The 57,671-nt window shown below is 45.1% G+C and carries 56 protein-coding genes (2 of these 56 only partly in view); 31 read left to right on the top strand and 25 right to left on the bottom strand.

The genetic code is table 11. From position 1 onward, the window contains the following. The 10 genes from L0992_23335 to L0992_23290 form a co-directional block, all read left to right on the top strand. Positions 1-1,727 carry the 3' portion of an EAL domain-containing protein gene (locus L0992_23335; protein XGB69315.1) on the top strand. It extends 268 nt beyond the left edge of the window, so the window shows 1,727 of its 1,995 coding nt (coding positions 269-1,995); its start codon lies beyond the left edge, outside the window; the stop codon is at positions 1,725-1,727. Between the two features lie 259 nt (positions 1,728-1,986). Further along, positions 1,987-2,466, top strand: coding sequence for a type II secretion system GspH family protein (locus L0992_23330; protein ID XGB69314.1), 480 nt, complete (start codon positions 1,987-1,989; stop codon positions 2,464-2,466). A 178-nt stretch (positions 2,467-2,644) separates the two neighbouring features. Continuing rightward, positions 2,645-3,175 (top strand): hypothetical protein, encoded by a 531-nt coding sequence (locus L0992_23325; protein XGB69313.1) that lies wholly within the window; start codon positions 2,645-2,647, stop codon positions 3,173-3,175. 1,010 nt (positions 3,176-4,185) lie between these two features. After that, positions 4,186-5,928: an EAL domain-containing protein gene (locus tag L0992_23320; protein ID XGB69312.1), complete on the top strand. Its 1,743-nt coding sequence runs from the start codon at positions 4,186-4,188 to the stop codon at positions 5,926-5,928. 225 nt (positions 5,929-6,153) lie between these two features. Continuing rightward, on the top strand, positions 6,154-6,525 hold the full coding sequence (locus L0992_23315; protein XGB69311.1) for a GntR family transcriptional regulator: 372 nt from the start codon (positions 6,154-6,156) through the stop codon (positions 6,523-6,525). Next, on the top strand, positions 6,522-7,376 hold the full coding sequence (locus tag L0992_23310) for an ABC transporter ATP-binding protein (GenBank protein XGB69310.1): 855 nt from the start codon (positions 6,522-6,524) through the stop codon (positions 7,374-7,376). Before L0992_23315 ends, L0992_23310 begins: the two co-directional genes overlap by 4 nt. Beyond that, on the top strand, positions 7,376-8,233 hold the full coding sequence (locus L0992_23305; GenBank protein ID XGB69309.1) for a hypothetical protein: 858 nt from the start codon (positions 7,376-7,378) through the stop codon (positions 8,231-8,233). Before L0992_23310 ends, L0992_23305 begins: the two co-directional genes overlap by 1 nt. Positions 8,234-9,212: 979 nt before the next feature. Continuing rightward, positions 9,213-9,503, top strand: a complete 291-nt coding sequence (locus L0992_23300) for an antibiotic biosynthesis monooxygenase (protein XGB69308.1) — start codon at positions 9,213-9,215, stop codon at positions 9,501-9,503. Beyond that, positions 9,500-10,066, top strand: coding sequence for a nucleotidyltransferase family protein (locus tag L0992_23295; GenBank protein XGB69307.1), 567 nt, complete (start codon positions 9,500-9,502; stop codon positions 10,064-10,066). The genes L0992_23300 and L0992_23295 overlap by 4 nt, the downstream gene beginning before the upstream one ends. Positions 10,067-10,236: 170 nt before the next feature. Beyond that, positions 10,237-10,674, top strand: a complete 438-nt coding sequence (locus L0992_23290) for a bifunctional diaminohydroxyphosphoribosylaminopyrimidine deaminase/5-amino-6-(5-phosphoribosylamino)uracil reductase RibD (GenBank protein XGB69306.1) — start codon at positions 10,237-10,239, stop codon at positions 10,672-10,674. A 17-nt stretch (positions 10,675-10,691) separates the two neighbouring features. On the opposite strand, the gene L0992_23285 is transcribed toward L0992_23290, so the two are convergent. Continuing rightward, on the bottom strand, positions 10,692-11,144 hold the full coding sequence (locus tag L0992_23285; GenBank protein ID XGB69305.1) for an NUDIX domain-containing protein: 453 nt from the start codon (positions 11,142-11,144) through the stop codon (positions 10,692-10,694). Positions 11,145-11,449: 305 nt separating this feature from the next. Here L0992_23285 and L0992_23280 point away from each other — a divergent pair, with 305 nt between their 5' ends. The 3 genes from L0992_23280 (at position 11,450) to L0992_23270 (ending at position 15,142) form a co-directional block, all read left to right on the top strand. Continuing rightward, positions 11,450-13,162, top strand: coding sequence for a pseudouridine synthase (locus L0992_23280; protein ID XGB69304.1), 1,713 nt, complete (start codon positions 11,450-11,452; stop codon positions 13,160-13,162). Between the two features lie 155 nt (positions 13,163-13,317). After that, a complete protein-coding gene (locus tag L0992_23275) occupies positions 13,318-13,698 on the top strand; it encodes a hypothetical protein (protein XGB69303.1) in 381 nt (126 codons plus the stop codon). Positions 13,699-13,981: 283 nt separating this feature from the next. Further along, positions 13,982-15,142: a multidrug effflux MFS transporter gene (locus L0992_23270; GenBank protein XGB70416.1), complete on the top strand. Its 1,161-nt coding sequence runs from the start codon at positions 13,982-13,984 to the stop codon at positions 15,140-15,142. Between the two features lie 89 nt (positions 15,143-15,231). On the opposite strand, the gene L0992_23265 is transcribed toward L0992_23270, so the two are convergent. Beyond that, a complete protein-coding gene (locus L0992_23265; protein XGB69302.1) occupies positions 15,232-16,428 on the bottom strand; it encodes an MFS transporter in 1,197 nt (398 codons plus the stop codon). A gap of 86 nt (positions 16,429-16,514) precedes the next feature. Between L0992_23265 and L0992_23260 the strand changes: the two genes are divergently transcribed. Then, on the top strand, positions 16,515-17,330 hold the full coding sequence (locus L0992_23260) for a helix-turn-helix transcriptional regulator (protein ID XGB69301.1): 816 nt from the start codon (positions 16,515-16,517) through the stop codon (positions 17,328-17,330). 56 nt (positions 17,331-17,386) lie between these two features. On the opposite strand, the gene L0992_23255 is transcribed toward L0992_23260, so the two are convergent. The 4 genes from L0992_23255 to L0992_23240 form a co-directional block, all read right to left on the bottom strand. Further along, positions 17,387-18,745 carry a Na+/H+ antiporter NhaC family protein gene (locus tag L0992_23255; protein XGB69300.1) on the bottom strand — a complete coding sequence of 453 codons (1,359 nt, stop codon included), beginning with the start codon at positions 18,743-18,745 and terminating at the stop codon, positions 17,387-17,389. A 240-nt stretch (positions 18,746-18,985) separates the two neighbouring features. Further along, a complete protein-coding gene (locus L0992_23250) occupies positions 18,986-19,750 on the bottom strand; it encodes a hydratase (GenBank protein XGB69299.1) in 765 nt (254 codons plus the stop codon). Between the two features lie 369 nt (positions 19,751-20,119). Beyond that, the gene (locus tag L0992_23245; GenBank protein XGB69298.1) at positions 20,120-20,425 is read right to left on the bottom strand and encodes a DUF3861 domain-containing protein; all 306 of its coding nucleotides are present in this window, start codon (positions 20,423-20,425) and stop codon (positions 20,120-20,122) included. Positions 20,426-20,459: 34 nt separating this feature from the next. Next, positions 20,460-20,951 (bottom strand): DUF2798 domain-containing protein, encoded by a 492-nt coding sequence (locus L0992_23240; GenBank protein ID XGB69297.1) that lies wholly within the window; start codon positions 20,949-20,951, stop codon positions 20,460-20,462. A 97-nt stretch (positions 20,952-21,048) separates the two neighbouring features. Between L0992_23240 and L0992_23235 the strand changes: the two genes are divergently transcribed. Beyond that, complete coding sequence (locus tag L0992_23235) at positions 21,049-21,483, top strand: MarR family winged helix-turn-helix transcriptional regulator (GenBank protein ID XGB69296.1); 435 nt, start codon at positions 21,049-21,051, stop codon at positions 21,481-21,483. A 133-nt stretch (positions 21,484-21,616) separates the two neighbouring features. Here the strand turns inward: L0992_23235 and L0992_23230 are convergent, their stop codons facing one another. Both L0992_23230 and L0992_23225 read right to left on the bottom strand, forming a co-directional pair. Next, complete coding sequence (locus L0992_23230; protein ID XGB69295.1) at positions 21,617-22,678, bottom strand: MBL fold metallo-hydrolase; 1,062 nt, start codon at positions 22,676-22,678, stop codon at positions 21,617-21,619. 178 nt (positions 22,679-22,856) lie between these two features. Beyond that, the gene (locus L0992_23225; protein XGB69294.1) at positions 22,857-24,641 is read right to left on the bottom strand and encodes an SgrR family transcriptional regulator; all 1,785 of its coding nucleotides are present in this window, start codon (positions 24,639-24,641) and stop codon (positions 22,857-22,859) included. Between the two features lie 604 nt (positions 24,642-25,245). Here L0992_23225 and rimK point away from each other — a divergent pair. Next, positions 25,246-26,151: a 30S ribosomal protein S6--L-glutamate ligase gene (gene rimK / locus L0992_23220; protein XGB69293.1), complete on the top strand. Its 906-nt coding sequence runs from the start codon at positions 25,246-25,248 to the stop codon at positions 26,149-26,151. A 32-nt stretch (positions 26,152-26,183) separates the two neighbouring features. Next, positions 26,184-26,612 carry a RimK/LysX family protein gene (locus L0992_23215; GenBank protein XGB69292.1) on the top strand — a complete coding sequence of 143 codons (429 nt, stop codon included), beginning with the start codon at positions 26,184-26,186 and terminating at the stop codon, positions 26,610-26,612. Between the two features lie 129 nt (positions 26,613-26,741). On the opposite strand, the gene L0992_23210 is transcribed toward L0992_23215, so the two are convergent. After that, a complete protein-coding gene (locus L0992_23210) occupies positions 26,742-27,530 on the bottom strand; it encodes an MBL fold metallo-hydrolase (protein XGB69291.1) in 789 nt (262 codons plus the stop codon). Between the two features lie 338 nt (positions 27,531-27,868). On the opposite strand from L0992_23210, the gene L0992_23205 reads away from it, so the two are divergent. From L0992_23205 to L0992_23170, 8 genes are all read left to right on the top strand, one after another. Then, complete coding sequence (locus tag L0992_23205; protein XGB69290.1) at positions 27,869-28,906, top strand: major royal jelly family protein; 1,038 nt, start codon at positions 27,869-27,871, stop codon at positions 28,904-28,906. A 170-nt stretch (positions 28,907-29,076) separates the two neighbouring features. Next, positions 29,077-29,679, top strand: a complete 603-nt coding sequence (locus tag L0992_23200; protein ID XGB69289.1) for a 2OG-Fe(II) oxygenase — start codon at positions 29,077-29,079, stop codon at positions 29,677-29,679. A 441-nt stretch (positions 29,680-30,120) separates the two neighbouring features. Then, positions 30,121-31,413, top strand: a complete 1,293-nt coding sequence (locus tag L0992_23195) for an extracellular solute-binding protein (GenBank protein XGB69288.1) — start codon at positions 30,121-30,123, stop codon at positions 31,411-31,413. Positions 31,414-31,655: 242 nt separating this feature from the next. Further along, positions 31,656-32,537: an ABC transporter permease subunit gene (locus L0992_23190; GenBank protein XGB69287.1), complete on the top strand. Its 882-nt coding sequence runs from the start codon at positions 31,656-31,658 to the stop codon at positions 32,535-32,537. Between the two features lie 38 nt (positions 32,538-32,575). Beyond that, positions 32,576-33,418, top strand: coding sequence for a sn-glycerol-3-phosphate ABC transporter permease UgpE (gene ugpE / locus L0992_23185; GenBank protein ID XGB69286.1), 843 nt, complete (start codon positions 32,576-32,578; stop codon positions 33,416-33,418). Further along, a complete protein-coding gene (locus tag L0992_23180; GenBank protein XGB69285.1) occupies positions 33,408-34,712 on the top strand; it encodes a sn-glycerol-3-phosphate import ATP-binding protein UgpC in 1,305 nt (434 codons plus the stop codon). Before ugpE ends, L0992_23180 begins: the two co-directional genes overlap by 11 nt. Positions 34,713-34,768: 56 nt before the next feature. Next, positions 34,769-35,488 (top strand): glycerophosphoryl diester phosphodiesterase, encoded by a 720-nt coding sequence (locus tag L0992_23175; GenBank protein XGB69284.1) that lies wholly within the window; start codon positions 34,769-34,771, stop codon positions 35,486-35,488. 159 nt (positions 35,489-35,647) lie between these two features. Continuing rightward, positions 35,648-36,385, top strand: coding sequence for a sulfite exporter TauE/SafE family protein (locus L0992_23170; protein XGB69283.1), 738 nt, complete (start codon positions 35,648-35,650; stop codon positions 36,383-36,385). Between the two features lie 60 nt (positions 36,386-36,445). Here L0992_23170 and L0992_23165 read toward each other — a convergent pair whose 3' ends face one another. Together L0992_23165 and L0992_23160 are read right to left on the bottom strand one after the other, a co-directional pair. Further along, complete coding sequence (locus L0992_23165) at positions 36,446-37,261, bottom strand: L,D-transpeptidase family protein (GenBank protein XGB69282.1); 816 nt, start codon at positions 37,259-37,261, stop codon at positions 36,446-36,448. A 2-nt stretch (positions 37,262-37,263) separates the two neighbouring features. Beyond that, a complete protein-coding gene (locus tag L0992_23160; protein XGB69281.1) occupies positions 37,264-37,746 on the bottom strand; it encodes a GNAT family N-acetyltransferase in 483 nt (160 codons plus the stop codon). Between the two features lie 209 nt (positions 37,747-37,955). Here L0992_23160 and L0992_23155 point away from each other — a divergent pair, with 209 nt between their 5' ends. From L0992_23155 to grxB, 3 genes are all read left to right on the top strand, one after another. Further along, positions 37,956-38,936, top strand: coding sequence for a Gfo/Idh/MocA family oxidoreductase (locus L0992_23155; protein ID XGB69280.1), 981 nt, complete (start codon positions 37,956-37,958; stop codon positions 38,934-38,936). 163 nt (positions 38,937-39,099) lie between these two features. Then, positions 39,100-39,261: a hypothetical protein gene (locus L0992_23150; protein XGB69279.1), complete on the top strand. Its 162-nt coding sequence runs from the start codon at positions 39,100-39,102 to the stop codon at positions 39,259-39,261. A 296-nt stretch (positions 39,262-39,557) separates the two neighbouring features. Then, a complete protein-coding gene (gene grxB, locus L0992_23145; GenBank protein ID XGB69278.1) occupies positions 39,558-40,190 on the top strand; it encodes a glutaredoxin 2 in 633 nt (210 codons plus the stop codon). Between the two features lie 178 nt (positions 40,191-40,368). Here grxB and L0992_23140 read toward each other — a convergent pair whose 3' ends face one another. Continuing rightward, complete coding sequence (locus L0992_23140) at positions 40,369-41,202, bottom strand: kinase/pyrophosphorylase (GenBank protein ID XGB69277.1); 834 nt, start codon at positions 41,200-41,202, stop codon at positions 40,369-40,371. A gap of 178 nt (positions 41,203-41,380) precedes the next feature. Between L0992_23140 and ppsA the strand changes: the two genes are divergently transcribed. Continuing rightward, positions 41,381-43,753: a phosphoenolpyruvate synthase gene (gene ppsA / locus L0992_23135; protein XGB69276.1), complete on the top strand. Its 2,373-nt coding sequence runs from the start codon at positions 41,381-41,383 to the stop codon at positions 43,751-43,753. Between the two features lie 82 nt (positions 43,754-43,835). On the opposite strand, the gene L0992_23130 is transcribed toward ppsA, so the two are convergent. Both L0992_23130 and L0992_23125 read right to left on the bottom strand, forming a co-directional pair. Continuing rightward, positions 43,836-44,621 (bottom strand): hypothetical protein, encoded by a 786-nt coding sequence (locus L0992_23130; protein ID XGB69275.1) that lies wholly within the window; start codon positions 44,619-44,621, stop codon positions 43,836-43,838. 66 nt (positions 44,622-44,687) lie between these two features. Continuing rightward, positions 44,688-46,073, bottom strand: a complete 1,386-nt coding sequence (locus tag L0992_23125; GenBank protein ID XGB69274.1) for a beta-lactamase family protein — start codon at positions 46,071-46,073, stop codon at positions 44,688-44,690. Between the two features lie 120 nt (positions 46,074-46,193). On the opposite strand from L0992_23125, the gene L0992_23120 reads away from it, so the two are divergent. Continuing rightward, a complete protein-coding gene (locus tag L0992_23120) occupies positions 46,194-47,162 on the top strand; it encodes an AraC family transcriptional regulator (protein ID XGB70415.1) in 969 nt (322 codons plus the stop codon). A 23-nt stretch (positions 47,163-47,185) separates the two neighbouring features. Here L0992_23120 and L0992_23115 read toward each other — a convergent pair whose 3' ends face one another. Beyond that, positions 47,186-48,301 carry a hypothetical protein gene (locus tag L0992_23115; protein XGB69273.1) on the bottom strand — a complete coding sequence of 372 codons (1,116 nt, stop codon included), beginning with the start codon at positions 48,299-48,301 and terminating at the stop codon, positions 47,186-47,188. A 320-nt stretch (positions 48,302-48,621) separates the two neighbouring features. Between L0992_23115 and L0992_23110 the strand changes: the two genes are divergently transcribed. Next, a complete protein-coding gene (locus tag L0992_23110; GenBank protein XGB69272.1) occupies positions 48,622-49,956 on the top strand; it encodes an MATE family efflux transporter in 1,335 nt (444 codons plus the stop codon). Between the two features lie 72 nt (positions 49,957-50,028). On the opposite strand, the gene L0992_23105 is transcribed toward L0992_23110, so the two are convergent. The 10 genes from L0992_23105 to phnG all read right to left on the bottom strand — a co-directional run. Continuing rightward, on the bottom strand, positions 50,029-50,670 hold the full coding sequence (locus L0992_23105; GenBank protein XGB69271.1) for an acetyltransferase: 642 nt from the start codon (positions 50,668-50,670) through the stop codon (positions 50,029-50,031). After that, entirely contained in the window at positions 50,667-51,434 is a 768-nt protein-coding gene (phnP, locus tag L0992_23100; protein XGB69270.1) for a phosphonate metabolism protein PhnP, read from the bottom strand. Before phnP ends, L0992_23105 begins: the two co-directional genes overlap by 4 nt. Next, positions 51,431-52,078: a ribose 1,5-bisphosphokinase gene (phnN, locus tag L0992_23095; protein ID XGB69269.1), complete on the bottom strand. Its 648-nt coding sequence runs from the start codon at positions 52,076-52,078 to the stop codon at positions 51,431-51,433. Before phnN ends, phnP begins: the two co-directional genes overlap by 4 nt. Positions 52,079-52,081: 3 nt before the next feature. Continuing rightward, a complete protein-coding gene (gene phnM / locus L0992_23090; protein XGB69268.1) occupies positions 52,082-53,215 on the bottom strand; it encodes an alpha-D-ribose 1-methylphosphonate 5-triphosphate diphosphatase in 1,134 nt (377 codons plus the stop codon). Between the two features lie 15 nt (positions 53,216-53,230). Beyond that, positions 53,231-53,956, bottom strand: a complete 726-nt coding sequence (gene phnL / locus L0992_23085) for a phosphonate C-P lyase system protein PhnL (GenBank protein ID XGB69267.1) — start codon at positions 53,954-53,956, stop codon at positions 53,231-53,233. A 10-nt stretch (positions 53,957-53,966) separates the two neighbouring features. Further along, the gene (gene phnK, locus L0992_23080) at positions 53,967-54,794 is read right to left on the bottom strand and encodes a phosphonate C-P lyase system protein PhnK (protein XGB69266.1); all 828 of its coding nucleotides are present in this window, start codon (positions 54,792-54,794) and stop codon (positions 53,967-53,969) included. After that, positions 54,791-55,597, bottom strand: coding sequence for an alpha-D-ribose 1-methylphosphonate 5-phosphate C-P-lyase PhnJ (locus L0992_23075; protein ID XGB70414.1), 807 nt, complete (start codon positions 55,595-55,597; stop codon positions 54,791-54,793). Before L0992_23075 ends, phnK begins: the two co-directional genes overlap by 4 nt. A 128-nt stretch (positions 55,598-55,725) precedes the next feature. Continuing rightward, positions 55,726-56,847, bottom strand: a complete 1,122-nt coding sequence (locus tag L0992_23070) for a carbon-phosphorus lyase complex subunit PhnI (protein XGB69265.1) — start codon at positions 56,845-56,847, stop codon at positions 55,726-55,728. After that, the gene (gene phnH, locus L0992_23065) at positions 56,832-57,452 is read right to left on the bottom strand and encodes a phosphonate C-P lyase system protein PhnH (protein ID XGB69264.1); all 621 of its coding nucleotides are present in this window, start codon (positions 57,450-57,452) and stop codon (positions 56,832-56,834) included. Before phnH ends, L0992_23070 begins: the two co-directional genes overlap by 16 nt. Before the next feature lie 128 nt (positions 57,453-57,580). Then, positions 57,581-57,671, bottom strand: partial view of a phosphonate C-P lyase system protein PhnG gene (phnG, locus tag L0992_23060; GenBank protein ID XGB69263.1) — the end only. The gene runs 356 nt beyond the window's last position; only the last 91 of its 447 coding nucleotides appear in the window; the start codon falls outside the window, past its right edge; the stop codon is at positions 57,581-57,583.

Raw genomic sequence — 57,671 nt, 5'->3', positions numbered from 1 at the left:
GCATCAAAACTTGGTGGAACTTCACGCCCAAGTACATAGCTAAACGAGCACTGTGTTTGTTCTCTGGGATCCCACTGCCAGACGGACGAACCGGCATGCTGGTACAAGTCGTCGCGGAAGAAGGTAGCCTAAAGCACGACCTCGCTTGCTCGGACGGTTCAAACCTCTCCCTTCTATTTGATAGAACGGGAGCGGTAGTGAGTGCTAACTCTGCTTTTTCTCAGAATTATGGCGTACCGTTTTCCACCCTCTCCGACTTTGTTTCAAGTGAAGAAATTGCAGCCCACTGGTTGTTCTCTGCACGCAAAGGGCGAGAGATTTTAGAAGAAGTCAGCTGCCATATTGATGATAAACCCCACCACTTTGATGTGCAGGGAAAATGGCTATTTGATAAGAGTGAACTGCTGTTAAACCTGACTTGTACCACCAAACAGAAAGAGAAGCTGATCAAGGCCAGATACAATGCAGAGCACGACTGTTTAACCGAGCTATACAATCGTCGTGGAATCACCAACCTCTTAGAAACCAGTATTGCCTATCGCTCGCCTTTTGAGTTGATGTTCGTTGATCTTGATGGCTTCAAACTTGTTAATGACACCTACGGGCACAGTGTCGGTGACCAACTACTCAAACAAGTGGGTGAACGTCTAAAGCAGCTCGTTGATGAGACCTGCATGATTGGCCGATTCGGTGGTGATGAATTTATTGTGATCGCCCACACCTGCCGAAATCAAAATATCCCACTGCTTTGCACGCGCATTATTGATGCCTTGAACCGAAGCTTTCATATAAGAGGTATTGGTACGCTCTCTGTCGGTTGCAGCATTGGTACTGCACATTTCCCCGATAATGCCGTGGATCAAGAATCATTGCTCAAACAAGCGGGAATGGCGATGCACATTGCTAAAGCCAATGGTCGAAACCGCTTCCAAACCTTCACTCCAGACTTAGCACAAACGCTTCACCGAAAAGTAGAAATCCGCCATCGATTAACCCAAGCCCTAGAAAACGAAGATCTCGATCTGCATTATCAGCCGATCATGAACACCAACAGCGACAAGGTGAAGGGCTTTGAAGCGCTACTTCGATGGTCAGACAAAGAGCTCGGTAACATTGGCCCTGATGAATTCATCACCTTGGCGGAAGAAACTGGGCAGATAGTGCCACTCGGAAAGTGGGTACTCAATTCAGCACTGAAGCAGCTATCAATATGGCATCGAGAGTTTGATAGCGAGCTGATGATGAGCATCAACATCTCGAGTATTCAGATGCACGCAACCTTTGCTGAACAGCTGTCTGCGATGCTCAATTTCTACAATATCCAACCTCAAAACATTGCACTTGAGATCACTGAGTCTTCGATGATTTTCAAGCATGGTGAAGTAAGGCAAGCATTAAGCGACATCTCTAAATTAGGCGTTGAACTCCACCTTGATGATTTCGGCACTGGCTACTCTTCCCTCTCTATGCTGCACGACTTACCAATTAGCACCGTAAAACTCGATAAAAGCTTTGTTCACGGCTCACACAAAGGAAGCAAAGCGATTGTCCAAGCGACCCACGCAATTTGCGACAAGTTGGGGCTCAAAGTGGTGGCTGAAGGCGTCGAGACCGAAACACAAAAAGACTTCTTAATCGGCTGTGGCTACCAATACCTTCAAGGGTATTTGTTTAGCAAGCCAATCCCGTCAAACGAAGTCGAAAGCCAATTTTTATTCGTTCGATAAGTCGGTTAATAAAGTTTTTTATCAACAAGTTAGAACTTTGAATGATTAATAAACAAGGTAACAGCACCAATGTGAACGCTTACGTAGGCTTACATTACGCAAAACAACAAAGACACACACATAACCCTTTGTTAATTAATGATTTAATCATAATTTCGAATTAGACCATCAGCTTGTACTTACACCTACTCTCTGTAATGGTTTTAGCATTTCGATTACCCTCAAACCGTCACTTAATCAGATTCATTCGTTGGTAAATATGAGCAGACAAAACGGCTTCACTCTCTTAGAACTTATCGTCGCTGTACTGATCTTAGCGGTGGTTTCTGCCACGGCCTTGGTCAAATTCTTAGATATTCAGGGCAGTGCGCGCGCGAGCAAAATACACGATGTGGCTGGCAACCTTCGCACGGGTATCGACATGATCTATGCGAAGTCTGCGATTGCTGGTGTGGAAGGAGAATGTGACTACGTTGAAAAGACTGAGATTGAAACCTACTACGTCTGCCATGGTTACCCAATCGCTTATGTCGATTCCTTAAGACGCCTGCTTAACATTGACCAAGCAGAACTCTACGTAAACAACAAAGAAGTCGAGGAAGGCAGCAATGCAGAAAGAGTCGCTGCTATCTCTTTTGATACGGAGAGTTACACCTATTCACCTGTCGGCGATTTTTGCCAGGTACTCTATCAACCGGAAAAAGAACCGCAAATCGTCGTTCTTGACGGTGCATGTTAAACGACATCTACCGCTCACTGCCTAACCATAAAACCTTACCTTGATCTCCATATTTAGGTGAGTTTTATTCGCTTAATGTCAGGTCTTTTTCAGCTCATTCTTGACTGTGCCGCGACTCATATTTGAGCCTCATTATTGCGTAGACTTTTTCCATCCTGACAAAATGAGAAAGAGAATCATGAAAAAGAAAACCTTCGTTTTACCAGCCATCGTTATTGCAACGGTATGTATCCCATTGTCTGCATTGGCAAAAGACCGCGATAACTCTATTGAAGCTGGTGTCACTTTCATCGGCAATCAAGAACTCGCGACCTTCGGCTACAGTAAAGAATTGTCGAACAATATCGTTGTCGGTGGTGGTTTCTCATTGGGTACACAAGCGGTAGATTTAGAACCGTCAAACTCACAAGATGCATGGGGCCTGTACTCCAACATCGGTTATAAGTTTGAAATCGCCGAGTTCGATATCATCCCTAAAATTGGTATCAACTATCTAAATGCAGATGTGGAGTTTGACGATGGTTCACCTAACGGCCTCAATATCGATAACGTCTATGGCTCAATAGGTACAACGGTAAACTGGCGCATGATAGGCCTAACGGTGGATTACGGTAAGATCAATGATTCAGCAATGGTGCCAGATGGTTCAGGGGGCACAGCACCATTTGAAGAAGACGTAGTGCGCGTTACCGCAAGCTTGAACTTCTAGCCTCTCTGGCATTTAGTCTTTAGCCTTTAATCTTCAGTTCCTTGTCAAAAAAGCGGTAGAAAAAAAGCTGCCAAAGGAACGTTTAAAACAAAAGGCGTCACAAGAAAGTCTTCAAAAAAAGTTGCCGAGAGCTCCTATTAGCCCGTCTAATTAGGGGCTTTTTCAGCGCTGTAAATAAAACAAAACCGACTTACTTAGAACTATGTTTGATAGTGCGTATTAATTAATCAAAAGCCACCTTTGCTTTCTGGTTATAACTCACTCAAAAAGAATGTTTATTGAAGCAAATCGTTAATATAGTAAGGTTTTTCCAGTGACACAGGCATTATAAAAACCTAACTCATATCAAATTGAAATATCTTTCAACAAAATAGAGCACAAACACTAACCAAAAACAGCTTAATCGTGGAATCAACATCACAGTTCAATCGACCTAACGCTTTGAGTTTCACCTTTCTTAGTTAAAATTAAAAATCAAGATTTTAATAACATTACATTAATTGATAAAGCCTATTCATAAAACCCCGGCAAAACCACTACTGACATTAGTATCAATTAAAAACATCATTAAATAAAGAAATATAATGCCTCAACTAAATGATATTAATATTACCTATTTCATTGTAATTAAATTTTATCCTGAAAAAATCTGATAAATCAGCCTCATCAATAACCACCGCAAATACCACGCTCAACTACATTAGCAATCACTAAAGTTATGGTTAAAACTGCTGATATAGAGGCTTACGAATGGATAAATACCAAAACAAATGGATAAATCCCCCTTGTCTCTTGTAAAACATCGGCTTTCATTTATAAATTCAAGTTTTGGGTGAACATCTCTATAACCTTTCATTACAGCCCAGATTCTGCGATTAGTATCAACATCTTAAGAGGAAATGGTGACATTTTAGTTATGTTATTTAGAACGGACTCTTGGGTTGAATGACAATCCCAGCCATCACATATCAATCACACAAATATAATAACTATCGCTTAGGAGTTGAGCTATGCACTGTTCTTTCAATATAAATAACAATAATGAGAGCTTGCAACTAATCTATAATGAAGAAAAAATATATATCAAAAGAGACAGTAATAAGATATCAGAGGAAACTCTTAATAGTAAAGAGAGTTTTGTCTTCAAATATTTAATTGAGAATGCTTCAATTTCTAACCCTCAATCAGCTAGAGATGTTGAAGAGTCTTTTAAATCGCATTTTGATGAAGAGTTCAGTTTATACGCATTAAAGAATATTATCGCGTCTATAAGAAAGAAATATCGAAATCTGTGTGAAGAAGCCGAGGTTGATAATAATAGTGAACTCATTTCTAACCTTTATAAGGTTGGCTATTTTATTGATCTCGATAAGAGCTCAGAAAACCGCATAGCGCCCAAAGACAACATCAACCAGTTCAAACCCAGCCAGATAGAGATGCTCAAGCTGATGTTCAACACCTATCACAAGGAGTTGATCAGGGCTTTGATAACCGTATTCACCGCAACGTCATTCTTCTTGTTCGTTGTCTACTTTTTCCAAATCCTTTATACAACGAAAATTGCAGATGAATACAGTGGGAACACCAAACATATTGCAGAAGAGGTAATGGATTACGGCTGTGACAGCCCTGGAGCGGTGCATTCATTAAGGCACTCACTCAATCTCGACTCGGTCGTCATGACCACCCCTCATGGCTCGTGCTATATATCCAAAAGCCGCTCACAGTATGTGGAACTCGATAAGATTGATGACTTCTACGACAGTGGCGACTTCACTTATTCGCGTTTCAGTGACCCAGAAAATGATATCGATCTGACGGTTCGAATTTCCAAAGGTTCTATTGAGGCGCGTTACAGAAACTCACTGTTGCCTCTGCTGGTTGACTCGGTCTCTATACAAAAGAATGGCTACTACATTCTCAACCTCGGAGATAACAGTCAGCCGATTTATACTTCTGAGCTACCGAGCGGTGCCTCAATCACTTTCTACAGTGACGATATCGTTGCACTGTGGGTTGCACTCTCACTGCTGCTCGCTACCCTACTCTATCACTCATATATTTTAGGTTTCTTTATTTACCTGTATCGTTGGAAACACATTTCGTTTGAAGAAGAGCCAATCATCAACACCGAAGACAACACCGTCTTGTACTACGAGTTGTTGTCTAGGGTGCGTAATGTCGGCGTTTTGAGCTTCATCAACACCATGAGACGCACCAACCTACTGACGTTTCATACGATTTTACTTATCGAAACGGTCAGAAACGCCAAGTTGAACAACAGCCATGAGATCTACGGTGTCAACGTCTGCCCAAGTGCTTTAGTCGGGAATAACTTTTCAAAACTCAAAGTGCATTTAGACGCGATGGAAGCGAATGAATTTGTGGTTGAGATAACTGAGTACTCAAACATTGGTTATGGATGTGAAGTGATAGACAACATCAAGGCGATCAAAAAGCTGGGGATCACCATCGCATTGGATGACTTTGGAACAGGCAATAACAACATCGAGATCATCGGTATTATCTCACCAACCTATCTGAAGCTGGATCGTTGTTTTGTTAAAGACATCGAATCAGGTGAGCACCATCAAGGTGTGCTGCTTAACATCTCAGAGATCGGACGCTTATCTAATATCACGATGATTTACGAAGGTGTCGAAACGCGCAGGCAGCAATATATCTTGTGTCAGTTGGGCTACAACCTGCATCAAGGCTACTTGTATAGCAGACCCAGTAACTCAGAAGAGTAAAGCCTCACCCTATTTGAAATGCAGATAAACAATGATTTCCAATTCAAATAACCACCTTTGATACAACTGCTTGAGAGCCGGCAAGGAAGCCGGCTTCAGGCTCCCTTTCAGCCAAACACTATCCATTCAACCATAAAAACATTCTATCTATTTCTATAAAACCCTTGCCAATTCGAATAAAAAGGTTAGTGTTATACACATGTATATCACCATGCAGTTTTGATTATGACCGAATGGAAAGACGACCAACCGATCTTTAGGCAGCTTGCTACCAAGATCAGTGACCAAATTCTTCAAGGTATTTGGTTAGAGCAACAAGCATTGCCTTCGGTACGTGCCGTTGCTGCCGATCTCAAAATCAACCACCTTACTGTCATGAAAAGCTACCAGTTACTGGTGGATGAAGGCTTGGTAGAGAAAAAGCGCGGCCAAGGCATGTATGTGGCCGAAGGCGCACTGCAAAAGTTGAAAGAGTCGGCACACCAAACTTTCATTAACACACAGATCCCAGCCATCGCTGAGACGCTAGGCATCATTGATATGAGTGTCGAAGAACTCGTGAAACAGCTAGCACAACACATCAAGGACAAATCATGAGTACTTTACTTTCCGTGAAAAACGTAACCAAAACCTATTCAAATCAAGTAGGTGTCGAGAACATCAGCTTTGAGTTAAAGCCGGGGCAAGTGCTTGGGTTACTTGGCCACAATGGTGCGGGTAAATCGACACTGATCAAATCACTGCTTGGTGGGCACAACTATCAAGGTGAGATTGAAGTAAATGGCTACCACCCTATCCACCAGCACGCTGAACTCATGCTGCACTTATCGTACATTTCAGATGTGAACGTATTGCCTGAGTGGATGACAGTAAAACAACTGCTTCGATACACCCAAGGCGTTCACCCAAGCTTCAACAAGCAAAAAGCAGAACAGACGTTAAGTAGCACCAACATTAAGCTCTCTTCAACGATCAAACAGCTTTCTAAAGGGATGAAGGTACAACTTCACCTTGCGGTCATCATCGCGACGGATACTCAAGTCTTGATCTTAGATGAACCAACGTTGGGTCTAGATCTACTCTACCGCGATACTTTCTATCGCCATCTTCTAGAGTGGTTCCACGACGGTGAACGCGCGATGATCATCGCCAGCCATGAAGTTTCAGAGATCGAACACCTATTAACGGATGTGTTGATTCTGAAACAAGGTCACTGTGTGATGCAAAAGAGCATGGAAGAGATCGAGAACGACTACTTCATTATCGATGTGGCAAACAACCACTCTAATGAGATCCAGAAGCTCAATCCACTGACCTCACAACCGGGGCTAGGAACAACTAAGTGGTTATTGGAAAGTCAGTACAAAGAACAGGTTGAATCATTGGGTAACATCTACAACGTTGGTCTGGCGGACCTATTCCTTGCAACACAGACGGAGAAGGCATAATGCACCCAAGTTTTTACATGCTAGAAAAAGAACTTATCGAGCATAAAATTAACACTCGACTGCCTCTGTTTATCGGGTTATGTGGTTTCTTGCTTTTCGTTAGCTTGTTCTTTAGCGGCCAAGCACAACACGATTTTTTCTTCCAAATGGAGGTTAACGGCGACGTAAGCAGCATGCACAGAGACTTCTCACGAGATCTCAATTCAGTGATCTACTTTGGCGCGGGCCTAATTTCACTGTTGCTTTCGACGCTTTACATCCCTAAAACACTGCGTAAAGAGCGCCAAGAAGGCAGTTCGATGTTTTGGAGAAGTATGCCTGTATCGAATGCCATGACTCACGCCGTGAAGCTAGGTTTCGGTTTAGTGGTGATCCCTGCTATTTGTGCGCTATTGGTTCTATTTGCTGATGTTCTGTTCTGGATTCTGAATCTATCGAGTGAACAACCATTAGCACTGTTAGTTGAGCAGCAGTCGTTATTCTACGTACTCAGCAACTGGATGGTGTTCTTTGGTCGTATGCTGCTGGTTGCGCTAGTTCTATTGCCACTGGCAACGATGACTCTGGCGATTTCGCAACTGGTTAACTCTCCGCTGCTTGTCATTTTTGTTTCAAGCTTTGCAATTAAATGGTTGGCTATCGCGCTATTCGGTTTCTATGGCATCAATGACTTCTTTTCTGTCATCGCTTCACTGCCGATGAAAGTGCTGACAACAAGCAACCCATTCAGTGCACTTTCAGAAGTTTCGATTCTGTCTTTAACTATTTACGTACTGCTCGGCATTGGCGGTTATCTACTAAGCCTTAAGTTAAACAGAACCGACGATGTTAGCTTGAAGACGCTGTTCCAACGCTAGAGTCATCGAGCTTGAGCCACAAGGCTCATCACCACACACAAGACCTAAATCAAAGCTTCTGAGAAATCGGGAGCTTTTTTATTGGGTGGCACTTTCTTTGAGGGGTAATACGTTTCAATGATTTGAATAGCAAAAAAGATTTAGTCGCAGGTGCGAGTTGATTTTGGTGCGTAAGAATTAAGTGAAGTAGGTATAACGAGAGGGGGTATTAATGAGCTGACATTGAATTGCATTGTTGTTAATGCCTGCCAGCTCTTTGGGGATGATTTCTTTAGTCGCCGACCAGATGAAGGTCCTTGAGAGTGCTATTGAAATCGGTTTGTTGCGTTTTACATACCCAGTTGAGGGTTTTGTTCGAAAGCCTTTTCGCTTTCAGCTTTGTAACTTTATAGGTTTAGATATAAAGCTTATTTCTTTGAAGCTTCTTTTGACGTGTCTTTCCAGTATTGGATACGAACGCGATGAAGCTGTGCTCTTCTCATTTTTTTCATAAGGGATATTTCCTTTTCTTTAACTGCTCTTCTTGAGCTATTTTTTATTGCCAACCATTCGAATCTAACGGTGTTTGACGGCCAGATCAATGATACAAATCACAAAACATATAGGGTTTTAAGTACCATTTACATCAAAGTATGACTTAGATATCAACTATGGCTCAATTTAATCCGATGAGCCGTTGTTCGAAATTAAGATTAGTTATCTCAGATGACAAATTCATTTCAGTACCAATACAGTTCCATGATACCTGTTTAATAGACCGGACCAACGCAGATTAAGTTCCCAATAACTTACCTTTCCTACCTATTAACTTATCACCTTCAGCAATTAAAGTTACGGTGTAACCTTGATTACAACTGTATTGACCATTTTTTATTCACATTAGCCTATACGACACAAACTCAAAATGGGATTATGTTTGTAACGGACGGCGCTTTTATTGGAAAAAGCGAGTAATGGGCAAAATTAAATGGACGTAATAATGAGTAAAGTCATTCTACAAGGGCATATTCTCGTGCCTGACAACGACCTAGAAGCGGTCACACAAGCGTTGGTTGTTCATAAAGAACTCACGCTGTCAGAACCCGGCTGTATCGTGTTTCGAGTGAGTCAAAGCACACTTCAACCGAATCGCTTTGAAGTTTACGAGGAATTCACGAGCCGTGATGCGTTCGAAGCCCACCAGCAACGCGTCAAAGTTTCTGAATGGGGTAAGATCTCAAAGAACGTAACTCGTCATTATCAAGTCACCGACGTGACCACACCACAATGACAGACCCGTTAGCCCCACGTGTCATCACATTGATCAAACAAGATCTCTTGCGAATGCAGGTATTAGAGTGTGTATCTCAACTGGGTTTACCACAATGCTATGTCGCCGCTGGTTTTGTGAGGAATCGAGTCTGGGATCACCTACATGGTTTTGACGCCCCTACACCACTCAATGACATTGATGTGATCTACTTTGATCGCAATGACACCCCTTACGAATCGGCTATTCGATACGAAGCCCAGCTTCAAGAGAGTTTACCTGAGCTCAACTGGCAAGTTCGTAATCAAGCCAACATGCACATCAGAAACAAAGACAAGCCTTACCAAAGCTCATTAGATGCGATGAGTTATTGGCCTGAAAAAGAGACGGCGATCGCCGTAAAACAAAACTGCGATGGAGAGATCGAGTGTATCTCGGCTTTTGGTTTAGAGAGTTTGTTTGATTTAAAGATCACCCCGAATCCCAATCGCAACAGAGATGTGTTTGACCAACGGGTTCAATCTAAAAACTGGCTAACTCACTGGCCCAAGTTAACGATTGGAAACACGATTGACCAGAACTAGCTATCGACCAAAGTCAGTCATTGGCACCAATTAACTGGCAGTCGAACTCAAAGCAAAAACCATTGACTCGAAGTCCAATCAGATCGAATATGCTCCACTTATTAGCTTAGTCACTCATTAAACGCGCACTTCACCAACTGCTGCGCCCCTCGTCATACAGAGTAACGACCATGAACCAACAATACATGTTGCAAGCTCTTGAAGCTTCGCGCCAAGCCCTACCTGATTGCCAACCAAACCCGCCAGTAGGCTGTGTATTGGTCAAAGACGATAAGGTGGTGGCTGTTGGGTACACACAAAAAGTCGGTGGCAACCATGCCGAGGTCGAAGCACTGAATAGATATGACGACGAAACGGATGGAACAATGGAAGGCGTTACCGCTTACGTAACTTTAGAGCCCTGCTCTTTTGTTGGCAGAACACCCGCTTGCGCCAATACATTGGTCAAAGCAGGTGTAAAACACGTCGTCGTTGCCATGTTAGACCCTGACCCACGCAATAATGGTCGTGGTATAGCGATACTCGAATCGCACGGAGTGAAAGTGGATATAGGGCTATGCCAAGCGCAAGTGAGCGCCTTTTTAACCCCGTATCTTGGTAAGTCTTAACTCTTAAATTGCCAATGCTAGCTCAGTTTCACTCGGTAAAGCGGGTTGACTGGTTTATCGACAAAATATGACCAAATATGATCGTAGACCGCATGCTGGTTAGGGAACGGCGCGAGCGCTTTCGCTTCCTCTAAACTACACCAACGGTACTCAGTGTGTTCGTCATTCAGTTCTATCGCTTGGTTGGGCGGACATACAACCGCAAACACTGGGATTAACTCAATCACGTTCACGTGCGCCTCGTAAAACTGCTCTAGAAACTGAGCGTTATACAAGTCTTGTACTTGAATCTGTGTCTCTTCTTCAAACTCACGAACAATAGCCTGCCAGCCTGTTTCACCAGCTTCAATCGAGCCTGCGACATGGCACCAAAACTCGCCTTTCACACGCTTCATTAATAGCATTTTCGTTTGTCCGTCGATCTCAGAAATTGCGACACCAGATACAATCGAAGTATTGAGTGGAATCATAATGTTACCTTAGGTTGAACAAGAGGGCGGCAAGGCTACCACCCTTCGTTTGCGAAGTTGTCTTCTATGATTAAAAACGAGACGCCACTCATCAATTTATGAGTATCAAGCGCAACTGCTGAGGTTTTGTGCCAAAGAATAAACCTAATATGTCCAAGAACAGCTTTCGTACCCAGTCATTGAGCGATTCTTATTTGAGGCGCATTTCGATAAAGAGTAGAATCGCCGCCTTGTACTGTGTTTAAGCTCTCAAAGCATACACCATAGATCCACAGCCATTTATCACCATGAAGTAAGACGACAATATGCACTCATCAAAACCAACGCACGACTCAGAAAACAGCCACACACCTGAGCATTGCTTCACTCGCTTTCAACAGCCGATAGAGTCATATGCGTTGCCTGAGCGTTTCACCTTCCCGTTCTACTATGAACCGCACCCACTGTGTGAAATCGCCTCGCACCAGCTTCAACAATACCTAGAAACACAAACCGATTGGCAACATGACTTCGGACTCGATTCTGATGCCGGTCGCGGCAAGATGTTTGGTGTGTTGTTAGTAAGAAGCCCAGAAGGTGAGCTGGGTTACTTTTCTGCTTTCTCTGGGAAAATAGCCGACCAAAACCTACTGCCCCATTTTGTGCCCCCCGTATTCGATATGTTGAGCAGTGACAGCTTTTTCCATCAAGACACGGCTGACATGATGGCTGTGAATGCGAAATTTAAAGCCCTGCAAGTGAACGCTGAATACCTGGATCTGTGTGAACAGTTAGCACAGCAGAAAGCACAGGCAGAACAAGAGATTGAAGCGCAACGCTTGTTGATTATTGAAGGTCGAAAAACGCGTAAAGAACAACGTGAACAAGGTAAAGAAAACCTTGATGAGCAAGCTTTCGAACAGCTAAATAACGAGCTAAACAAAGCCAGTGTTGCCGACAAGAATCAACAGAAATACCTTAAGCTCAACTGGGAACAAACTCTGAATGAGCTTCAAGGCAAAGTTGACGTGTTTACGACTCAATTAGCTGAGCTCAAAGAGCAAAGAGCACACATCTCTCATCAACTTCAGCACAAGCTGTTTTCACAATATGCTTTCCAAAATGCGGAAGGCAATGTCGAAGACCTTAACCAGATCTTTGAAAATACGCCAAACAAGATTCCACCAGCAGGTTCTGGCGAATGTGCCGCGCCAAAGCTTCTGCAATATGCGTATCTGAATGGCTATGAGCCACTGGCACTGGCTGAGTTTTGGTGGGGCCGTTCACCGAAGTCTGAAATCCGTAAGCACAAGAAATACTACGCTTCTTGTCAGAGTAAGTGTGTACCGATTTTAGGCCACATGATGAAAGGTCTAGAAGTCGATCCCAACCCATTACTAGAAAATCCTGCAGAAGGCAAAGACCTCGATATCTTGTTCCAAGACGATCACATCGTTGTGGTACACAAGCCAGCCGGTTTTCTATCTGTACCGGGCAAAACCATCAAAGATTCGGCTTATACTCGCGTTCAAGAAATGCACCCTGATGTTGAAGGGCCATTTGTTATTCACCGCTTAGACATGGCGACCTCTGGCATTCTGATATTTGCCCTCACACGACGTGCGAACAAAAGCTTGCAGAAGCAGTTCATTACTCGTGAAGTCGAGAAGCGATACGTAGCGATGATTGAAGGTGTTCTAACGGAAGATGAAGGTTATGTTCGCTTGCCACTGCGTGGCGATTTGTACGATCGTCCTCGTCAGATTGTCTGCTTCGAATACGGCAAGCCAGCTGAAACCAAGTGGGAAGTGATTGAGCGAAACCAAGCAACAACCAAGGTTTATCTGCACCCGAAAACTGGCCGTACTCACCAATTGCGCGTTCACTGTTCACACGAAGAAGGGCTTAACATGCCTATCGTTGGTGACGGCTTGTATGGCAACAAAGCTGACCGTCTTCACCTGCACGCTGAAAGGCTTGCACTTCATCACCCAGTCACCAAAGAGTGGATGGAGTTCCAGTTTGACGCTGAATTCTAAGGGTTCTCATTAGTAACAAGCCTTAAAAGAGGAGTCACAACGATTGTGGCTCCTACCTCTTTTGGGTATATATCCACGCTTATTGCACTACATCAAGGTTCACTTTCTTGTGAAGAGTAGCATGCCCCTCTTCTTCTTTCCTTGAGGCCTTTGATATGTCATCAGCTGCTTTGAATTCACAATCCAACACACAAACCCCTTCAATGGTGGCGTCTCAAGCACTAAGCTTGAAACCACTCACGAGCAAAAAGCCAGACTTAAACTCGGCGATGTTGAATCTAATCGAAGAAGTGAAAAACGAACTCCCCCTTTACGAATCAGAGACGTTTATCTGTGGTCCAAAAGGTAACTGTTCTGGTTGCTCTAAGAAATTATTGGAGATGGTCGACAGTGAGTTGATGTACTGGGAACACAGTATTTCAACCGGACAAGGACCAAACTTCGAAGAACTGCGTCGTTTTGGTAAACTATGCAGCAGCGTAAGACGCGGCTTAGAGCGCAACGGCTTGGTAGAAAAGCGTCCGAGAAAAAGATAGCAAACTGAATCACAGCGACTACAATCTATCGCTCAACATGACAATCTAACCGACTCACTAACTGGTTGAACTCATTAACTATAAGAGTGATAATATTTTGTAATACAATTAAGCGCCCAGATAGTATCCCAGAGACTTTCGCCACCTTCTTTAGCGAATCCATTCTTAATGTCTGATGTGCCTTACGCCTTCTGAAACACAACATCACATCCATTAGAAACCTTTTCTTGGATAACGGGGAGAGACCTTGAAGAAACCACAACCAGTACTGGGTAAGACCGGTATGCTATTTTTCCTCGTTATCATCAGTGCGTTTCCTCCATTGACCATCGACCTGTATTTGCCAGCACTTCCGCAAATGGTCGAGGTGTTCAATACCGATCAATCGATGGTTAACCTAACCCTAAGCAGCTACTTCGTGACTTATGCTGTAGGTCTGTTGTTCTGGGGACCGTTGAGCGAAAAATTTGGCCGTAAGCCTATCCTATTGATTGGCTTAGCAAGCTATATGGTCGCGAGCGTAATCTGCGCAATGACCAACAGCATCGAGCAATTGATTGGCGCTCGCATCTTTCAAGCGTTTGCAGGCAGTGCCATCACTGTTATTGCCACCGCCATTGTGAAAGATCTTTATGAGGGGCGAGAACGCGAAAAGATCATGGCGACCATCATGTCACTAGTGATCATCGCGCCGATGGTCGCGCCTGTATTTGGTGCCTTCCTACTGAAAATCGCATCTTGGAGAATGATGTTCGTCACTCTCGCGATTTTTGGTGCGTTCGCCTCAGTATTAGCGTTCTGCTATCGAGAGACGCTAGAAACCAAGTACCAAGGTTCTATGTTCCGTTCATGGGGAAGAATGGGCGTGGTCATGAAAAACCGTTCGTTCGTCAAGCTACTGGTTATTTTCTCTATCACACCAATGGCGTTGATGGGCTTTCTGGCTGCCGGATCTTATATCTACATCAATGACTTCGGGCTCACCGAACAACAGTTCAGCTACGCGTTCGCATTCAACGCAATGTGCGCCTCATTCGGGCCAACCATTTACATGAAGTTGTCCTATCGAATGCCAGTTCAAAAAGTCATTACCGGGTGTTTTACTCTACTGGCGATTGCCGGAATCTTCACGCTAACTGTCGGTGGATTGTCACCTTGGTTCTTTGCTTTCATCGCAGCCCCTGCCACTTTAATGGCCATCATCATGCGAGTGCCCGGCACTAACTTGATGCTGAATCAACAAGACCACGACACAGGCTCTGCAGTTGCACTGATTCAATTCTTTAGCATGATTTGTGGCTCGCTAGGCATGGTCTTAGTTTCGATCCGCCCAGACTCACTGATTGAAAACCTCGGCTTTATCCAATTATCCGTCGGCACCCTAGGCGGCTTGATGTGGTTAATGGTCAGAAACAAAGAGTATGTGACAACGAAGCTGAATTAAGGCTGTTCAGGCAACCTCAATACAAAACACGAAACCGCCCACTTGGGCGGTTTCCTTTTAGGTTTAGCCTCGAACAAAGTCATTCAGTATCAACAATCTTCTTTCGATAGTGTGTTCTGAGCTGGCTCATTTTTGTGGGCAGATAAATTCGGAATCAAGAATGCCGCGGACACCGCAGTGAACATTCCTATCACTAGTATCAAAAACATTACGGTGAACCCTGCTGTTGCTGAGTAGACAGAAGAAATAAGCCAATAGGCAATTGGGGCGGTGCTGAAGCTCAAGGTGTATTTCAGAGCATAGATTCGAGAGCGCCACGCTGGTGCTGAATAATGTCCAATCAACCAGTCATTAACGGGGATTTGAGCATAGGTGCTAAGCATCAGCCCCATAAACACGGGAATAAGCCACCAACCTTGTACTACTGTTGCTAACAGCAAAAACACCAACTGACAGCCTGTAATCAATACCAGCAGCTTTTTGACTGACATACGCTCGATCAGCTCTCCGATCGACAACTGAATGAAAGCAGCACACACAAAAATGAACGTCGTTAGAGCTCCTGAGAAGCCAATTGATGAAGTCAGTTCTGTGTTCAACACCTTAGGCAGAGATGTCGTCGTGGTTTGAAAAACAAGGCCACCGACAAAAGCTATCAATCCAATACAGACGATTAGACGAGCAATCTTATTTGCAGCTAATCCCTGCGCTTTGTCATTCTTTTTCACCTTGCGCTGGCATGATTTTACGTCATACACAAAGCAGTACACTACGCCCACCAAAATACAGGCAACGCCGGGGAGAATGAATGACAGCCTCCAAGAAAATGTCTGTGATAAATACGCAGTCACTACTGCCGCTAGCGCTAACCCCAGATTGCCATACAAGCCATTAACGGTAATCGCTCTACCCGTTTTTTCGGAAGAACCAAAAACAAGTGCAGTGCCAACAGGATGGTAGATAGAAGCAAACAAACCGATAACACAAAGGCCAACGCTAATTTGAAAAGCATCTTGGGCAAACCCAGTTGCAATTGCTGCTGTGCCTGTACCAAAAAAGAATGCCTTCATTGATCCGGTGCGGCTCCAATAGTCGGCAAGCCAGCCTACGGGTAAAGACATCACGCCATAAACAATCATTGCTGCACTGCCCACACTCAAAAGCTCGGCATAGCCCATCCCCCACTCTAAATGCAACGTAAGCACGGCACTTGGGAAAATAAGCAAAACATAATGATTGAGGCCGTGGCCAAGATTGAGAGATAACGAATTGAGTAAGCGCTTCATGATAGAACCTTATTAGTCGGTGACATCAGAAGTTTAACTGTCTATTATTTGTCTCATAGACCACAATAAGACAATATTTTACTCAAATGAGCCAAACACCCAAAGCCATCGGTTCAACGTCAAATGCGATTACCTTGGACATTGATCAGCGACCTGCTGTCGTGGTTCCCAAATCATATTCGAATGGGTTTGTTATCGATTGGCACTTCCACCGTTATCATCAATTAGTATGCGCACGCAGTGGTGTCATGGCGGTAGAGACAGAAAATGACTTGTGGTTGATTCCACCACAACGCGCGGTTTGGGTTCCCGCTTATCAAAAACACAAGGTCTACATGTATGGCGATGCAGAGATGAAGAACCTCTACCTGCATCAAGACATCGATCTCGACTTACCCAGTGAAAGTTGTGTGCTCAACATATCAGCCATGCTGAGGGAGATCATCAATCACCTTTCTGGGTATGCCGAACAGGAAGATCAAGATCTCTTCAGTCAGCCTTATCGAAACTTGATACAAGTGGTATTAGATCAACTGAAAGTCGCACCGCAAGCCTCTGTGAATATTCCGATCCCTTCCGATAAACGCTTAGTGCCAGTCTGCGAAGCGATCTTAGAAGATCCGGCAAGTAATCAATCATTGAAGGAGTGGGCTGAGCGAACCAACGTCAGCAGTCGAACACTGAGTCGTATATTTAGAAGTGATTTAGGGATGTCATTTATCGATTATCGACAGCAAGCTCGATTGTTTAGTGCGTTGAAATTATTGGCAAATAATCAACCCGTTACGACCGTTGCTTTAAGCTGTGGTTTTTCCAGTTTAAGTGCGTTCAATCAGCTCTTTAAACTCAACTTTGGAGTCACTCCTGGTAAGTTTTTCAGTGACACTTTATCGACAGCATAGTAATAGATACAAAAAAGGCGCCGATTACGACGCCTTCTTATAGAAACGAGCTTTTATTATGCAGTTGCAGTTTGACGAGCTGGATGTTTGATAAACACAGCAACCACAGCCACGATAGCCAGTGCAAAACAGTAGTATGAGTTAGAGACAATCTCTAGCGGCGATAGGTTGAACACCGAGCCTAATAGCAGTACCTGCGCACCGTAGGGCAACACACCTTGAATTACGCAAGAGAAGATATCCAACAAGCTTGCTGAGCGACGCGGAGACACGTTGTTCTCTTCCGCTAGTTGGCGAGCCACACTACCAGACACAATGATCGCTACTGTGTTGTTTGCAGTGCACATGTTAACCATAGACACCAAACCAGCAATGCCTAGCTCACTCGCACGACCATTCGCTTGCTTAGAGTGTGAAGAACCAAACGCACGAATCACACCGCTTACAAGGTTAGTCAGGAACGCAAGTCCGCCTTGGCGACGCATCAGCTCACTCAAACCACCAATCAACATCGATAGTAGGAAGATTTCCTGCATATTACCGAAACCTGCATAGATATCTTGAGCGTAATCCGTCAAACCATAGTTCTCAACAGAGCCTAGGCTTACACCACCCGCCAGCAGAATACCGATTGTTAGCACAACGAACACATTCATGCCCGAAACTGCAAGAATCAAAATAGTGATGTACGGCAGAACTTTCAGCCACTCAATTGGACCGGTTTCAGGAACCTGAGTTGCCGTGCTGTTGAAAGCAAAGATAACAATCGCAATCAATGCAGCAGGAAGTGCAATACGGATGTTCTCTTTAAATTTATCTCTCATCTCACAGCCTTGCGAACGTGTCGCGGCAATCGTGGTATCAGAGATGATAGAAAGGTTGTCACCAAACATCGCGCCACTTAACACAACACCGGCTGTTAGTGGAATGCTCATGCCAGCAGAATCAGCAATGCCTAGTGCAACAGGGGCTACCGCGGCAATAGTACCCATCGAGGTACCCATTGCTGTCGCGATGAACGCAGAAATTAGGAAGATACCCGGTAGGATCATGCTTGTCGGAATCGCAGATAGACCAAGATTTACCGTCGCGTCAACGCCGCCAGACGCTTTAGCCACGGCCGCAAAAGCACCCGCCAATAGGTAGATCATACACATTGCGATAATGTCTTTATGACCGACTCCACCCAAGAACTGTTCGATAGCACGGTTCAATTTATCTTTGCTTAGCAACAACGCCAACATCACAGCAGGTAAAGCCGCAATCGGAGCTGGAAGCTGATAAAAAGCAAAATCGACGCCTTGCAGTGACAAGTATGTACCTACGCCAATAAACAGCGCTAGGAACACGATCAGAGGGATAAGCGCCACTGCCGAAGGGGCAATTACCGCATTAGAATTTTTCGAATTGGACATGGAACGACAACACAATAGAACAGGAAGGTGAGCAGACTAATGTCACACTTAAGGCTTGTCAACGTCTAGACGTCTAAACGCCCGATTTAATGCAAAGTAATAAGCACACCATTGAACATCACATAATAGAAAAGGCTATTTACTCACCAGTAAATAGCCTTTTGAGAACAGATTGCTTCTCTAGAACCGATAGCTTTTCGAGAACAAATAGCGTTTACACAGAAGCTAGGCTTTGCTTGCTTAGTTTTTTTGTTGGAACGTCACTTGGTATTCACCAATACCTTCGTAGTGGAAGGTCGTTGGCTTATCGAAGCCCATCTCCACGATACCGCAGTATGAACCCGTGATGATTGCTTCACCCGCTTGGAAATCAACGCCACGACGAGTCATGTAGTTAATCAGCCAGTAGATTGGGCTTGGTGGTAATGTATTTGGGTGCTTACCTGCGAATGCTTGAACTTGTTCGCCTTGAGTCACTTCGATATTGATCTCAGCAGAAGTGAACGCTTTTTCACGATCAATCTCTGGACCAATGAACAAACCTTGGTTAACTAGGCCATCAGCAAGCTTTTCGTAGAACTCTGCACCGCTGTCATCAGCAAAACGAGACTGCATCAGCTCAAGTGCCATGTGGCAAGAACCGATCGCATCGTTGATTTGCTCTTCGCTGTAGCCTTCTTGGTTTGCAGGTAGGCTCTTAGCAAGCGTAAATGCAATTTCAGGCTCAACACGCACTACGTCGTTGTCAGCAAACAGTTGGCAAACTTCGCCTTGTTGAACACTACCCGAGAAGATAGGTGCAACAACAAACTTGTCTTCTGCCAGAGGAAGTAAACACTTCCAACCCCCAACTTTGTCGCTCTTGAGATCGATCATTGATGATTGGATCTTTAGCGCATCTTCCAAGTTGTTCGGACGGTACTGTTCGTTCAATCTTGGTGCTTTCGTTCCCGCGACACGGCGACTTAGCAGTTCTTCAGCCGCTTGCTTAAATACATTTGTCATATAATACCACCTTTAGTTTTATGACTCGTATAATATCGGATTTATTGAAGCTTGAATAGACAATTCAACAACGATGGAACACCGAAAATTCAGCCCTCAATTTTCGCATATTCTAGACGCAAACAACTGAAACTATTTTGATTTATACCAATCACAGTAAGAAAGTGTTCAGAAATAGCGCCGGAAAAAGGTTTGAGAACAAGGCATCATTTTTTGATAAGTAGTTATTCTACAATCAAAAATTATAACGCAGTTATCGAGCGTTTTAACCAGCTAGGCTGACCAGTTATTTACTACGATTGGTATTAGATATAAAAAAAGCCAGTAAGTTCGTTACTGGCTTTTAGGCATATTACTGATGATCAGGCTTTACTGCCCTTTCAACGTCTTCTTCAGATTCTGCATGAAGTTTCTGAAGTGAGGCATGAAATCAACAAACAGAGGGTGTTTTCTATCTTGCATCATCAATGGGCCTAGCAAGCGAATGCTCACTCCTAGTCGCGCTGCTGATTGCTCGTCTAAGCCGCTGTCTTGTTTGATCTTCTCAACAATCGCGAACATATTTTCTCTGTCTTCAATTTCAAACTGCATGGTTTGCAGTTCACGATCTTCTTCGATGTTCACTTCTTCGATAGTGATACGGTAGTTATTGTGTTTGCCTGTGAATGCTTTCATGTGGATCTCCTAAAATGCTTAAAAAGTGTTTTGGTTAGCTCTTCATGAATCGTTCGAGCTTAGGTTTAACCGTCATCGACATCACGACCATGATCGCAAGGCCAATGGGAAGTGCGGCAATAAATCCATTAAACCATTCACTGGTAAACGCCGATGTATCCGAAAATCCAATGTTATTTGCCGCTGTTACAAATGCCATGATGGACTCCATGATAAAAGCCATAATCAATCCCACGATTAGGTTGCGAGCTTTCTCGCCGTAATTGGGTAATACCTTGGCGACCAACTTAGTCACCAAAGTCATCATCACCATGCCAATTGGCATCATAATCACGACAACTAGAGCTAAGGAAGAGAGCCAGTTGCCGATGAATGCTTCACCAAATCCGACATTCATGTAGGTCATCACGGCCGTTAAGCTGCCGCCGATGGTTAGCATTAAGCTCATCATGACCAAAATTTTGTATAAAACGGGTGTGCCTTTTTGCTCAGGAAGAGTTGGCGTTAGTGTTGCTTGAATCGTCATATCTATTTCCTGTCTTGAATTTACGAACAATTAAGTTGATAATGTCAACTATAAATAAAGTAGTTGATATTGTCAACTACATTTCTGAGGATCGTTTATGTCTGATAACACATCGCTAGAGTCTATCTTTCGCTTAGTGCACTCTTTGAAACGTCAAATGAGCGAACAGATTGAGAGCTTGGATTCTGAGATCGCACCCATGAATATTCGTGTCATGAAGATCATTACTAAGAAGTCTCCATGTACGGCTATCGATATCGCGCACTTCTTAAATCGCGATAAAGCGCAGGTCACGAGATTAGTTAACGCATTGATCAATCAAGAGCTTGTGAAGAAGTCTCCAAACCCAGAAGACAAGCGTAGCCAACTGTTGGTTCTGACCGATAAGGGTGAAGAGATCATGGGTAAGGTCTCGAATATTGATCGAGAGATGCTGCAGAGAATGACCAAAGGCATGGCCGAAGATGAACTAGAACAGTTCCGAAAGGTCGCCAACAAAATGGCTAAGAATCTGGAAGATTGCGCTAAGTAGAAGAATCCCTTTCGAAGAAGTCACTCGTTTCAAAAAGCAAAAACACCACCGAATCCTACGATCGGTGGCGTTTTGTGTATGAGCTGGGTTTGTACAGTTTAGCGGTTTAGCTATATCTATCTGGATACAAGCTCTAATTCGATGCCAGTTTCCACCAGGCTTGAACAGGTACTGGTTCTGAAATGACGAGTCGTTCACCCATAACAGGGCTCACCATCTGTACATTTCGCTTTTTACTTATCGCCAATGCTTGTTCCATTGGGTCTTGCCAATCGTGCATAGAAAGGTCAAACGTACTGTTGTGGATCGGCATCATCACCTTACCTTGAAGGTCGATGTGTGCTTGAACACTTTGTTCTGGGAACATATGAATATCTGCCCAAAGCGAGTTGTAAGCGCCTGTTTCTACCATGGTTAAATCAAACGGTCCGAAACGCTCGCCAACCTCTTTAAAGCCATTGAAGTAACCAGAGTCACCACTAAAGAATACTTTCTTGTCTGAAGCGTTAATCACCCAGCTACCCCATAGGGTTTGGTCACGGTCAAGTAAGCCACGGCCAGAGAAGTGCTGTGTCGGCGTCAAAGTGAACTCGATACCTGAGGCTGTTGCCGATTCCCACCAGTTCAACTCAATAATCTTTTCTTTATCCACGCCCCACTTTTCCAATAGTGCGCCAACTCTGAGTGGCACCAAAAATGTCCCTACTTTGTCGGCTAATACTTTAACCGCACCTTTGTCTAAATGGTCGTAATGATCATGGCTGATCACTACCACATCAATATCAGGTAATTCTTGTAGTGAGATTGGCGTTGGGTGGAAGCGCTTTGGCCCCATCCATTGAACGGGCGATGCACGGTCACTGAACACAGGATCCGTCATCACTAACTTGCCATCCAGCTTCATCATCACACTTGAGTGACCTAAGCGGTACGCAACGTCTTCTGTCTCTTCGATCAATTGCTCGGCTGTCATCGGCATTAAAGGCAATGCAGCGCGCGGCACTGGCTCATTCCTTTCCACGGTTACATACGCTTTCAAGATTGAAAAAATATCAGACATGCCCGATTTGTACTCTAACTCACTGTTAGCAAACTTCTTCGGAAGCTTATCTAGATTGTCATTTGATTGTGAACCTGTGCTTACGATAGCGACCACGGCAAGTACTCCTAAAATCGGTAATAGATATTTTTTCATTGGTATCTCTTCAACCGTTGGGAAAGACCCAACCCAAAACTACACTGACTAGTTTACATACCAAAAACAAAAAGTAAACCAATGAGTGTAATTTTTATTTTATCTAAACGTGAGCGTGCCAAAATCGATTTTGGAAAAACCGACTTTGGAGAGGAGTTACTCTATTTGGTAGGTAAGGTTAGTCAGCCGACCATACATTCTTGAAGTCGGGCCATCCCCAGTTGGTGATGGCTACGTTTTTCAAGATGCCTTGGAAACGCACGGTTTGTAGATGGTGAAACATTGGCACTAACCAATAATCCGAGATCAATGTCGATGCGATGGGCTCTAGCTCTGCTAAGTAATTGGGCAGTTCTACCGACGCTTTGTGATGATCTAAACGCTGCTTGAGCCATTCGCTATTCATATGTCCCAATGCAGAGTGCAAAACAGGATCGTTCATTAACCACGAGAACAACGAAGATGGCGCATTATCGTCTAGGTTTAAGTTACACAGCACCAAGTCTTCTTTTAAATCACCACTCTGCGAGAGCTGCGCCAGTTCGCGAAAACTGTAGGTATTTACCTCAACTTCCACCCCATATCGTTTAAGGATGTCTGATACACAAATAGCACAACGATAGAGCGCGTAGTAATTATAAACGGCAATGCTCATCTTCTTAGGTAGTTGGACCTCTTTCGAAGGGGTTCGATACAGTTTCTGCCAACTTGGCAGTATGTTCTTAGCCAGAGACACACTGAACAAGCCTTGATTTTGTTCCAATTGAGACAAGATAGCTTGTGGATTGGCAAGCCCAGAAACGTACTTTCGCTGCTCGTCGCTTAGCGGGTTCGACACAGAGTTTTGATTGAACAAGATAAACAAACAACCATCTTCAACTCGGCTACGAAGACCGTCTGTTTCCGCAGAAACCAGTTCTACGTCACTTTTCCCTAACTGATGAAAACAGGCCGAATCTTCATACGGCGACACCTGCATTTGGCTATCATCAAATCGAGCACTGCCTGTCATAGACTCTTCGAACTGCCAAATGGTCACTTCATCCGTTAAAGAACGACAACCATAATAGTGCTCAAATGCAGCAAGCTTGATGCGCTCATTATTGGTTTCGACCACTTTGAATGGGCCTGTGCCCACCACCGCGTGAGACACAGAGCTTAATGGTGACGGCTCACGGGTCACTTGCGCTGCGGGTTGAACCGAATACTTAACGCCAGCCAACAAGCCCGCGAAGCCAGTGTCTGCTTTGGTGAGTTGGAAGCTGATCCTTAACGGCTGCTCACTGTAAACCGAAGCAACATGAGCTAACTCTGTTTGATAAAAAGGTAAGGTTTGCAAGGCTGAAAACAGCGAGACTAACTGTTTAGCATCAACGGGCTGTCCATCGTGAAAGGTTAGTCCGGGGCGCAAATAGAAGGTCCAAACCAACTGCTCAGAATCATATTCCCAATGGTGTGCTAGCTCAGGCTTCAACTCGCCTTTACCATTACAAGTGACGAGGCAACTGAATACTTGCCGGATCAAAAATCGTTCACTACTACGGTGAATATGGTGTGGGAACAGGTCTTCAAACTTACGTTTATAGGTTAATTGTACGTGCAGCAGCCCTTCACGCATTGTCGCGCCCGAGGTTTCTTGAAGAAGAGAACCAAATATTGCGCGGTCGTTATCTAGAATCGAGAGCGCTTTTTCATACTTGCCCTGCTCTATTAACTTACTCGCGACATGCTGAGCCAGTTCTGGATTGCTAAAACGCAGTGTTAAGTTAGAACGTTGATTCCTGCCAACTTTTGGTTCCCACACCACCCATTCAGCTTGATGCATCTTGCCTAACAGGGTTCGAGCGTGGCGCAAGCTTGTAAACAACTTATCTGCCACTTCCGTTAAGGTCACGGAGTGAGAAATGTTTGGCTCGAACGACTCTAGCCGCGTGTAGTAACGCATCATGTTTAGATCAGACAAATAATGAACCTTTTTAGAAACAACCCTTCCTGATTAAGCCCATTATAAAACACATCAGCTTAAAAGTAGCGATAAAAGACGAAAACAGGAACAACTTAATAAAAACCTATCTGTTTATTACTTCCTATTAAAACACCATAATTATTGGGTCAGCAGGGAATGTTGAGTTCCCACCAAAGCCTAATACAAGAGAAGTAATCATCATGAGAAAATACTATCTTAATAAGTTAAAAAGCACCTGTAGCAAGCTCGAAAGAGAAGCACTACGAACACTTATAGAGCTATGTAACTGGCGTTATTAGTACACTTTTTAGCACCGAGTTAACGCGAGTTGAGCACAACCTAATATGCTCCTACCCCCAATATGAGTTAGGTCTCAACTCGCTTTTCCATTCTAAATCCCCTCTCAAGCCTGCCGTACCAATAGCTCACCCATTCGATAAACTTCTGTTGTCGACTCGACAAATTTAATTCGTTTTCTTAGTTAAACGAAAAGCCTTAAGGTTCGCCCCGAAGCAAGCAAGGAGCCTCAGAAAAAACTGAAAGCTCAGCTAACAACTAATTTATTTGCAGTTACCAATCAGGTATTAACTAAGGAAACGCCATGCGTATCGCAATTCTTTCTCGCAACGAAAATCTATACTCTACTTCTCGCTTAAAAGCGGCTGGAGAAGCACGTGGTCACCAGGTCGATGTTATCGACACGCTGCACTGTGATATAGATATCGCGAGTAACAATCCGAAGATTCGCTACATGGGTGAAGAGCTACCTCAATACGATGCTGTTATTCCACGTATTGGCGCTTCCATTACCTTTTACGGAACTGCGGTTGTTCGCCAATTCGAAATGATGGGCACTTTTTGTATCAATGAGTCAGTAGCAATCAGTCGTTCTCGCGACAAACTGCGCTCACTACAACTGTTGTCTCGTAAAGGTATTGGCTTACCAAAAACAGGTTTCGCTAGCCGCCCAGACAAAATTCAAGACTTGATCAAAAACGTAGGTGGCGCGCCACTGGTTATCAAGCTTCTTGAAGGCACTCAAGGTATCGGCGTTGTACTAGCAGAAACAAACAAAGCAGCAGAAAGCGTTATCGAAGCGTTCATGGGCCTAAAAGCGAACATCTTGGTTCAAGAGTTCATTGAAGAAGCAAATGGCGCAGACATTCGTTGTTTTGTTGTTGGCAATAAAGTAATTGCAGCGATGAAGCGTCAAGCTGGTGAGGGTGAATTCCGCTCTAACCTGCACCGTGGCGGTACAGCTCAACTGGTTAAACTATCTAAAGAAGAGCGCGCTACAGCGATCAACGCGGCGAAAATCATGGGGCTAAACCTATGTGGTGTAGATATTCTACAATCTAAGAATGGCCCAGTGGTAATGGAAGTGAACTCTTCTCCAGGCCTAGAAGGTATCGAGAAAGCGACAGGTAGAGATGTAGCAGACATGATTTTCGAATTCATCGAAAAAAATGCAAAACCAAACGCTAACCGTACTCGTGGCAAAGGCTGATTAAACGCCGTTAACTCATGATTGGAAATAACATGAACAATAAAATGATCATAGGGAATACTGAAGCACTTTGCTTACCAGAGTTAGGGATAACTGGACTACATACACGTGTTGATACAGGGGCTAAAACCTCTTCTCTACACGTAGACAATCTACTATGTGTAAAAACAGACGGTGAGAACTTCGTGGAATTCGATCTTCACCCAGATGTGTACCACTTAGAAGAGACAGTGCGCTGCAAAGCGAAGCTGAAAACAAGTAAAAAAATCAAATCATCTAACGGCGAAGTTGAACACCGTTGTGTGATTGAAACCATGCTAAAAATCGGCGGCCAGGAATGGCCTATCGATATCACGCTAAGTAACCGTCAAGATATGACTTATATGATGTTGCTTGGTCGTCAAGGCATGAGTGACAAAGTGATTGTTGACCCAGCGGGTGAATTCCTGCTGACTCACTAATCCGAGTCATCGTAACCGCTCCACAGGTTATAACTAAAACTAGTAACAACGATATAAGGCCAGTCTCATGACTGGCCTTATTGCATTCTATTCTTTAATGACTATTTTCTGCTTTTACTTTGGGCTTAGCTATTTCTTGGATTTACCATGAGACTGAAAACCAAAACGCCAAATCGATAACAGCAGTTTCTTAGCTTTGATTTTAGTTACCCGCCAATGCGTCACAGGCCTTCTTGGGGCACTCATCAATAAGTGTTCAAAGGCTGTCTCACTAAAATCGACTTGTCCTCCATGCGCCACCAGCAAGGTATCCAGCTGCATGTCATAGATTCGAGATACTGACGCTCGGTACTTGTTAGGATGAAAGATAGGGAAAGGCGGAATCAGTTTCTTTTTCACTTCCACCATTAGGTCTGCCACATAGGCAACGCTGTGAGATGGACAATAAACCGAAAGATCTCTGTCGGTATGACCCGGCGTTTCGAGAACCAACCAATCATCAAAACCCGGAATGCTCTCACCATCCGACAGCTTGTAGTCCGGCTTTAACTTCCTCGAATACCATAGGTTTGCTTTAGGCTTCCCTAAGCGATTCGCCATCCATCGAGCCAACGCCAGATCAGTCAGATGCATCAAGACACCACCAATTCCGTGATACCAATCTTTGTCTCGATTTGCCGCCACCAAGTTACAATTCGTTAGCTTTCTGAGCTTATGCGCTGCCCCTGCGTGATCAGGATGCATGTGTGTCACCACAACCGTGTGTAGATCAGAAAAATCACGCATAAGCTCGGTTTCAATGAAAGTCTTCAAATGCGGGATGTCGGCTCGACATGCGCCATCAAGCAACAGTAATTTGTCTGGGTACTCCACCAAATACATGTCTTGGATGTAACCTTTAATGGTATGCAGCTGCAAATCGTCTTCCTATTCGTCATTCCTATCCACTGGAATAAATTAACAGTTAAATAACAAGTGGTCTAACCAGAATGTAGTAAAGATATATAAAATGTGATTTTTGGACACAGACCTGCTGATATAAATAACCAGAAGAAAATCAATCAAGCTAACATATGAATATTCACATAATACTGATTACAAGGAATTAAATTTACTAAACTATCTAGAGCACTATGCACTTTAAAGAAGAGATTCGAACCTATTATCAAATTAAATTTGAAAGTGTAACAAATATAAGGCTGTTGATGATTGTTAACTCATTGGTAACATTTGCGTAAATTATCAAGGAGAACACAATGAAAAAAACAATAGTCAATACCATTCTTGCGAGCACTCTTTTATCCACTTATGCGCAAGCAGAGATAGAACTCATACCAACAATAAAACAAGCAACGATTGTTTCGACCATGAGTGAACGTCCAGGTAACCCTTCAGTTACACCTGACGGACGATTATTATTGAGCGTTCATCCACTTGACCATCCAGCAACCAAAGTCATTGAGTTAAGCGTAGCCGGAAATCAAACGCCATACCCGACAACGAAGTATGCACAAGGTGAAAACTCTAAATTTAAAGCCGTCATTGCAATCCGGACAGATGACAACGGAGTCGCATGGATTCTAGATCTCGCGACTCACTCATTAACAGGTTGGGATACTCGTAAAGAAGTATTGGTAAAATCGATAAAAATACCAGCGTCTGTTCTAAAACCAACAAGCTTCCTACAAGACTTTGCATTAGACCAAAAAAGGCAACGCATAATCATCGCTGATATGACCCAGAATGATCTAAAAAGTGAAGCAATCCCTGCCTTTATAACCGTTGACCTCAATACGGGTGAAGCTGTACGAGTAGCAGAAAATCATCCGTCAATGAAAGCCGACAGTAAAACCGGATTTGCGTTAAACCCAATAACCATAGATCCATCCTACGAATGGGTTTATTTCGGAGCAGTCAATGGCCGTACAGTTTACCGAGTAAAAGCGAGTGAGTTTGATAATAATGGGCAGGAAGTCGCAGACAATATTGAAAAATACGCCGATAAACCTTACTCCGATGGCATTACGGTAGACAGTGCTCAGAACGTTTATATTACCGATATTGAAAGGAATGCGATTGGGGTTTCCACTCCCGATGGATACCGAATTATTGCCACACTATCAGACAACCAAACTTGGCCTGATGGCATGTCATTTGGTCCTGACGGTTATATTTACGTAACGGTGAATCAACTTGATCGAACTGCAGCCTTAAACAACGGCAAGGATACTGGTATCAGACCATTCGAAGTCGTAAAAATCAAAGCTTTGGCGAATGGAACTACCGGGCGATAATTAAACAGAAGTGAGCCTCTAAATAGGCTCACTTTCCTTTCTCGATCGTTATCCATCCCATCCCCACCAGTAAATGACAAAAATTTATCGTGACGACAAAATACGTGATTTGTTGACCTGAGTTATTAGGACTATATATGCGCCTCTAATTTATTGTCTGAGTGCTATACATGAACCAACTAATCGATGCTCTTTCTACCCAAGGTTACTTTGTTTGGGATGACTTCTTAACGCATGAAGAAGTAGTGGCATTGAGGGATTGCATTCCAGATAACTGGAAAAAGGCTAGGATTGGCCGTAACGATGAAGTAACGCGAGAGTCGACCATTCGTAGTGACAAAATTCAGTGGGTACGCCGCGACATGGGCGAGCCAGCTTCTCTGTTCCTAGACAAGATGGAGCAAATTCGTTTAGAAGCAAACAAAGCGTTCTTTTTGGGTCTATTCGAGTACGAAGCGCACTTTGCTAAATACGAGAAAGGCGACTTCTACCAAAAGCACTTAGACTGTTTCAAAGGCAATGAGAACCGCCGTCTGACTACCGTGTTCTACATGAATGATGAGTGGACAGAAGAAGACGCAGGTGAGCTTGTGGTTTACGATCTAAAAGACAATCACATTGCAACCATTCCGCCAAAATCAGGTCGTTTGTTTGTGTTCTTGTCTGAACAGTTCCCACACGAAGTGCTGCCAACCAACACAGAGCGATTTAGCATTGCAGGCTGGTTCCGTATTAACGGCGTGAAAGACAACCAACTCGATATCGCCCACTAAAGCGAGATTTAATATTAGAGACTTTTGTCCAAAGTCCATCACTCAAGGCCTCTCCATCGAGAGGCTTTGTTGTTTTTGGCATAATACGCATCTCTACGCACCATGACGCACCAGTGTCACCGACAAATACATCCCAACCACGATAACCGTTCCTACAAACCAAGTGCTTAAAAACGGTACGCTTGAAAACGATAAGCGTCGTATCAACTTACGCTTATTAAAATCTAAGCCACTGAATTGCTGAACAACCTCACTAACATCTAAATTATCAATAGCATTCCCCTTAAATAAAATCGAAATGAATCTTTAATATCAGTGAAACGGTTTAGCCACGTAAGTGAAATACGCCCTGTTCAAGATAGCTTAGAACGACACCCCTACCGTCTCGTTAACACTCTGACTCAATACCCCTACATAGATTTCATCCAAAAGGAAAAGAAGATGAATAAGCTAATTTTGGCAGGCGTTCTTTCTGCAACAGCAGCAATGCCAGCGGTCGCAACGACTCAAGTCACTTGGTGGCACGCAATGGGCGGCCAACTTGGAGAAACCGTCAACAAAATTGCGACCGACTTTAATGCGTCACAAGATGATTACGAGATCACGCCAATATACAAAGGATCATATACAGAGACCTTAACGGCGGGTATCGCGGCCTACCGAGCAGGCGAAGCACCAAACATTCTACAAGTCTTCGATGCGGGCGCAGCAACCATCATGAACGCCAAAGGTGTCGCCAAACCAGTACAGGATATTCTGGTTGAGTCGGGTTACAGCTTTGATTCAAATGATTACCTAGCGGGTGTTCGTAACTTCTATGCCGACAACCAAGGCAAGATGGTAGGCATGCCTTTCAACAGTTCGACACCGGTTCTTTACTACAACAAAGACCTTCTTGCGGAAGTAGGTGTAGAAGCGCCTAAAACTTACGAAGAACTCGAAGTGGTTGCTAAGAAGCTAAAAGCAGAAGGCCATATCGCGTTTTCTCAATCTCTAACACCGTGGATCATGTTCGAGAACTTTAAATCTCGTCATAACCTACCGGTCGCTGACCAAAACAACGGCTACGACGGCCTATCGACCAAACTGATGTTCAACACCAAAGACATGATGATGCACGTCAGCAAGATGAAAGAGTGGTCAGATTTAGGTTACTACAAGTATTACGGCAGCGATTGGGATGCAAACCAAACACCTTTCGAACGCCAAGAAGTGGCAATGTGGATGGGTTCTTCTGGTTCATTCGGCGGCTTACGTAACCGCGTACCTTTCGAGTTGGGTACAACTTACCTTCCTTACTGGAAATCAGTTAACCCAGATGCAGGCTTAACCTTCATTGGTGGTGCAGCATTATTTGCACTGAATGGCCACGATAAACAGCAAGACAAAGGTGTCGCGGCGTTCTTTGATTACCTGACCAAACCTGAAACTCAAGTTTACTGGCACAAAACCACGGGCTACGTTCCGGTAACGACAGCGGCTTATGACCTAGCGAAAGAGTCTGGCTACTACAAAGAACAACCAGACGCAGAAGTGGGCGTTAAACAGCTGAGCCTAAAATCGGGCGAATGGACTAAGGGTTATCGCTTAGGTTACTACCCTCAGATTCGTGAAGTGATGCATCGTGAGTTCGACAACATCTTCGCTGACCGTTCTAGCGTCGAGAACAGCCTAGACAAAGTAGAAGATGAAAGCAGCAAGCTACTAAAACGCTTCGCTCGCACCATGAACTAAATCGCTTTATGGGCTAGCTCTGTTTATGGACTGGCTCTGTTAATGACACAAAGCAATTCATTCCTCCTCACTACTTGTCCGTCACCTTGAATAAATAAAGTGATGACGAGTCGTGAGGAGATTCTTCACTCACGCCATCTCTTGCTCCAAAAACTACAACTCAACTGGAAGCATGCCTTGTTATAGCGCGAGTGGTCACGGTAACTAACAGTGGTTCAAGCCACTCATTTAGGGATTACCCTGTGGAACGACGTCAGCAATATTTTCACTCTCCACTGCCTTACTTATTTTTGGCGCCTCAGATACTCATCATCGCGGTTTTCTTTATCTATCCGGCGGCAAAGGCGGTGTATCTTTCCTTTATGTTGGAAGACCCTTGGGGCACCTCTTCGCTCTTCGTGTGGTTTGAAAACTATCAAATGCTATTCGAATCGAGTGAGTACCTAAGCTCAATAGGCTTCACCCTGATGTTCGCGATTGTGGTGTCTTTCTTGTCGCTAGCGTTGGCGCTGCTGCTCGCCGTAAAAGCCGACAATATCATTCATGGCCAAGGCGCTTACAAAGTCACGCTCACTTGGGTATATGCCGTGGCTCCCGCGATTGCAGGCGTTATCGGTGCTTTCCTGTTTAACCCACACATTGGCGTGTTCACGGAGATATTTGCAGTGGTGGGTTGGGATTTCAGCTTCCAGACCGATCCTGTGGATGCCACGTTCGCTCTGATATTGGTGTCGGTGTGGAAGCAAGTCTCAGTGAATTTCATCTACTTTCTGGCTGGTCTTCAATCAATCTCGTACGCGGTAAAAGAAGCGGCGATGTTGGACTGTATCAGCGATTCAAAACGCTTCTGGACGATTACCTTCCCGCTACTCGCACCAACTGGATTTTTCCTGTTGGTCATCAACCTCACCTACTCGTTCTTTGAAACCTTTGGCGTGATAGATACCATGACCAATGGCGGCCCGGGTGGAGGCACAACCTCGCTAGTGTACAAAGTGTATCGCGATGGTTTTGTTGGCGCGGATTTGGGTGGTAGCTCTGCACAATCGGTTGTTTTGTTGCTGTTGGTACTGACGCTCACGTTTATCCAGTTTCATGTTGTTGAAAAGCGTGTTCATTACTAGCCCATCACGGCTGGGTTTTGACGCGACAGGAGTTATTCATGAAAAGTAATAAGGTCTCTGACCACCTAATTTTAATTGCTGGGATGCTGTTTATGTTGGTCCCAATCTGGCTGATCTTCGCTAGTTCGACCCATAACCCGAACACCATTGTCAGCGAGGGTTTGCAGTGGTTACCAGGCGATAACTTTACGTCTATCTATAGCGAAGCTTGGAACAAGAGCATGGGGTTTAGTGGTGAAGTCACCGCCAGCAAAATGATTGCCAACTCGATGATCATGGGGTTAGGTTTTGCAATCGGTAAGATCATCATTTCGATGATGGCTGCGTTTGCTTTGGTCTATTTCAGACTGCCTTACGCCACGGCGTGGTTCTGGCTGATCTTCGTCACTCTATTGCTGCCACTAGAGGTTCGTATTATCCCATCTTATGAAGTGGTTGCAGGGCTTGGACTTCTCAATAGCTATACGGGTTTGATTCTGCCTTTGATCGCCTCTGCCACCGCAACATTCTTCTTTAGGCAGTTCTTCAAAACCATTCCCGATGAACTGCTCGAAGCAGCTCAGCTAGATAACGCGGGTCCGTTTCGATTCTTTGTCGATATCTTGCTGCCGTTGTCTAAAACCATGATCGCCGCAATCTTCATCATCATGTTTGTGGTGGGTTGGAACCAATACCTTTGGCCAATCATGATGACGACAGATGAAGGCTATAACACCATCGTGATGGGCATCAAACAAGTACTCAATAACATTAATGAAACCAGTTTACCGCGCTACGACTATGTTTTCGCCATGGTGATTTTAGCGATGTTGCCACCTGTTTTAGTGGTGGTTGTATTTCAGCGTTGGTTTGTAAAAGGGCTCGTAGAAAGTGAAAAATAATAACGAAACAACTCCAATGAACGATAACCGAATCCAGTCACTCGATGAGTATAAGACGTCTCACCAGACTTATCCCCAAAAGACAGAGGACACTTCTATGCCTATTCGCAATCACTCGTTAGCTCACAAGAATGCTAGTAGAGGGCATAAACTCAAAGCCAAGCCACCCGCCATGTTGGGTATCAAGAACTTGGGTAAGACGTATGAAAACGGCCATCAAGCTGTAAAAGATGTCTCTCTTGATATCGACAAGGGTGAATTCCTTGTATTGGTTGGTCCTTCAGGCTGCGGCAAGTCTTCAATTCTGCGTTCTATCGCAGGCTTGGAAAGCATTTCTGGCGGTGAGATTCACTTAGGTAGTCGCCGTGTTGATAACGAAAAACCAGCACAGCGCGACATCGCAATGGTCTTTCAGAATTACGCGCTCTACCCTCACATGACGGTGTATAAAAACTTGGCTTACGGCTTAAAGAACCGAGGTGTCAGCCAACATGTGATTGAAGAGAAGATTGAGAAGGTCGCCAAGACACTCAAGATCGAAGAATACCTAGATCGCAAGCCTGCCAAGCTCTCTGGTGGACAGCGCCAACGTGTGGCGATGGGCCGAGCGATCGTACGCGATCCGCAACTGTTCCTGTTTGATGAGCCTCTGTCTAACCTAGATGCCTCATTGCGTGCTCACATGAGATTAGAAATCAAAAAGCTACAACGAGAACTCGGCGTGACCAGTGTTTACGTAACTCATGATCAAGTAGAAGCCATGACTCTGGCAGATAGAATTGTGGTTCTCAACAAAGGTCAGATTGAACAAGTCGGCACACCAAGAGAAGTCTACCACCAGCCTGCTAGCACCTTTGTTGCGAGCTTCATTGGCAGCCCCGCGATGAACTTCTTACCAGCCACACTCGACGACGGCTATCTTGAAATCGGCGATCAACAGATGTACTTGCCAGAATACGCACACGTTAAGAACACGGAAATAACCCTTGGCATTCGTCCTGAACACTCTGAGGTTTGTTCCGACTTAATGATGAACACCTTACCTCTTGAACTGCGTATCAGCGTGGTTGAGCCATTGGGGCCAAATCAACTGGTTCACGGCCTTGTGAACGAGCAGCCTTTTATTGCTGTCACGCCAGAAACAACCCTATGCCAAGCCGTGCCACTCGGATTAAGCATCGACAAATCTAACCTACATATTTTTGATGACCTCGGGAAGCGAATTCAGCCAAATAACTTCACCTCACAAGAGTTACACGAAGAAACAACAAGCTTAACGACGGCTCTAGCTTAATGGAGTACACTGATATTTAATGCGTTTTTACGGTGCGTCTTTAAGAAGGATTAATTATGTCGTCTATCATCGTAGGTCATCGGGGTGTAGCAGGTACTCACCCAGAAAATACCAAAGCAAGCATTGAACAAGCCGCTAAACTCGGTTTGAAATGGATTGAAGTAGATATTCAACCAACTCAGGATGATCAACTTGTGGTTTGTCATGACCACACTCTTGAGCGCTGCAGCGATGGCAAAGGGCGTGTTGATGAACATACCCTTGCCGAATTGCGTCAGCTAGATTTTGGCAGTTGGAAGTCTGAGCAATTCGCTGGAGAGAAAATACTGACGTTGGAAGAGCTACTCGCACTTGTTGAGCAGTACGATCTCAGCGTTAACTTGGAGATCAAAGTCGATAGCCGACACCAAGCGGCTCATGTGGTGGATCTGCTGCATTCAGAACTGATTCGTTCAAACCTCGATACCGACCGAGTGCTGCTTTCAAGCTTCAGCCATCAAGTGGTTGCTGAAATGGCACGTCACCTCCCAAGATACCGCGTCGGTGTGATCACCGAGCAACTGACTCAAGATGATTTACTGCTGCTTGATGAAGTAAAAGCGTTCAGCTGCCACATGAATTACGAACACGTGATTCAAAGCGATCTTGATACGCTCAGTGAAGCAAATATTCAAACATGGTGCTACACCGTAAACGATCCATCTCGCTTCGAATTCCTCTCAAATGTGAACGCGGTATTCACTGATTTTCCAAATAAATTCATCTCGATAAATTGACTCCGCAAATACAATAAAAGTCACCCTGAGAGACTTTAAAATTAACCTCTAGAAACCTCAAAATTAGGTAGCAAACACAAGTGAGTAGGAGTACATTCCGCTACTCACTTGGTTTCATTAGCTCGCTCTATTCAGACAGCTTCATTGGTTACTTAATTTATGGATATCATTTTTAGTCCAACTTTCCCAATTTTGGGTGCAATCTTCATTTTCGCCGCTATTGTTCGTGGCTTCTCAGGTTTCGGTTTCACCTTAGTGGCATTGCCATTAAGTGCGTTGTTCGTGCCTGTTATCGAACTGGTTCCTGTTTTCATGTTGATCGACCTACTTGGCAATGTTCAATTGCTGCCTAAGGTCCGAAAACACGTTAACTGGCGCTGGGTTTCAAAGGTCTTCATCCCTTGTTTTGCCTTCACTCCTGTTGGCTTACTTCTGCTTAAATCGGTTAGCCAAGACACGATCATATTGATCATCAGTGCCTTCATCTTTGCGTCTGCACTCATGATCTACAAAGGTTTTCAGTATAAAAGCGAACCAAGATTTGCTCCTTATATTCTAGGTAGCCTTGCTGGCATCATGAATGGTGCAGCGTCGATGTCTGGGCCTCCAGTTGGCACACATGCCTTGGCAAGCCCAGTTGCTCCTCACATTGCCAGAGCTGGACTGATTGCCTTCTTCGTGTTGGCGGATTCGAGTGCGTTTGTTTCAGCATCCATCGCAGGGTTAGTCGATCGAGATGTGGTTTGGCTGACTCTTGTACTCTTGCCGAGCAGTATGTTTGGCGGCTATGTGGGATCTAAACTGTTTGAAAGATTTGGTGGAGAGAAATTCAAGCCGGTGACCATTGCACTGCTTATCGTGATTGCTATTTTCAGTGCAGGGCGAGTTTTACTGTAACGAGCTTGAGAAGATTTGAAATCACTCTATAAAAAGAGTTCTGGAAATGGGTGCCAATATCTACCATTCGATATGGATAGGGGTGCCCATTTTTACGAGTTGAATAAACTCATCCATGTCTTGATTGGTTAGTGCAATACAGCCATCGGTCCAATCAAAGCTTTGAATAAAGCTCGGTGAACGACGCTCACCATTCTTGATTCCATGGATTTTGATGTTCCCACCAGGGTCGACATCATTGTTTTCTGCCCACTGCCTATCCGAAGGTTGCGGGTAGTTGATATGCACTGAGCGATAGAAATCCGACTCTTCCATCACATAGTCGAGCTGGTATTCCCCTTCAGGCGTTCGGTTGTCCCCTTCAAAGCGTTTATGCCCTTTCGGTTGCTTGCCGAGTGCAATTCGAAACTCCTGAATCACCTCATCCCCTTTCATCAGATACATTCTACGTTTCGACTTATCCACTTTGACCAAGGTAACCACTTGCAGCAATGGATCTATCTCAGGGACATCGTCCGGCACGTTGTAAAACTGTCGAGATGAGCTTTGAGGTGGGCGTTTAGATGAGCCTTGAGAAAGCTGAGCAACCTGTTTGTCTGAATCATTGTTAAGCACATCATCGACAATAATCACATGCTGGGATTTTGAACCTGCTGAAGAGGAAGAAGAGGTTGATACACGCTGAGAGTGGGAAGGTGCAGACTCAAACACAATGGTTTCAATCGCGGTGGCGTCAGACACTATTTTCTCAACCACAACCTTTTGGGCTTCCTGTGACGGAACATATTGCGGGGTATCGGTAGCAGATACCGTCACTGAATAAATCAGCGAACTCGATAAAAGCATACATAGTGTTAAAGGCAAAAAACGACGCACCTTTAGATCTCCTCAAAACTCATGGACATGGTTCGAGACTGAGTTTCCATTCCTAGCGACTCATAGAAACTTTGAGCTTGTTGGTTAAACTCCATCACCTCTAACCGAAGTTCTATCGCACCTCTCGCTTGCGCCCATTGATTGAACGACTTCATTAATGCGCGCCCAGCTCCTTGGCTCTGAACCTGATCGCTGACAACAATGGTATTTACCCTTGCCACCTTGTGTGACTGGATAAAACTGACGCCTTTATTCTGCGTTACTTTACCCGCTAAAAAGCCAACCACTTGCTTCTCATCAACTGCCACAAAGAACGCGCCAGTCGGGTCAATCATCAAGCCTAGCCAATACTCCTCACTGTCAGCAAAGCTTTGAGAAGGCGGCGCAAATACCATTGGAGCACCAAGATGATGTTGACGGTTTATCTGATCAGAGAGCGCTAAGATCGCGTTAATGTCAGTTACCTTGGCTGTCCGGATTTGCATATCATCACCTTGTTTGAATTCAATAACACCTTAGCAAAAATGGCTTAGTTGTGCACCGTTACACTGGTCGACTCAGACGCACTGTGAAGGCTCATTATCAATATTAGGCACTAAGTTTGGGGAAATTGTTCCGTAAATCTCAGGCACATTGCCAGCTTTTGAGTGCTACTATCTCTGCAGAATCAATACACTAACGACTGGACACCTCTATGATTAAGTTCGCTGTAATTGGAACCAATTGGATTACACAAAAATTCGTTCAAGCTGCACATGAATCACAATCGATGCAGCTGGCTGCGGTTTATTCACGAAACCTAGAGAGCGCTGTGCAGTTCGCACAAGGATTTGGCGTTGGGACCACCTACGATTCACTCGATGCCTTAGCCAATGACAGCACGGTCGAAGCTGTGTACATCGCTTCACCAAACTCACTGCACTGCGAACAGTCCATCTTCATGATGGAGCACGGTAAACACGTTATCTGTGAAAAGCCGGTTGCATCAAACATCGATGAAGCAACACGCATGTTCAAAGTCGCTGAGAAAAACGGAGTGGTGTTGTTCGAGGCGTATAAATCTCAATTCCTACCAAACTTTAAGCAAGTCCAACTCGGCCTAGAAAAGATCGGCAAGGTACATAAAGCGCACATCAACTACTGCCAGTATTCATCGCGTTACCAGAAATACCTTAACGGCGAGAACCCAAACACTTTCAATCCGGTTTTCTCTAACGGTTCATTAGTCGATATTGGTTTCTACTGTGTAGCTGCAACGGTTGCTCTGTTCGGTAAGCCTGAAAATGCTCAAGCTTCTGCAAAGTTGCTTGAATCCGGTGTGGATGCGCATGGCTGTGCGATCTTCCAATACCCTGAGTTTGACGTGACTCTTGCTCACTCTAAAGTCAGCGACTCTTACGCGCCAAGCGAGATCCAAGGTGAACAGGGAGCGATCATCATCGATCACATTGCAGAGTGCACCGACGTTAAGATCCGCTACCGTGATGGCAGCATTGAGAACCTCACTCAAGCACAGAGCGAAAACTCAATGAGTTACGAAGCACAAGCTTTTACAGGCTGCATTGGGGGCGATAAAGAAACTCAAGCTCAAGCTAAACTTCGCGCTTTAACCGTTGCCAAGTTGATTACAGAGATGCGTCAGCAAGTTGGTGTCGTTTATCCAGCCGATAAATAACATCACCATTAGGTTAACCAGCTGATTTTTAACAAATACCGATTTACACATAACTAAATTTAATCTTTACGACAAATAACCGGATTAGTCGATTGGGGTACCATCTGTTTAAATCCGCGTTCGATATCTATCGTATTAATTTAATTTATTGAAGGTGTGTAAAGTGTTTTCAGTTGATGATCGCGTTGTAGCAACAAAAGGTGTTGAGCTAGGTGAAATGGTTGTAATTGGCCTAAGTGCTGGTGGCGGCTACGTTCACGTTACAACAGTAGAAGGCGCAATAATGACGCTTACTTACCCTGCAAAAGACCTTAAAAAAGCATAGTTTAACCGCTCCGCTCTTTTAGTAGTCACTCTGCTAAAGGTAACAAAATTGAGGCCTTGGCTGATTTCACTCTTCTGCATTAGAGTGAACAGCCAGGGCCTTTTTTATGCCTGCAATTCCTTAACAGCCTTCCCATTAGTTTACTCGTTGCAGTAAAACCGAATCCAACAGACAATAGAATCAATTAAAAAGTATTCACACCAAGTACCTATTGACTGTTGATGCTTAGTATTCACAAGATCTTCTGGTAAATTAGCATCATCTTATATTTATAATGACCTGAACTGAGGGAAGCTATGAAGCTTTATATTTACGACCACTGCCCTTTCTGTGCAAGAGTAGCCTACATTGCTCAATCTCTAGGCTTGGACATCGAGCTTGTCTCTGTCGATTATGATGACGCCCAAACGCTTATCGATTTGATCGGTAAAAAGATGGTGCCTGTATTACAAAAAGACGACGGTTCTATCATGGCTGAGAGCTTAGATATCATCGCGTACTTCATGGACTTAAAATCAAGTGACGAGCAACGCGTACCATCAGAGCAAGTAACTGTGTTCCAAACTCGTGCATTCCCTCTAAGCCAGCGCATCGGTTTGCCACGTTGGTGGAAACTGGATCTTGCTGAATACCAATCACCAGCAAGCAAAGAAGCGTGGCGCGCAGCCAAAGAGACTGAAGAACTCAACTTCGATAAGCTGATTGAGCAAACGCCGCAGTTTGTTGAACAGATTAACCCGCTTCTGAAAGATGCAGAGCTACTTCTGAACCTAGAAAATGGTGAGTCGTCATTGCCTCTTATCGATCAAGCGGTGTACTTCTCTATGTTGCGCGGTTTCTGCGTAGAGCCAAGCATCACATGGCCACCAGCGCTAGAACGTTGGTTAGAGAAGCAAAGCGAAACGTTGAAGTTGTCTTTACTTCGCTAAAACTGTTTCTGCTTCGCTAGAGCGATTGCAACGAGCACAAACAAAAAATCGAAGCTCTCAGGTATCTACCCTGTTAGCTTCGATTTTCTTTTAGCTGCCCATTATTTCTATCTGATCAAGCCTTTTGTTACACCAAGTTCTTGTTACACCAAGTTCTTGTTACACCAAACTCTTGTTACTACAGCAGGCGCCTTCTCAAACCAGTTCGCTCCAAGATTCGTGTCGAAATCTCTTCAACCGATAATGAAGACGTGTTGATGTAAGGTATCGCTTCTCGGCGGAACATCGCTTCTACCGTTTGTAGTTCATACAAACATTGCGAATCACTCGCGTATTCACTGCCTGCTAAACGGTTCTCACGGATCTCAGTCAGCCTCTCTGCATCAATGGTTAAGCCGAACAGCTTGTGTCGGTAAATCTCAAACTCAGGCAGCAGCTTCAAGCGCGCTAAATCATCATGGATGAATGGATAGTTCGCAACGCGCAAACCAAATTGCATTGCCATGTATAAGCTTGTCGGTGTCTTACCGCTTCGAGAAACACCCAGTAAGATGATGTCCGCCTCTTCCAGGCCTTTTAAAGTAATGCCGTCATCATGCGCGAGCGTATATTCAATTGCTGCAATACGGTCGAAATACTTAACCGAATCTTTGTTCACACTGCGTGAGCGTTGCAGTTTAGGCACAGGTGCCATCTGAATATCATCCTGAACCTTCTGAACGATACTTTCCAGGACGTCATAGCAGTGCGCAGGCGCTTCAAGCAGCTTAGCCTTGATATCTGGAATCACGATTGAGAAGAACACCAATGGTTCGACTCCATTATCACGATACGAAATTTCGATCTCTTTTAATAAATCAGAAAGTTTGTCCTCACTTTCCACAAACGGAAAGGTTTTTTCATTGGCTTTGAAAGGGAATTGACCTAGAACAACATGCCCTAAAGTCTCACATGTTATGGCCGTTCCATCAGAAACATAGAATACATCACGACTTTGAATATCAATTTGCATTTTTTATTTAATGTTTAAAATTATTTTGAGTAGGATGGTAACCATAATATAGATAATAAAACCCTGCTGACTATTACGTCCCCCACAGCTTTAGAAAATAATTTACATTTTTTTAAACTGATACGTAATCGTTTGCCTTTAAATCCCTACAATGCTTGCTATGTTTCTGGAGAAATAAATGCAAAATAATACCCTATGGTTCAATGGCCTATCCATGGAAGATGTCGACAAAGTCGGCGGTAAGAACGCCTCACTGGGCGAGATGGTTTCTAACCTATCCAATGCTGGTGTTTCTGTACCTAATGGTTTTGCTACCACTTCGTATGCGTTTAACGACTTTCTTGACTACAAAGGTCTTGATGAGCGCATTCACCAACTACTTGATGAACTTGATGTTGAAGACGTTGACGCACTGCGTAAGACAGGTGCAACGATTCGACAATGGGTTCTAGACGCACCCTTCCCAGAATCACTAGAGCAAGACATCCGTGATAACTACCGCGAGCTAATCGAAGACAACGAAGAATTGTCTGTAGCTGTGCGTTCATCTGCAACTGCAGAAGACCTTCCAGACGCTTCTTTCGCAGGCCAGCAAGAGACCTTCCTTAACGTGAAAGGCATCGACGCTGTACTAGAAGCAACCAAGCACGTTTACGCTTCTCTGTTTAATGACCGCGCTATCTCTTACCGTGTACACCAAGGCTTTGACCACCGCGGCATTTCATTGTCTGCGGGTATCCAGCGCATGGTTCGTTCAGACAAAGCGTCTTCCGGTGTAATGTTCACCCTTGATACAGAGTCAGGCTTCGACCAAGTCGTATTCATCACCTCTTCTTGGGGCCTAGGTGAAATGGTGGTTCAAGGTGCTGTGAACCCAGATGAGTTCTACGTGCACAAGCCAATGCTAGAAGCAGGCCACCAGCCTATCGTGAAGAAAACCTTTGGTTCTAAGTTGATCAAGATGATCTACTCAACCAACCAAGAGATCGGTAAGCAAGTCGACATCATTGATACGGATGAGCAAGAGCGTAATCAATTCTCACTGAACGACGAAGAAATCAAAGAGCTGGCAAAACAAGCGATGATCATCGAGAAGCACTACCAACGTCCGATGGACATTGAGTGGGCGAAAGATGGCATCGATGGCAAGCTTTACATCGTTCAAGCTCGCCCAGAGACGGTATGTTCTCAAAGCGACCAAAACGTTATCGAGCGTTACGAGCTGAACAACAAGGCAGATGTACTAGTTGAAGGCCGAGCTATCGGTCAACGTATCGGCTCTGGCCCAGTTCGTTTGGTTGACTCACTAGACCAAATGTCACTGGTTCAAGAAGGCGATGTACTGGTAACAGACATGACAGACCCAGACTGGGAACCTGTGATGAAGAAAGCCTCTGCGATTGTCACTAACCGTGGCGGCCGTACTTGTCACGCAGCAATCATCGCTCGTGAGCTAGGCATTCCAGCAATCGTTGGCTGTGGTACAGCGACAAGTAACCTAAACGACGGTGACACCGTGACAGTGTCATGTTCTGAAGGTGAAACAGGATACGTTTACCAAGGCGAGCTCGACTTCGAAATCAAACGTTCTGAGGTTGATGAGCTGCCAATGCTGCCAACCAAAGTAATGATGAACGTGGGTAACCCAGATCGTGCCTTCGACTTTGCACAGATTCCAAACGAAGGTGTTGGCCTCGCTCGTTTAGAGTTTATCATCAACAAGATGATCGGCATTCACCCGAAAGCCCTATTGAACTTCGATGCACAAACTGACGAGCTAAAAGCGGAAATCAGTGAACGTATTCGCGGCTACAAAGATCCAATCGACTTCTACGTAAGCAAACTAACAGAAGGCATCGCGACTATCGCATCTGCGTTCTGGCCTAAGCGTGTAATCGTACGTATGTCTGACTTTAAGTCGAACGAGTACAGCAACCTAGTCGGCGGTAAAACGTTTGAACCGCATGAAGAGAACCCAATGCTGGGCTTCCGTGGCGCATCTCGTTACATCTCACCGGTATTCGAAGACTGCTTCGAGCTAGAGACTCAAGCGATCAAACGCGTTCGCAACGAAATGGGTCTTAAGAACGTTGAAATCATGATTCCATTCGTTCGTACTCCAAGCGAAGCAGCATCGGTTATCGACATTCTGGCTAAGTTCGACCTTCGCCGTGGCGACCAAGGTCTGAAAGTGATCATGATGTGTGAACTACCATCGAATGCAATTTTGGCTGAAGAGTTCTTGAAGTACTTCGATGGCTTCTCTATTGGTTCGAATGACATGACACAGCTGACGCTTGGCCTAGACCGAGATTCAGGTGACGTTGCACACCTATTCGATGAGCGTAACCCTGCTGTAAAAGCGATGCTGAAAATGGCTATCGACGCGGCAACCAAAGCAGGTAAATACGTGGGCATTTGTGGTCAAGGCCCATCTGACCATGATGACCTAGCGGAGTGGTTAATGGAACAAGGCATCAGTTCTGTTTCGTTGAACCCAGATACGGTTATCGATACATGGTTGAAGCTAGGCAACGTTGCTAGTAAGTAACCTTCTCTAATCGAGATACGAACAAAGCCAGTCATTGCGACTGGCTTTATTTGCTGTATTTCAATACGAAACATCGAGCACTTTAGAAGTAGTATCTGACGCCAACCCAAGCTTCCGTCTGCCACTCACTTGGCATAGACACACCATTCACATCAATATCGCCTTTGGTGATGTCATAACGAGTATTCAACCACCAAGTGCGAGCACTGTTCATTGGTACATTCAGTGATGTTTTCAACGAGAAGTTTTGCATGTTGATATCACTGCCCGATAGGTCTTGCCACTCAGGAACCAAAGAAACATAAGCGCCTGAATCACCTAAGTGCTTTGCCGTGATAAGACCAAGTGAATAACCCGTTAAGTCATCTTTAGATGAGCTCATCGCGGGGATTTCCATGCTACCTGTCATCAAGCCTGCTCTTGGAAAAACCAAGAAGCCACCGGTATAAGCCGGATTGATCGCCACGACACCGCCGACCGACAACAGGTCGTTTTTAATGCTTGTGCGTGTATTGACGTAGTCTAAAGACAGACCCACTTTAGGCGTGGCCTTAGTACCAGTCTCAAAGGCGTGGAAATATTGGATTCGCGAATTGCTGTATTCCGATCCAAAGTCGTTCGGATCGCGTTGTGATTCGTCATTGTCATCAACAAAGGTCGCTTCTGCGAGTAACGCAAATTGCTGACCGTTGTCCATTCCACCAGAAACCTGTCCCTGAAATTGAATATCAGAACTACCGCTCACCATCAGCGCAGTCTGTGTATACACCTTAGTCACGTCAGCAGGATCGATAACTCGCTCTGATTCGGCATATGCAGAAATCGATAAACCTAAGCTCAATGGAATAATAAGGGCAAACTTTTTCATTATATCTCTCGAAAGTCGTTTGCTTCTTCCTTGAAGCTAGAAAGTCCTTCTGTCTCAAATGAGTTGTTATTTATCAGCAAGTAGTTTTGCAGCAGAGCGCATCAACGCAGGGCCTTTGTTCTCACCAAAACCAGAGTGGTACGGGTTGTTTGAGAACATCACGCCAACAAAATCACGCTCTGGATCGATGTAAATGAACTGACCAAGGTTGCCACTTTTCGACATTGCACCGTCATTAAAGATGAAGTCGAATTGGTAAGCGTTGTAATCGGCTTTTTCGTTGTAAGCATGCAATGAGCTGCTCTCTTTGCTGGTCCCTACAAAGGCTTTTGGATCGCCGCTGTTGCGAATACGATCAATCACCGCTTGTGAGATAACTGGCTCATCCGCTACCGCTTTCCAGCTTGGCGTAAACAGAGTGCCCCAGCGTGCCATGTCTTCGACTGTTGTCGAAACCAAACCAACGGCGATCGCCATGCCATCAGGTGTTAGGTTAAATTCCATCGATTGGCGAGCATGTACTTTCGACCAAACACGATCTTCGAACACTTGAGTCCATGTTTTGTTTTCGATGTTCTCCACCATTTTGGTCAGTACCATGGTGTTGATAGACGCATAACGGAAATGATCACCCGCTTTTTCGCCTTCGATCTTCTGAGCGCCTTTAGCCACATTCATCCATGTTTCCATTTCGCCTGTTTTGGCTCTTGGCGAGTTGAATGAAGCGGCAAAGAAACGCACCACATCGGAATCAGGGTTTAGGATCGATTCAAGCTTCTCTTCGTTATCAAGCGCGGTAGACATATTGAGCACCTGATGTACGGTGATCGCTTCCCAGTTGGTCCCTTTCAGTTCTGGAACATAGTGAGTGATGCTCTTCTCTGGAGCGACTTTGCCCTCTTCCACCAGCATCGCGACAACCGTACCAACCGTAGTTTTAGCCGTTGAAGCCCAAACGTGACTGTCTGTCGGGCTCATACCCGGATACGCTTCGTAAACAATCTCACCTTTGTGAATTAGCATGAAACCTTGAGTTCTGAACTGTTCATCAGCAAGGTAATCAGCCATTGTCAGCTCACCTTTGGTGTCTGTTTCAACCTTCAGCTTGGCAAGGCGTGGATCAATATTTTTAACCAGTGGCTTGTAATTCTCGCTCGGTGCAGCAAACGCCGTTGGCATGAACTCACTCATGTGCAAGTTGTAGTAAACACTATGGTCACCACCCATTTGCCAATGGAAGTTATTGAAGTTTTCTCGTGCTGAAGCAACAAAAGCAGGGGTAAAAGATTGTTGAGCATCTTTCACCGTAAGGGTCACCGCTGCGCCTTCAACTTTCAGTGCTGCTTCAACTGGGTTCTCTGCAAAAGCCATGTCTGCAAAGGCAAGTGATGACACAGCAAGCGATGAAATCGTGAGTGACGAGATAATTAGGGCAAGGGGCTTAAGTTTCATATTCTTCTCCTCGTTTGGGTTGGAAGAAGTATATGGAGTTGCGCTACACTTAATTAGGTCATTTGGTGACATTTAAAGGCGTATTCAAAGAACTATGAAGCATCATCGAACACCACCAACATACTGCTGAGCTCTACCAGTAACATCGCGCCCTATATTCAATACTGCGAAAAACGCTCTCTTGACTGGCGCTCGGTTGCCATCGAATGTGGACTGCCAATTGAGCTAACACACTCCAACCAGTGGCTACCGACTCAAGATCTGATTCGCTTTATTCATGGCTTAGAGCGTAAGTTTGGTTATTCCATTGGGATTGAAGTTGGGCGCAAAGCCTCTCTAGAGCAACTGTCGCCAGAGTTAAGCCAAAAAATCGACCAATGCACGTCACTTGAGCAAGCAATACGTTGTTTGATTACTGAGATCTCTACCCTGAGCAATCACGTCACCATATGGACAGAGAAACAAGATGGGATGTGGTGGCTATGTCATCGCAGTTGCTATCACCCTTCTACCGCGGGTTTTGAACAATCTGAATGGTTTCGCACGCTAACTGTAATTAGCTTGTGTCGTAAATTCATAGAGAGCGCTTGGCAGCCATCACACGCGAAGCTCATCTCGACAAACAATCGTGAGCGCAAGTTACCCAAGCACTTCTTTAATTCGGATATACAGTTTGAGCAACAATATGGCGCGATCACCATTCCCTTGCCGGATGGATATCGTGCTATCTCTGAGCAAGACACTAACCAAGATTGGCATCAAGCCGTCCAAGCCTTGATTAACACGTATGCGACTTTGCCGTGGTTCAACATCGAGTGGTTTGCGACCATGCTCGGCATGACCAAGCGGACACTGCAACGCAACCTGAAGAGTAAGAACATCTTGTTTAAGCGGGCCAAAGAACAGGTTCGAGAGAGCAAAGCAAAACAGTTACTCGATGAAACCGATCTCTCTGTACAAGAGATAAGCTGGCAGTTGGGTTACAGTGATTTGAGTAACTTTAACCGCGCCTTTAATGGCTGGACTGGCATGACAGCGCCAAGTTATCGGAGTCGAAATAAAAAAGTCCGGTCAAATAACCGGACTTAATCGCAGATCTAAATATCGCTTCATCACTCTAACAGAGCTCTCGCGTTATCTCCCTGTTCGTAGATATAGAGGCTGACGCGAGACAGTATGGTTATCTCTTCCATACTGACTTGAAGTGAGTTCTGCCCTCTTCCTAGATTCGCTCTTAGGCGGTCAACGAGCTGTTGAACTGCCTGCAAATCGTCTCTCGCTTTTGGCACGCGAGTATTCATAAAGGTGAACCACTTTTCACTCATGTTACGGCTTATCTTGGCGAGCACTTCACTGTTGGTAATGGTAAATGCTTTATCAAGATTGCCTCCATCTCGAAGGATGTCATAGATGATGTGGCCGTTCTTCTTCGCCACCATCATGTTCTTGGTATTGAGTTGCAGCTCACCAATGTGCCCATTGGCCATCTTTAAGAAGAACTTAATGTCTTTGTAGCCAGCATCAGTTGCACCACAGTTGAATTTAGCATTGTCACCTTGGCTGGTACCGTAGCGATCTTTCATCGCTGATTGGTGATGTTTCAACTCAACAAACTCTTTGGTCAGAATGATCATCGCTTTGGCAATGATCATATCTTCCATCGTTTCGAATACGATGGTCATACGGGCTGCATCTTTAAGATCACCAATGTCGTAATGACGCTTACGATTGGTGATCTTATCTAGCGCACCGTGGAAATCTTTTACACCTAAATAAGCACCGGGTGGTTGTTTGAGTGTACCGTTACACACCGAAGCCACTTTTACAGCAAACTCTCTGAGCGCCTCTTGCGCTTCGACCGTTTCCATAAACATCATGAAGAGCTGTTTCTTCTTGAGTGTGGCATTAGCGACCTGATTTCGAGAACCGAAATCGAGACTCCCATTCGCTAGCTTCTGACTCGATGTTTCATCTAGATAGTTATGGATCTTCTCTTTCTGAGTCATGATGTCGAGAATCACCTGATCTTGCTTTTTATTGGCGTCATTCAGGTAATCGAAATTTTCTACCTTCTGCTTCAGTGCCTGTAGCTTCTGTTGATAGTCTTTAACGTTAACTAAACGAAAGCCCTGCGACATGATGCCTTGCTGGTTTATCTTAGCGAGTACCTTCGCTTTGTTCTTCCTAACTTGCTCTTGGCTGATCTGAATTTCTTCTGTCGTCGGCATATTTAGGTTCCCTCTCCAATATGCAGTTAAATTTGTGCTTGCTGACTCGCAATTCTTTTCTCTACAACGATATTAGTTTATGGATTTGATAATTACATTAAGCAACAACGATAACCCTATAAAATAAATAAGGTTTGAGAGGTGGTTCCATAAAGTCACAGCACAGAGTGTTCTAACTCCACCGAACTCTGAGTTAAGGAATATGCCGAGATCCGGTAACAATTATTGGTATCGAGCTGACCTTACGTTATCCTTTACGCAATTCTTCTCAGACAGGCTTTCCCCACAGTGAGCCTATCTTCAAGACCAATAAGACAGATATGAATTCGACTACTGCAACTCCCTCGCCTTCCCTTGGCCGACAACTCTATACCATGACATGGCCAATGCTGTTTGGGGTACTTTCCCTGATGAGCTTCCAACTTGTAGACAGTGCCTTCATTGGTCAGCTCGGCGTTCTACCGCTTGCTGTTCAAGGTTTCACGCTTCCAATACAGATGATCATCATTGGTATTCAGGTCGGGTTAGGCATTGCAACCACGGCTGTCATCGCGAGAGCCATTGGCGCCAATGAAACACGTTACGCTAAACAGTTGGGTGGGCTAGTGATTGTGATGGGCAGCGTGAGTGTCGCGCTTTTCTCGGTCATCATCTATCTGCTTCGTGGACCCATTTTACAACTGCTCGATGCGCCGCCGACGGTATTACCGATCATTGATTCTTACTGGATCTATTGGTTAGTCAGCTCTTGGACAGGTGCTCTGCTCTACTTCTTTTACAGCGTGTGTCGTGCCAACGGTAATACCATGCTACCCGGTTCAATGATGATCGCGACCAGTATCCTCAACTTGATATTAGACCCGATTTTCATCTTTACGCTCGACATGGGCATCAATGGTGCCGCGCTTGCGACTATCTTAGCGTTCGGTGCAGGCATCTTTATCGTAGCTCCCAAAGTGACCAAGAAGCATTGGATGACGTTCGATTGGAACGACCTTGATATTGGCAAGAGTGTTCGTTCTATCGGTAACATCATGGGCCCTGCGATGATCAGCCAACTGCTGCCGCCAGTCTCTTCTATGTTGGCGACTAAACTGCTAGCAGGCTATGGCACCGCAGCCGTTGCTGCTTGGGCATTGGGCTCTCGTTTTGAATTCTTCTCCATTGTGGCTGTGTTAGCACTGACCATGTCGATGCCACCTATGATTGGCCGCATGTTGGGTGAAAAGAACCTTGGCAACATACGTAGTCTTGTAAAGATTGCCGTTACTTTCGTGTTAGGTTTCCAATTGGTCATCGCACTGGTGACTTGGTTATTCTCTGGCGGGTTGGCGAACCTCATGACCAGTGACAACGAAGTATCAACGATTCTGAACTATCACCTACTGATCGTGCCAATCAGCTTAGGGCCTTTGGGTATCTGTATGTTGATGGTGTCGATCTCTAACGCGCTAGGCAAGTCTTACACCGCATTAACGATCTCTGCACTTCGCCTGTTCGCTTTCTTCTTGCCTTGCTTGTGGGTTGGCTCTCAGCTAGCAGGAATTGAGGGCCTGTTCTGGGGTGCTATGGTCGGTAATATGCTTGCCGGAACCTGTGCATGGTTTATGTACCGACGCGCTCTAGGACAAGTCGAGGCTAAGCTAGCCCGCTAGTAAGTTGTAAAGAACACAAAAAGCAGCCACTTAGGCTGCTTTTTTAGTTTTCAGAATGAAAGGATATCGAGTTTAAGCTTGCTCAAAGTGACTCAAGAACTCACCGCAATCTTTTTGGAACAATGGTAATGCCTCTGCAAGCTTTTCATCATCCCAATGCCACCACTCAAGGCTTTCCAGTCTCTCACCATAACTAGGGTCATCAAAGCGAGGGCGCAGCACCTTGGCAGGGTTGCCAACCACAATTGAATATGGAGGCACGTCTTTCGTCACCACGCTGCCAGCGCCAACGATCGAACCATTGCCAATCGTAATACCCGGCAGCACAATCACGCCGTGACCTATCCACACATCATGTCCAACCTGTACTTTGTCTTCTTCGCGCCATGAGAACACCTCATCATCCAATGATGAAGGATCTGCACCTAGCTGATACTTTCCTGGGCGATAAGTGAAGTGATGTAGCGTTGGACGCCACCACGGGTGATTGCTCGGATTTAAACGAACCGCCGCCGCAATGGATGTGAATTTACCAATTTCGGTAAACATCAGATTACAGTCGTTTTGAATATAACTGTAATCACCAACCAATACGTTATTTAACACACAGCGGTCGGCGATTTCAGTCCAACGACCGAGTTCAACATTGTGTAACTTACTGCTCTCAGCAACGCTAGGTTCGCTGTTTAAGGTAGAGGAAAGAGGTTGGCTCATAAGGTTATCTCCTCGCCATCATTGAGAATACGTAAACGTTGTGAAAAGGCGTGGGGATGTTGTGCAGCCCAGCCAAGCATGTGGTGGCTGACATGAATCAAACCAAGGTTCTTCGGACGACAGGTTTCATCAATATCTAATATGTGGTGAAAGTCGTTATGGTTTGAGTTCGATCGAACTTGAGGGTCTTCAATTGGCGGGTAGTTACAATCAGTGATTAACCAATCTACTGGAAACTCTTTCATCCAACGCTCAGTTTGCTTTGGCAGCCCCACCGTGTCGGTTAAGTACGCTAATCGTTTTCCATTCAGTTCAAAGCAATAACCAAGACAAAGTTTAGAGTGATTGAGTGGCAATGGCGTTACGGTTATTCCCTGCCAATCAAACGATTTAAACGCTTGAGCACGCAGTGAAAAGTCCAAGATACCCGGATGCTTATAGAGATCATCACAGCCAAGCGGATCATCAGGAGAAATCACCGAGATCTTATCGCCAGCCCCCCACCTGAGATCAAACAAACTCTGAACATGATCCATGTGGTAATGAGTCAATAAGATCTGGTCAATCGATCCTGCGCGAAATCGGCGCATAAGATCAGGCGCATTCGCATCCAACAGCAGAAACTTGTCATTATGTTGAAGGAACGCTGATGACTTTTCTCGTCTTAAGCTTGGGTTTTCAAGGGCAAAAACACACACCGAACAATCACACCCGTAAACTGGCACCATCGCGCTGTTGGCCGTGCCTAACATGGTCAGCTTCATGCGACACCTCCTGCTGGTTCTGCTAGCCTTTCAGCTTGTTCTTTTAATCGCGCAAACTGCACAATGCTCTGTTCAAGCGTGCCACTGTTATCAATACACAGCGTGTTATTTAGAGTAGATTCTGAATCCACACAATAGTCCGCCGCACGCTGTAAGCGAAGGGCAATCTCAGCTTCACTTTCACGACCGCGGGCTCGTAAGCGCGCTTCTAACACCTCAGGCTTAACACTCACTACGACGGGCACTAACCGATCGCCAAACAAGTCTCTGGCTGCATCTAAATACGCGCGCGAGCCATTAACCACAACACTCAAGCCCGCATCCATCCATTGGTGAACTTCTTGCCCGATGCCGTAGCTCATGCCATGTGCCTGCCAACTCATCGCAAACATATTGCGCGAATAGCGAATAAAGAACTCATCATCACTGAGCTCTACATGATTTTCGCCACCAGCATCGGCTGCACGCGTGATATAGCGATGAGCTACCACTAAGTCTTTAACAAACTGCTCACGCAGCGCTGAGATAATCGAATCTTTGCCAGCACCAGAAGGACCAATTACGTAATAAAGCTGACCCAGTTTGTCAGCTTTAGGGGCAGCGCTCACCACCCCATTCACATCAAATGAGTAACCGTTAGACATGGATTAGAATACCTTCTTGCCTTCGCGCCACACACGAGACACCAGCTGATGGTCATCAACACGATGCGCGAGCACTAAGTCAGCACGTTTGCCTTCTGCAATCACACCACGGTCGTGTAAACCAAGTGCTTGTGCTGGATTCAACGTCGCCAGTTGCACCGCTTGCGCCACATCGAGGTTGTTACGTTCATCGTTAACCAGCGTAAACACCGCATCGAGCAAGCTCACAGGGTAATAATCCGAAGACAAGATATCCAATACGCCCAAAGATGCCAATTCATGCGCCGCGACATTGCCTGAGTGTGAACCACCACGAATCACGTTCGGCGCCCCCATCATTACCTTCAAGCCTAATTCGTGAGAACGTTTCGCCGCTTCAACTGTGGTTGGAAACTCTGCGATGACCATACCCAACTCTTTAGATTCGGTGACATGTGCGCTCGTCGCATCATCATGACTTGCGGTTGGGATATTCAAATCACGGCACTGACGAGTGATCTCAACACGGTTCTGTTTCGACCAACGTTCAGACTGAGCCACTTGATCTTTTTCGTACTCCGCCATTTCAGCATCCGTCATGTTGTACTTGCCTTGATAGTAAGTGCGGTACTTATCTAGGTTTACAAATTGACGCTGACCTGGAGCATGATCCATCAAAGACACCAACTGCACTTCTGGCATATTCACGTAACGCTCGAACAAGCCTACCGTGGTTGAGTGCGGTACTTCGCAACGCAAGTGAATACGGTGCTCAGCTCGGGTTAAGCCACGCTTCTGGCTCTCAGCCACGGTATTAATAAACTGGTCGAGGTTTTCTTGGCGATTACCATCTCGGTAATCTCCTAAAGCAACCGCATCAAGCACGGTAGTGATGCCTGAACCAATCAGTTGCGTATCATGCGCGCTCATTGCAGAAAGCGGTGGCCAGTTCACCTTTGGTCTTGGCGTGAAGTACTTCTCTAGGTTATCGGTATGCAGCTCAATCAAGCCCGGCATCAGAAACCCATTCTCACCATCAAAGGCACCTGGCAGTTGGCTAGTAGAGTCAGACATATTGGCAATCACGCCGTCTCGCAATTCAACCGAGCCACGTACCACTTCATTTTCAAGCACCAGATTTACGTTGGTAATAATCATTTGCGTCAGCTCCCTTTACGCACACGCTGTAGTGAGTTGTTTTGGTGAAATGTCTTGTTGTAGCTTCACGTCGTATAGACGATCAGCGACCAAGTCTCGTGTCGCTTCATCATGGAAGATACCGATGATTGCAGCGCCGCCCGCTTTGGCTTCTTCAATCAAACTCACGACTACCGCACTGTTGGTCGCATCGAGCGAAGCTGTTGGTTCATCAAGCAGTAGGATTGGGTAATCAACAATAAAGCCGCGCGCGATGTTCACACGTTGCTGTTCTCCACCAGAAAAAGTTGCAGGTGCTAAGTGCCATAAATGCTCTGGCACGTTTAAGCGAGTCAGCAGTAACTTAGCTCTCTGTTCTGCTTCTTGCGCGCAACCTCCCATTTCCAACATAGGTTGCATCACCACTTCCAACGCACTGATACGTGGGATCACACGCAGGAACTGGCTGACCCAACCTATAGTGTGTTTACGTACGTTGATGATTTCTCTTGGTGTTGCTTTGGCAAGGTCTAGCGTGTTGCCTTGGTGCACAACATTGATCGATCCTGAGTCCACCAGGTAGTTGGCATAAAGCGCACGCAACAGCGTTGATTTACCTGAACCAGAGTGACCATGCAGAACCACACACTCACCGCTATTTACAGAAAAGTTCGCACCAGTGAGTACAGGCAATTCAACGCCATTTTGGTTGTGCAGCACAAAGGTTTTGCTGACGTTGTTTACAGTTAGTTTGGTATTCATGTCATCGTCCTTAATTCTGCAATACAGAAGAAACAAGCAGTTGTGTGTATGGGTGTTGAGGATCATCAAGCACTTGATCGGTAAGTCCGCTTTCTACCACTTCACTGCGGCGCATCACCATGAGTCGATGTGCAAGCAAGCGAGCCACTGCCAGATCGTGGGTTACGATCACCACAGCTAACTCAAGCTCCGTAACTAAGCGACGAAGAAGATCGAGTAACTTAGCTTGCACTGACACATCCAAACCGCCTGTTGGCTCATCCATGAAGATCAACTTCGGGTGAGTCACCAAATTGCGTGCGATCTGTAACCTTTGTTGCATGCCACCAGAGAAAGTCGTCGGCATGTCGTCCATTCGATCCGTTGGGATCTCGACATCACCGAGCCATTTCGCTGATTTCTCACGAATTTCGCCATAGTTACGTTCACCCACTGCCATCAGGCGCTCACCAATATTGCCGCCCGCCGATACTCGGCCACGCAAGCCATCCATTGGATGTTGATGCACCACGCCCCACTCGGTACGAAGCAAGTGACGGCGCTGGCTTTCCGCCATTTGGTACAAGTCTTCCAATTGTGAGATTTGCTTATCTGCGCCACCACGCAAGTAAATCACTTCACCGCTGTCCGGTGTTTGACGACCAGAAAGCGACTTCAATAAAGTGCTTTTGCCAGAGCCGGACTCACCGACAATACCCAACACTTCACCCGGGTAGAGGTCGAACGACACATTCTGAAAGCCTTTACCTGGCGCATACAACTTCGTGAGGTTAGAGACAGATAACAGAGGTTGATCTGACTGATTCCATTCATGTTTCATGTTCGTTACCGCATTCATGCGTTGTTCTCCTGTTTATGACTAGACCCTTGTTGCTCACGGCAGTAATCCGTATCAGAGCAAACAAACATATGTGAGCCTTGGTCATCCATAACAACCTCATCAAGGAAGGTATCCGTTGAGCCACAAATCGCACACGGCTCGTCCCATTTCTGAATCTCAAATGGGTGGTCTTCAAAATCTAAACTCTGAACCTTGGTGTAAGGAGGAACAGCGTAGATGCGCTTTTCACGACCCGCGCCAAACAGTTGCAGTGCGGACATGTTGTCCATTTTCGGGTTATCGAACTTAGGGATTGGTGATGGATCCATGATGTAACGATCATTGACTCGCACTGGGTAAGCATAAGCCGTTGAGATATGACCAAAACGAGCAATGTCTTCATACAATTTGACGTGCATGATTCCGTACTCTTGCAGCGCATGCATTTTGCGAGTTTCAGTTTCACGTGGCTCAATAAAGCGAAGTGGCTCTGGGATTGGTACTTGATACACTAAGATTTGATCTTCTTGAAGATCGACTTCTGGGATACGGTGTCGAGTCTGGATGATGCTCGCTTCCGTGGTTTTCTCAGTCGTATTTGCACTGGCGATGGATTTGAAGAACTCTCGAATCGATACAGCATTAGTAGTGTCGTCGGCACCTTGGTCGATCACTTTTAGCGTGTCTGGCTGGCCGATAATTGCAGCGGTGATCTGGACACCACCGGTCCCCCATCCGTAAGGCATTGGCATTTCACGACCACCAAACGGTACTTGGTAACCCGGAATAGACACCGCTTTAAGCAAGGCACGGCGAATCATTCGTTTGGTTTGCTCGTCAAGGTAGCCATAGTTATAACCCGTTGCACCTACTGAGCAGTGAGATGCGTCCTCCTCAGAATTAAATACCGTTGAAGCGTTACCTATAGGTGCATTAAGTGTTGCTGTGTTCATGACTGACCTCCTTGTACTTCATTACCTTGTTTGTCATCACCTTGTTGGGCCATCAATTCATCGTGCTCTTTATGCATTTTTCTAAGCAGTTCCAGTTCCGCTTGGAAATCGACGTAGTGAGGAAGTTTTAGGTGAGATACAAAACCCGCAGCTTCAACATTGTCAGAGTGAGAAAGCACAAACTCTTCATCTTGAGCTGGACCATCGACAGGTTCATCGTATTCTACGGCTTGCAAAGAACGATCGACCAACGCCATCGACATTGCTTTACGTTCAGTTGCACCAAACGTTAAGCCGTAGCCGCGAGTCAGCTTGGCTTTTTGTTGTTTGTTACCAACAAAGCCGTTGACCATCTGACACTCGGTCAGCTCAATTTCACCAATGTCGATGCTAAAACCTAGCTCTTCCGGTTCAATCGATAACGTTGAGAAACCGGTACGAATCTCGCCCGCGAATGGATGATTACGACCATAACCACGCTGGGTCGAGTAACTCAGTGCCAGTAAGAAACCTTCATCGCCACGCACCAAGTTTTGTAGGCGTGCACTGCGGTCGCATGGGTAGTTCACTGGATTCATAGTGATGTCTTCAGGAGCCTGCTGATCATCTTCCTCCGTCAACATCATGTCGAGGTTTTCAAGAATACCTAATACCTGTGGGCAAGGTTCAGAGTCAGTCACATCTTGAGTAGAGATCTGCGGAATTTCACCTTCAGCAAGCAAGCTGAAATCCAACAAGCGATGCGTGTAATCGTAAGTTGGACCTAAGATCTGACCGCCTGGTAAATCTTTGTAAGTTGCCGAAATACGACGCTCGATTCGCATTGCACTGGTGTCGACAGGTTGCGCCGTGATCAAGCGAGGTAACGTAGTGCGATAAGCGCGTAACAAGAAAATCGCTTCGACTAAATCACCCGCCGCTTGTTTGATTGCCAATGCCGCAAGTTGTTTGTCGTAAATTCCACCTTCGGTCATAACTCGGTCGACCGAACCCGACAGCTGCTCTTGAATCTGCTCAACGCTTAATTCTGGTAACTCAGGATTACCGCGACGCTTCTTCGCTTGCAGTTGGTGCGCCAGACTAATGGCCTTTTCTCCACCCTTTACAGCAACGTACATGATGTCGCCTCCACTTTAGTTGTACGAGGCAGACACAACACTTGCTGGTCCGCTACAAAGATAAAGTCGACACCTAATGGAAACTTCACCAGTGATTGACGCTCTTGAAGGTAAGAAACAAAGCCCTCTGGTAATCCGTTGAATGAAACGACTTGTTCACTTTGGATTCCAGGACCACTTAGTGACAGCTCAGTACCCGAGGTAAAGTTATCCACTTCAATCACAACCGTTGTTGAGGTGTCTGGATACTCTTCGTTGCCAAGATTGAATGTCAGTTCAGACCAATCAATAGCCAGTAAATCTTGTGCTGATATCACCGCAAAACCGGCTTGTTGAGGCTGCTCTACAATCGGTGCGCCAACATGAAACTTGATGTTTTCAGTTACTGCGTGATCGGCTTTTAATGTCTCAGATAGCCAAATTGGTGTCGCGTTGTCCGCCATTGAAAGCAGTGTTTGAGCAGTTGCACTCATCATCGAACCAAAGCCTTCGCAACGGTTCAGCGTTACTACGGTGCCGGGTTCAGACATTGCCTTCAGCAGTAATCGAAAGCACTGCTGGCTGTCATGAACTGCATCTTGAAATGCAGGAGAAATCATACTCATTGAATTCGTTCTAACCTGTTTAATTCGTTAATCTTATTCTTGAATGACATGTGTGTTTTTTACTTACCTGCGAAGCTGTTCTTCTCTATAAAGCAAGCTTCACCACGAACCTAGTCTTCTACGCGAATCTAATCTTCACCACGGACCATGGTAAAAAAGTCCACTTTGCTTGAAGCCACTTCTTGGCGGCGTTGACTGTCTCGTTCGTGCTTCATAGCA

The organism is Vibrio pomeroyi, assembly GCA_041879425.1.
GTDB classification, from domain to species: Bacteria; Pseudomonadota; Gammaproteobacteria; order Enterobacterales; family Vibrionaceae; genus Vibrio; species Vibrio pomeroyi_A.
Note: the sequence above shows the minus strand (reverse complement) of the source record. Positions and strands in the feature narration are given on the sequence as shown.

Excerpts from the sequence above, each read along its gene's own strand:
- L0992_23330 (XGB69314.1), top strand. The coding sequence starts at position 1,987 with ATGAGCAGACAAAACGGCTTCACTCTCTTAGAACTTATCGTCGCTGTA.
- L0992_23325 (XGB69313.1), top strand. The coding sequence starts at position 2,645 with ATGAAAAAGAAAACCTTCGTTTTACCAGCCATCGTTATTGCAACGGTA.
- L0992_23320 (XGB69312.1), top strand. The coding sequence starts at position 4,186 with ATGCACTGTTCTTTCAATATAAATAACAATAATGAGAGCTTGCAACTA.
- L0992_23315 (XGB69311.1), top strand. The coding sequence starts at position 6,154 with ATGACCGAATGGAAAGACGACCAACCGATCTTTAGGCAGCTTGCTACC.
- L0992_23310 (XGB69310.1), top strand. The coding sequence starts at position 6,522 with ATGAGTACTTTACTTTCCGTGAAAAACGTAACCAAAACCTATTCAAAT.
- L0992_23305 (XGB69309.1), top strand. The coding sequence starts at position 7,376 with ATGCACCCAAGTTTTTACATGCTAGAAAAAGAACTTATCGAGCATAAA.
- L0992_23300 (XGB69308.1), top strand. The coding sequence starts at position 9,213 with ATGAGTAAAGTCATTCTACAAGGGCATATTCTCGTGCCTGACAACGAC.
- L0992_23295 (XGB69307.1), top strand. The coding sequence starts at position 9,500 with ATGACAGACCCGTTAGCCCCACGTGTCATCACATTGATCAAACAAGAT.
- L0992_23290 (XGB69306.1), top strand. The coding sequence starts at position 10,237 with ATGAACCAACAATACATGTTGCAAGCTCTTGAAGCTTCGCGCCAAGCC.
- L0992_23285 (XGB69305.1), bottom strand. The coding sequence starts at position 11,144 with ATGATTCCACTCAATACTTCGATTGTATCTGGTGTCGCAATTTCTGAG.
- L0992_23280 (XGB69304.1), top strand. The coding sequence starts at position 11,450 with ATGCACTCATCAAAACCAACGCACGACTCAGAAAACAGCCACACACCT.
- L0992_23275 (XGB69303.1), top strand. The coding sequence starts at position 13,318 with ATGTCATCAGCTGCTTTGAATTCACAATCCAACACACAAACCCCTTCA.
- L0992_23270 (XGB70416.1), top strand. The coding sequence starts at position 13,982 with ATGCTATTTTTCCTCGTTATCATCAGTGCGTTTCCTCCATTGACCATC.
- L0992_23265 (XGB69302.1), bottom strand. The coding sequence starts at position 16,428 with ATGAAGCGCTTACTCAATTCGTTATCTCTCAATCTTGGCCACGGCCTC.
- L0992_23260 (XGB69301.1), top strand. The coding sequence starts at position 16,515 with ATGAGCCAAACACCCAAAGCCATCGGTTCAACGTCAAATGCGATTACC.
- L0992_23255 (XGB69300.1), bottom strand. The coding sequence starts at position 18,745 with ATGTCCAATTCGAAAAATTCTAATGCGGTAATTGCCCCTTCGGCAGTG.
- L0992_23250 (XGB69299.1), bottom strand. The coding sequence starts at position 19,750 with ATGACAAATGTATTTAAGCAAGCGGCTGAAGAACTGCTAAGTCGCCGT.
- L0992_23245 (XGB69298.1), bottom strand. The coding sequence starts at position 20,425 with ATGAAAGCATTCACAGGCAAACACAATAACTACCGTATCACTATCGAA.
- L0992_23240 (XGB69297.1), bottom strand. The coding sequence starts at position 20,951 with ATGACGATTCAAGCAACACTAACGCCAACTCTTCCTGAGCAAAAAGGC.
- L0992_23235 (XGB69296.1), top strand. The coding sequence starts at position 21,049 with ATGTCTGATAACACATCGCTAGAGTCTATCTTTCGCTTAGTGCACTCT.
- L0992_23230 (XGB69295.1), bottom strand. The coding sequence starts at position 22,678 with ATGAAAAAATATCTATTACCGATTTTAGGAGTACTTGCCGTGGTCGCT.
- rimK (XGB69293.1), top strand. The coding sequence starts at position 25,246 with ATGCGTATCGCAATTCTTTCTCGCAACGAAAATCTATACTCTACTTCT.
- L0992_23215 (XGB69292.1), top strand. The coding sequence starts at position 26,184 with ATGAACAATAAAATGATCATAGGGAATACTGAAGCACTTTGCTTACCA.
- L0992_23205 (XGB69290.1), top strand. The coding sequence starts at position 27,869 with ATGAAAAAAACAATAGTCAATACCATTCTTGCGAGCACTCTTTTATCC.
- L0992_23200 (XGB69289.1), top strand. The coding sequence starts at position 29,077 with ATGAACCAACTAATCGATGCTCTTTCTACCCAAGGTTACTTTGTTTGG.
- L0992_23195 (XGB69288.1), top strand. The coding sequence starts at position 30,121 with ATGAATAAGCTAATTTTGGCAGGCGTTCTTTCTGCAACAGCAGCAATG.
- ugpE (XGB69286.1), top strand. The coding sequence starts at position 32,576 with ATGAAAAGTAATAAGGTCTCTGACCACCTAATTTTAATTGCTGGGATG.
- L0992_23175 (XGB69284.1), top strand. The coding sequence starts at position 34,769 with ATGTCGTCTATCATCGTAGGTCATCGGGGTGTAGCAGGTACTCACCCA.
- L0992_23170 (XGB69283.1), top strand. The coding sequence starts at position 35,648 with ATGGATATCATTTTTAGTCCAACTTTCCCAATTTTGGGTGCAATCTTC.
- L0992_23160 (XGB69281.1), bottom strand. The coding sequence starts at position 37,746 with ATGCAAATCCGGACAGCCAAGGTAACTGACATTAACGCGATCTTAGCG.
- L0992_23155 (XGB69280.1), top strand. The coding sequence starts at position 37,956 with ATGATTAAGTTCGCTGTAATTGGAACCAATTGGATTACACAAAAATTC.
- grxB (XGB69278.1), top strand. The coding sequence starts at position 39,558 with ATGAAGCTTTATATTTACGACCACTGCCCTTTCTGTGCAAGAGTAGCC.
- L0992_23140 (XGB69277.1), bottom strand. The coding sequence starts at position 41,202 with ATGCAAATTGATATTCAAAGTCGTGATGTATTCTATGTTTCTGATGGA.
- ppsA (XGB69276.1), top strand. The coding sequence starts at position 41,381 with ATGCAAAATAATACCCTATGGTTCAATGGCCTATCCATGGAAGATGTC.
- L0992_23130 (XGB69275.1), bottom strand. The coding sequence starts at position 44,621 with ATGAAAAAGTTTGCCCTTATTATTCCATTGAGCTTAGGTTTATCGATT.
- L0992_23125 (XGB69274.1), bottom strand. The coding sequence starts at position 46,073 with ATGAAACTTAAGCCCCTTGCCCTAATTATCTCGTCACTCACGATTTCA.
- L0992_23115 (XGB69273.1), bottom strand. The coding sequence starts at position 48,301 with ATGCCGACGACAGAAGAAATTCAGATCAGCCAAGAGCAAGTTAGGAAG.
- L0992_23110 (XGB69272.1), top strand. The coding sequence starts at position 48,622 with ATGAATTCGACTACTGCAACTCCCTCGCCTTCCCTTGGCCGACAACTC.
- L0992_23105 (XGB69271.1), bottom strand. The coding sequence starts at position 50,670 with ATGAGCCAACCTCTTTCCTCTACCTTAAACAGCGAACCTAGCGTTGCT.
- phnP (XGB69270.1), bottom strand. The coding sequence starts at position 51,434 with ATGAAGCTGACCATGTTAGGCACGGCCAACAGCGCGATGGTGCCAGTT.
- phnN (XGB69269.1), bottom strand. The coding sequence starts at position 52,078 with ATGTCTAACGGTTACTCATTTGATGTGAATGGGGTGGTGAGCGCTGCC.
- phnM (XGB69268.1), bottom strand. The coding sequence starts at position 53,215 with ATGATTATTACCAACGTAAATCTGGTGCTTGAAAATGAAGTGGTACGT.
- phnL (XGB69267.1), bottom strand. The coding sequence starts at position 53,956 with ATGAATACCAAACTAACTGTAAACAACGTCAGCAAAACCTTTGTGCTG.
- phnK (XGB69266.1), bottom strand. The coding sequence starts at position 54,794 with ATGAATGCGGTAACGAACATGAAACATGAATGGAATCAGTCAGATCAA.
- L0992_23075 (XGB70414.1), bottom strand. The coding sequence starts at position 55,597 with ATGATTCGCCGTGCCTTGCTTAAAGCGGTGTCTATTCCGGGTTACCAA.
- L0992_23070 (XGB69265.1), bottom strand. The coding sequence starts at position 56,847 with ATGTACGTTGCTGTAAAGGGTGGAGAAAAGGCCATTAGTCTGGCGCAC.
- phnH (XGB69264.1), bottom strand. The coding sequence starts at position 57,452 with ATGAGTATGATTTCTCCTGCATTTCAAGATGCAGTTCATGACAGCCAG.